Source organism: Mesorhizobium sp. WSM4829 (genome assembly GCF_055811475.1).
Map to the genome: position 1 here is coordinate 1 of NZ_JBVVQJ010000019.1, position 57671 is coordinate 57671.

The following is a 57671-nucleotide window of genomic DNA, read 5'->3' on the forward strand; positions in this document are numbered from 1 at the left end:
ACGGGGCTGCGCGGCGGACACGCCAACGTCACCGCTGAATGCCACGCCATTTTTGCAGAACTTGACGCACACAACTCTTTTGCGGCGGTGGTGATTGGCGAAAGCCAGGATCACGGCCGATCTCCCCCCAAGTGGAGGAGATGTCCGGCAGGACAGAGGGGGGCGCTGTCCCGCCGCCATCAAAGGTTCTGCACCGTCGTGACGCTCTGTTGTAACGGCATGGATCCCAGGGTCTCCGCGACGTCGCTTCGCTCCTGCTCCGCCCTGGGATGACGAAGGAGTGGTGGCCTGCGGCTAATCGCAGACGTTGGAGATTGTGCAGCTGGACCGTCGACAATCCCTTTCAGGCTCGCTCTCAACCAAGTCCTCTGTGCAAAGGAACTAGGGGTATCCTTGGCGAGCCCAAAGATACGGCGCTGTCGTTGGCGAAGAAAAATTCTTTGGCAGCGCTGCATCTGGTTCCAATCGACCGTTTCTAAGCTTACGATCATTTTCGACAGTTCGCCAGCGGGTAAGGCTGATTGACCTGGGGGTCTGCGGCACATGTCATGTTACTGCGGGTTAGAAAGATATAGCCGACCTTCCTCCAGGCACTGCCCTCGTCAGCAGCGCCTGCAGTTCCTGCGCCTGCAGTCCCTGCGCCCGGCCAGGGACCGTCTTGCCCTGATGTGGCGCACACGCCGCACTGACGCGTGGACGGACGTATGGCGATGAGCTCGAAGGACGATCCTTTCGGCCCAGCGGGCAAGACCGTTTTTCGCGCACCGCGCCGCGCTGAGAAATCAGCGCCGGCTCCTCACAGACCTGTTCCCGACGACGAGCAGCCCGGTTCCTCGCGGGTCAAAGATTCAACGGTATTCGATCCGAGTGTCGCTCGGCATGCACCGCCGGGGTGGACATCCGGAACCGTGATTTATCAGGGGGCAGACCCCGGCGCAGCGGCGGCAACCGGCTCCGTTGCGGCGGCGCCGGGCATTCAGCAGGACATCCTCCTGCATGCCACGGACAACGTCAGATATTCCGCAGCAAATCAGATCCTCGCCGCGGCCGCGCCTTTGCTGATGCTGTTGGGCCAGCTCAGGCTTATGGCTGTCGAAAGACAGGCGGAGCAACTGGCGGGACATGTCGCCGAGGCGATCGAAAAATTCGACCGGACAATGGAGAAAGCCGGCGTTCCCGAAGAAGATGCACGGATCGCAAAATTTGCTCTCTGCGAAACCGCTGACGACCTCATCGGCAACCTGCCTTGGCCCAGGACAGACGCCTGGGCGCAGCACAGCATGCTGTCACAGTTCTTTCACGTCGTGCCCACCGGCTCGGGCTTCTACCAAGCGCTGAACAAGATACTGGCGGCGCCGGAGGCACACTGCGATTTGCTTGAACTGATGCATGCCTGCCTGTCGCTGGGGTTCGAAGGCCAGTATCGAGGCCTTGCGGGCGAGGACAACAATCTCGAACGCGTTCGCCGCGACGTCTACGAGACGCTTCGTTACTTCAGGGCGCGCGCCGACGACGACATCTCGCCCCACTGGCAAAGCCTGGCGGTTTCCAACCCACAGTCGTCGGCCCGGTTGCCGCTCTGGGTGATTGCGGCGGCTGCCTCGGCGCTGCTGACGGCGGCGTTCTTCGCATTGCGGGTCTTCATTACCAACGAGGGCGATGCCCTCGCCGGCAGGCTGCTTGCGCTCGATCCATCGACGCCGATCGCCATCGAACGCGCCAGCGTGGTGCCGTCGGCTGCGCCGGTGAAAGTCGCTCCGCCTGTCGCCCCTACCCGTTCCCAGATCGATCGCATCCATGCGGCACTGGCCAAGGCTATCGCGCGCGGCGGGCTGAGCGTCGGCACGCAGGGCAGGTTCATCATCGTGGAGATCAACAATGTCCTGCTGTTCCCGTCCGGCAGGGCCGAGATAAAACCGGAGTTTGGACCAATCGCCGCGGACATCGCCGCCGCGCTGGAACCGGAGCCTGGACCGATCATGATCGTCGGCCACACAGACAATGTGAAGCCGCGGAAATCGAGCGAGTTCAAATCCAACTTCGACCTTTCCATCGCCCGGGCGAAGGCCGTCGCAGCTGTCATGGCGCCACGGTTCAGCAAGCCTTCGCGGATCACCGTCGACGGCAAGGGTGAAGACGAACCGATCGCCGACAATGCGACGCCGGAAGGCCGCGCCCAGAATCGCCGTGTCGACTTGATGATCCCCAAGGAGGAAACGCTGTGAGCACGGCCATTTGGAAGCGCCCATGACGCGCTGGCTGCTGCGGATATTCAGCGCGATCGCGTTGGCCGGTTTCGCGGCAGCCGTCTGGTTTGCCGGACCATTGATCCGCTTTGCCGACACGCGTCCACTGGCACCCGTCTGGCTGCGCGTGACGGTCATCGGCGTGATCGTTGCGATCGCGACGCTGTTTTATGGAGTGCGTTTCTGGCAAAAGCGAAAGGCGCAAAAGGCGCTCGAGACGATAGTCGCCCGCAATGACGACAGGGATGACGACTCGCAGGTGCTCGAGGCTCGGATGAATGAAGCCATCGCTGCGCTCAAGCGGTCGAGCGGCAAGCGCAATTTCCTCTACGAAGTTCCCTGGTACGTCGTCATCGGCCCGCCCGGTGCCGGCAAGACAACGGCATTGGTCAATTCAGGCCTGAATTTTCCGCTTGCCGGTTCGGGGGATGCCCAGCCGGTGGCCGGCGTTGGCGGCACACGATCCTGCGACTGGTGGTTCACCGACCAGGCGGTGCTGATCGACACCGCCGGACGCTACACCACGCAGGATTCCAATGCGCAGAGCGACAAGAAGAGCTGGCTCGCCTTCTTGTCGCTGCTGAAGGGATACCGCACCCGGCAACCGATAAACGGGGTTATCCTGGCCATCAGCCTTGCCGATCTCATCAGCCTCGATGATCGGCAGCTTGACGTCCATGTCGTTGAAATACGCAGCCGTCTGCGCGAAATCCACGAAACACTGAAAATCCAGTTCCCGGTGTACCTGCTCTTCACCAAGGCCGACCTTGTCTCGGGTTTCATGGATTATTTTGGCGGCTTCGACGAGCAGCGCCGCCGCAAAGTGTGGGGCGTGACATTCCAGACCGCCGACCGCAGCAAGAACATGGCCGGTGAAGCACCGGCCGAATTCGACGCATTGGCAAGGCGCCTGGCAGAGGAGATGGCCGACCGCCTGCAGGAAGAGGCCGATCCGGTCGCGCGCATAGCCATCTTTGGCTTTCCAGCTCAATTTGACGCACTGAAAGCCCGTATCGCCGGTTTCGTCGCCAGCATATTCGATCCGGCCCGCAGCCAGGTGAACGTCAGCCTGCGTGGATTCTATTTTTCGTCAGGCACGCAGGAAGGCACGCCGATCGACCAGGTGCTGGGCGAAATCGGTCGCAGTTTCGGCAGCGCTTCTCGCGCCCATCTTTCCGGCACCGGCAAAAGCTTCTTCTTGCATGATCTTCTGACCGGCGTCATTTTCGCGGAATCCGGCTGGGTTTCATACGACAAATCGGCTGAAAGGCGTGCAGCGATCGCCAGGTATGGCGGCCTTGGCGCAATAGCATTGATGGCTGCCGCGGCTCTGGGCACCCTGGCCCTGAGCTTTTCAGCCAACAGGTCGCTGATCGCTTCCACCACGCAAGCTGCAGGCCAGTATCGCGAGACGGCGGACCCGCTCCTCAAAAGCACTGAAGTCGCCGATGTCGACCTTGAAAACGTCATCGGCCCGCTCGACCAGTTGCGTGAGCTGCCGGCCGGCTTCGACACCGGTGACTTGCCGACCCCGATCCAGGAGACGTTCGGCCTCAGTCAGCGGGAAAGACTTCTTTCGGCATCGAAGACAGCTTACCGGCAGGCGCTGGAGCGCATGTTCCGCTCGCGCCTGCTGCTTCAGGCCGAACGGACGATCCAGGCCAGGATGGCTGATCCCACCGCGCTCTACCAACCGCTGAAGATCTACATGATGCTTGGCGGCAAGGCGCCCAAGGTCGACGACGAGCTGATCGTGTCCTGGATGAAGCAGGACTGGGAGCAGAACCGGTATCCGGGTGAAAACAACCGCGAGGGACGGGCGCAACTCGAAAAGCATCTGCGGGCCATGCTTGCGCTGGACGACGCCTATGATCCGGTTTTCGAACTCAACCAGCCACTTGTCGAAGCCGCTCAACGCTCGCTCGGACGCATGAGCCTTGCCGATCGTGCCTCTGCCCTGGTGAAGTCGGCGGTATACGCCGCAGCGCTGGACGATTTTTCGGTCTCCGTCAAAGGCGGCCCGGAAGCGCAGCTGTTGTTCGAGCGTGTCAATGGTGGCGATCTGTCGGGCCTGCGCGTTCCCGGTATCTACACCTATGGCGGCTTCAACAACTTCTATCTCGGACAACTCTCGCGCATTGCGCAGATGCTTGTCGACGACCAGTGGGTTCTCGGCGGCGGCGCCGAGCAAGGCGGCATCGACCAGGAATTGCCAAAACTCGGTCCCGAACTTGTCGAGCGCTATGGCAGGGAGTTCGCCGCTGCGTGGAACGGCGTTCTCGAAAAGCTGAAGTTCAAGCCAATGCTGGAGGACAAGCCGGACTATATCGTGCTCTCCGCCGCCGCGTCACCAAGCTCGCCAATCGACCAGCTTTTTACCGCGATAGCCGACGAAACAGCGCTGACGCGAGAAGCTGGTTCCAGTGAAGAGTCAGGCTCCGGGGCCGAAGCCGGCATGCTTCAAAACCAGCCGCAAAACGCTGCCGATATCGCCAGCGGATTGGCCCGCATCGGCATTCAAATCGCCGGCGGCAAATCGCAAAGCCGGGCCGGCACGGGGTCCGCTCGCGCGCAAAACCAGTACCCCGGGGCGAACATCGAAGCGCAATTCAGATCATTCCAGGCTTTGGTGAACGGTCCCACCGGACGCCGCCCCATCGATGCGCTGACCCAGAATTTCCGCGACATCCATCAAAGCCTGCAATTGGCGGCCGATGTCCCTTCGCAGACGGAACGCGCCAACATGAATCTGCAGCTGCAGATATCCACGCTTCGCGCCAATGTCTCGCGGCTGCCCAAGCAACTCGCCCGAATGGTCACTGCGACCGCCGACGAGCTTGACGGCAACGTCGCAGAAACCTCGCAGACGAATTTGAACCAGCTGCTCGACCAGACGGTCACGCGCGTCTGCGAGGAGATGGTTGAGGGCCGTTATCCTTTCGCCAGCGATGGTCCGGAGGATATTGCGATGGCGGATTTCGCGAAACTGTTCGCTCCAGGCGGCCTGATGGACCGGTTCTTCGCACAGAATCTCGCATCGCTGATCGACATGACCGGCCAGGACTGGAACTGGAAGCAGGATGCGCGTTTCGGGCGCGACCTGTCGAAGTCGACCTTGAAAAACTTCCAGCTGGCGGCGGAAATCCGCAACGCCTTCTTTCCTTCAGGTGGTTCGCTGCCGTCGGTCAGTGTCACCTTTACACCGTTTTCACTGCATGGCGATGCCGATACGGCGGTACTCGACGTCGATGGCCAGATCGTCCAAAGCAACCAGGCCGGCAACGCGCCAAGCACGGTGACCTGGCCGAGCGGCATGGCTTCCGCGTCGGCGAGCCTGAGCCTTATGCCGGAGATGCCGGGCCGTGAGTCCGCGATCAAGTTCGACGGTCCGTGGGCACTGAAGCGCCTGCTGGACAAGGCCGATATCACCGGCACCGGCGGCAACACGCAAGCCCGCTTCGTGATTGGCGGACGTGATGTCGCCTATACGGTCCAGGCCAGCTCGGACCAAATCCCTCTCTTCCTACCTGCGCTTTCCGGGTTCAGCTGTCCAAAGGCGTTTTGAGATGAGCTCTAGATTTTCCAATACGGTGCGGCGGCCCATCGGCAACAGATGGGCGGACGTTTATTTCGATACTCTAACGTTCGAGCCTGTGGCAAACTGGCGCGAGCGAGCGCCTGACGGTGCGCTGCAGAGGACGCTTGAGAAGCGCTTGGTGGCAAAGTGAACAATGTCGCCCTTCCCTTTGAAAGCTTCGGCGTTAGCCACAAAGGCTGTGTCCGTGAGCTCAACGAAGACAGCTATCTGGTCGAGCCGGACACCGGCCTGTGGGTGGTGGCCGATGGAATGGGTGGACATGATGCCGGGGAAGTCGCTTCGGCCAGCATCGTCGATCATCTGGCAACGATCGGCATTGCAAGCTCTGCACCGGATCTGCGCGCGCGCTTCGAGGACCGGCTGAGCCGGGCCAACGCCGAAATCCGCAGGATATCGCAATCCCGCGGGGTAACCATTGGCTCCACTGTCGCCGCCCTGCTGGCGATGGATGGGCGGTTTGCCTGCCTGTGGGCAGGCGACAGTCGCGTCTACCTGATCCGCAACGGCTCGATCTCGCAGATTTCGAAGGACCATACCGAAGTCCAGGAACTTCTCGACAAGGGCATGATCAGCGCAGCAGAAGCGCTCGCCTGGCCGCGCCGCAACGTCATCACGCATGCGGTCGGTGTCAGCGACGAGATCGTGATCGATTTCCAGCAAGGCGAAATCATGCCGGGCGACATATTCGTGTTGAGCACCGACGGGCTGACAGCGCATGTCACAGACGCCGAGATCGAGGCGGCGGCGGTGTCGGCGACGCCTCAGGCGGCATGCGAAAACCTGCTGCAAATGGTGCTGGCGCGCGGGGGAACGGACAATGTCACGATCGTGCTCGTGAAGATCGGAGACGGGCGCAATGGGGCCTATCCCGGTCCTTCCAGAGCGGAAGGCTGAGGCTGATGAGCGCCGACGACAAGACGCGGATATCGCCTGACGTGGCCACCACAGCCGTCGGCACGCAACTCAGCGGCATCTATGAACTGGACGAGCGGATCGCATTCGGTGGCATGGGCGAAGTCTACCGTGGCCACAACATCCAGACCGGCGACCATGTCGCCATCAAGATCGTATTGCCCGAGTTCGCCCGTGACCAGACGATCCTGTCGCTGTTCCGCAAGGAAGCGTCGATCCTCAATCATTTGTCGCACGATGCGGTCGTGCGCTATCACGTCTTCACGATCGACCCCGGTATCGGTCGCCCCTACCTCGCCATGGAATTCGTCGACGGCCAGTCGCTGTTCGATATCATGCGAAATGGCCCGATGCCGACGGAAGACGTGCGCAAGCTCTGCCATCGTCTGGCTTCCGGCTTGAGTGCCGTGCACCAGGCGGGAGCGATACACCGCGACCTCTCCCCGGACAACATCATCCTGCCGGGAGGCCGGGTCGATCGCGCAAAGATCATCGATTTCGGCATCGCGCGGTCGGCGACCGTCGGCGGCGAGACGCTGATCGGCGGAAAGTTCGCGGGAAAGTACAACTACGTTTCCCCAGAGCAGCTCGGGCTGTACAGCGGCGATGTCAGCGAGCAATCCGACATCTACAGCCTGGGCCTGGTGCTGGCCGCTGCCCTGCGCGGGAAACCGATCGACATGAGCGGCTCCCAGTACGAGATCATCGAAAAACGCCGAACCGTTCCGGACCTGTCCGACATCGACGCCGATTTTCGTGGAATTGTCGAGGCCATGCTGCAGCCGGATCCACAGGACCGGCCGATCAGCATGGCCGATATCGCCAGGGCGACACGCGACGACACGGACGAGGAGACAAGGCCGCCAACGTCGATCACGCCGCGCGACCGGACGCCGCGAACCGGGGGAACCGCCGCGCCTGGCCCCAAGCTTGCCGGTCCCAAGCTGGCAAGTCAGCCTCCGGCGGCTGCCGGTGAGCAGCGCTTCGTTCCGCATGTCCGGCCCGCACTTCTGTCCGAGCCAAGGCCTTCGCCAGTTGCCGGTCCTGCTCGGGCGGTCTTGCCAAAGGTCCCGGCAAAGTCCGCCAGGACCCGATCGATCGCGATCGCTGCCCTGGCGACATTGGCTGTCGCGTCGGGTGCAGGCGTTTATCTCAGCGGCGTGATGACGCCTTCCACGCCGAGCGCCGGCGATACATCGTCTTTGTCGCCAAAAGCATCCAAACCTGCCCCGACGGACAGCGCTGCAAATTCGCCGGGCGATGAGCCGGCAAAAGCAGTTGCACCTGAGCAGTCACGAACAGAAGCCACTGCGCCGCCAACCGAAAGTCAGGCAGGCGCGGATCAAAAGTTGGAGCCGGCACGGCCCGCCGAAGTCCTCTCACCATCCGAGGAAGCCCCGGAGCGGTTGGCATCGGAAGAAAGCTCGGAGCCGGCGGCATCCGCGGAAATCTCGGAGCCGGCAGCAGAAGAAGCGCAGTTGCCAGCTGAAAATCGGGCAGATGCCGCGGCGGATCAAAGGCTGGAGCCGACACGGCCCGCCGAAGTCCTCTCGCCATCCGAGGAAACCCCGGAGCCGGCGGCATCCGAGGACACCTCGGAGCCGGCTGCAGCCGAGGCGCCATCGCCAGCTGAAAATCGGGCAGACGCCGCGGCGGATCAAAAGTTGGAGCCGACACGGCCCGCCGAAGTCCTTTCGCCAACCGAGGAAACCCCGGAGCCGATTCCGCCGCGCATCCAGGTCGCGCCAATGCCGCCGGCCGACAAGGCTTCGCCCCCGGCGCTCCAGCCCGAAATGATGGAGAGCCGGAAGCCCGATCAGCCGGCCAGCCAGCACGCGCGGGCCGAAAACCAGACGGATGATGCGAATGCAAAACGGCAGCGGTACGAGCCGGCGCCAGGCAAACAGCCGGGCGAAGCCACTGTTGCCTTGAACGTGCCGAAACCGGAACTGGCACTGCCGCCGAAAAATGCCCTCGACCACGCTGCGCAACGGGTCTCCTGGGTGCGGGACTTCAACGGCGGCGACTGTTTCTATGCGACGTTGACGTCGGCAACCGGCGCCGCCGTCGCGATCGAAGGACTGGGCACGGAGGTCCAGCCGTTCGAACGAATGCTGTCCGATTTCCAGGCAAAATTCCGTGTCGAACCGGACATCAGCGTCCGCCTCATTGAGCCGGCTCAATGCGAAGTCACCAACTTTCTGCGCTTTCTGGACCAGATGCCGGCTGACAAGCCGCAGCTTGTTCTCGATCGAACGACGGTGCCGAGCGGCTCGCCGATCGGCGGCACGCTGGTGACGCATGGCGGTCTCATTTCCAGCGTGCTGCTGATCGACCACAGGGGCATGGCATTCAGCCTCGACGATCTTATGCTGGCGCAAGCCGACAAGGCCACCTTCAACATTCCGATCGATCTCGGCGCAGCTGACAAGGCGGCCGGCAAGGTCGTGCCGCAGATCATAATGGTGATCACGGGTCCACAGGATATTCAGGCTGCGGCGTTCTCCGCGCCGACACCAGCCGCGCTGCTGCTGCCCAAAATTCTCGACGAGATCGACGCCGACCGAGCTGAGTTCTCCGCAACGGCAAAGTACTTCCGGCTCGGCGGATAGCATGGACGCCGATGGACCTCCGCAGCTCGCGTTTTCCCTTCCTGACCGCTGTCCCGCCCAACAATCAGCGTGACCGGCTTCGCGGCCTGCTTGCCCTGACAGGCCGTATCAGACTTACGGTGATATTGGGCGCGACATTGCTGGCTCTCCTGTCGTCCCACGAAGCGCGCGCCGAATTCACCGTCTGCAATCAGACGCTCGACGTCGTCAATCTCGCTGTCGGCCAAAAGGTCGACAATGCGGACCAGACCGATGGCTGGTGGACCATCGGCGCAAATCAGTGCGTGAACGTCATCCGCGAGGAACTCACCAACCGCTACATCTACATCTATGCGACGGACGTTTTTGGCCATGCGACCCTGACCGGGTCGACCGAAATGTGCATCGACCGGCGGCGTTTCTCGATACGCGGCATCGATGAATGCTGGCAGCGCGGCCATATCGCCGCACGATTTCTCGAAGTCGATACGCTTGAACAGGTGCGGTGGACCTTTTTTCTGACCGGAAGCAATCCGTGACGCACAGTATCGACACAAGCTTCAGGCTGAAAAAGCAGGCGCGCGCCGCCCTGCGCAGACGCAGGCTGTGGCGCAGGCTTCTTGCCGGTCTTGCTGTGGCTGTCCTGTTGTCGATCGCTGCCGGCTTCTATCTCACCGCGGATTATTGGTCGTTTGGCGACGAAGACGAGGAGTTGCACGCCGTCGAGGGAACCGACGATGTGCCAGCCGATGCATCTGTCTATGTGCCTGCCATCATCGATCTCGCAGGCGACCCGATGTGGATCACCCTTGCGCCCGACACCGGCGGCGCAACAAAAAGCCAAGTGATCCCGCGGCCGGCAGAACTCGATCAGGCCGGCGTTTCTCCGCAGATCGAAATTCTGTCCGACGTGATGCTTAGCGCCAGCGAAAAGTTCATGACGACGATACCGTCGACGCAAGAAGATTTCGCCTTCTTCCAGGCGCAGCGACAGACCGCGCCGGCGCCATCCAACGAGCTGCAAAACGATGTTCAGCCACCGCCCGTACCAAACGACGCTCCGGTTGCTTCGGACCCGCATGTCGATGATGCCGAAGCAGGGTGGGGCGAAACAATCGATTCAGGCGAGGCAGCCCTTCCCGCGTTCCAGAAAACCCAGATCGAAAACAACACAAGCGTTGCAAATGTCATCAGTGAACATCAACGCTACGAGGCTACCGAGGACATTTTCGTAAAGATCCTCAACGACCGCAGCCTGGACAGCGTTGCGCTCGATGCGCATTTCTCCGCCGAGGATGCCAGGCTGGCAGGCGAGGCGCTGAAGGCGCTTTTCAATCGGGAGAGCCTTGAGCCAGGTCATGTCGTCGCCATGCGCGGTTTCAGGCCGACGCGCGAGACGACAACCATGTCCCTCATGCAGGTTTCGATCTACGCCAAGAACGTATTTGTCGGCACGCTGACGCGCAATGCCGCCGGTGTGTTTGTGTCTGGTGTCGACCCCTGGGTCCGCGAAGATTTGTTCAACTACTCGGGCGCACAGGCGCAAGGCACGCACAAAAGGCAATACCGGCTGCTCGACGCGATCTACTCGACAGCAGCGCGCAACAAGGTTCCAACCGGCGTGATCGGAGAAGCGATCATGTATCTGTCGCGAGGACAGGATCTGGATGCCTTCGCCAGCGAAGACCAGCGTCTGGTCCTGATCTATTCGCAAAAACCGCGTGGCAAGGAAGAGACGGCCGGACGGGTGCTGTATGTCGGCGTCCGGGGTAGCGAAAAAAGCCTCGACTGTTTCGTGTTCCAGCAGACCGACGGCCAGTTTGCATGCGTCAGCGGCGACGATCAGGTTCGCTCGCTGACAGTGGCCAACGGCATGGTCACACCGGTCAACGGGGTCATGACCTCGACTTTCGGCCCACGCAAGCACCCAATCCTCGGAACCGTTCGCATCCACAAGGGCGTCGATTGGGCGGCGCCCCTGGGCACGCCGATAGCCGCCGCCTTCGACGGCGAAATCGTCTTTCAGGGCGATGGAAGCGGCTACGGCAATCTGGTCAAGATTTCGCACGGAGACGGCAGCGAGACGCGCTATGCGCATATGCAGAAATTCGCTGATAAGGCCGGTGTCGGCGCGAAGGTGAAGGCAGGCGATATCATTGGCTACATCGGCACCACCGGTCTCTCGACCGGGCCGCACCTGCATTTCGAACTCTATCGCAATGGCCAGGCGATCGATCCGCTGGGCACGGTCACGGCAATCGCGACGGACGCTTCCGCTGTCGAAACGCTGACCGAGCGTATCGTTCAAGTCGAAAGTGGCGGCAAGGCCCGCGCCAAGAACCCACTTTCTTCGGCAACCGGCGCCGGTCAGTTCATAACCAAGACGTGGATCCGGATGATGAACACCTACCGCCCCGAGCTGGCGCGGACACTGTCAACCGCCGACCTGCTCGCTCTGCGTTTTGACGCCACCATCTCGCGCGAGATGGTCAGCAATCTGGCGCGCGAAGGCGAAGCCTATCTTCGGGCACGCGGCCACCAGATCACAGCCGGCCGGCTTTATCTCTGTCATTTCCTGGGAATGGAAGGCGCCCATCAAGTGTTGTCGTCGCCGGGTTCGGCGCAATTGAGCGCCGTGCTCGGATCGGCCGTCATTCAGGCCAACCCGTTTCTCACCGGCAAGTCCGCCAGCTATGTCGTGAGCTGGGCCGAAAGGAAAATGGGGCGGAAGCTGAGCCCGGCGATGGTTGAAGTGAGCCAACAGACAACGACAACGACGGAAGTCCGGCAGACATCGCCCGAGTTCGAAAAATACAAGCAGGCGATCACGGCTCTCATAGGCTCGATGCAGAATACCCTTTGAACCTGCTTCTCGAGGCGTGCGAGTTTGCCGTTAGTCCATTGGTGTTCCTGCTGCCAAGTGCTACTATAGCCAACTTTTTTGGGCCTTTGTGAACCAAAACTGTGGTCGAGATCACATACGCCCAGGAGCCATTTTGGCATGCGCAGACATCGATAGTGCGCCCCGGCGGGGCGGAGGGCTGGACCATGAAAGCATTTGCCGTCTTTCTGAGCGGGTTTGTCCTGTTTGTCATCACGTCGCTTGGAGCCGAGGCTGCCGCGCCTGATGCCAAACGCGTGGCACTGGTCATCGGCAACAGTAAATATGTCCATGCCGTTGCCTTGCCCAATCCCGCCAACGATGCGCACCTCATCGCATCCACGCTACGCAATGCCGGCTTCCAGGTGATCGAGGGGCTCGATCAAGACAATGCAGGCATGCATAGCCTCATCAGTCGGTTTACCGAGCAATCCTACGATGCCGAGCTCGCCGTCATTTTCTATGCCGGCCACGGCATGCAGGTCGACGGCAAGAATTTCTTGATTCCGATAGACGCCGAACTGACATCGCCCGCTCATCTCAAGACCCGCACCGTTCAGATCGACGACTTCATGGCGGCGTTACCAGCCGAGCCGGCGATCGGCGTCATCATCCTCGATGCCTGCCGCGACAATCCATTGGCCAGGACGCTGGCCGCCTCGATGCCGAGGAGCCGTTCCGCCTCGTTTGGCTCCGGACTGGCGCCGATTGAAGCAAGATCGGACGGCGTTGGAACCGGCGGAGTCTTGATTGCGTATGCAACCGACCCCGGGGCCATCGCTTTCGACGGCAACGGCGTAAACAGTCCCTACTCCGCAGCGCTCGCCAGACACCTGACTGAACCTGGCGTTGAAATCCAGAGCGCGCTGACGCGTGTGCGCGGCCAGGTGACCGAAACGACACAAGGTCGCCAAAGACCTTGGCACAACGCATCACTGGGACGCGAGGTCTTCCTGGGACAGTCCAAAGCGGAAGCGGCGCCTGCCACAAAACCGATCGCTGGTGCGTCCGGCGCGATGACACCGGCGCCTGCCCCGGTGACCAACGAGCCTCCTTCCTGGGAGGTTGAGCAGCGTCTGTGGGACGAAGCTTCCAAGCGCAATTCCATTCCGTTCTACGAAGCCTATCTTGAACAGTTTCCGAGCGGCCGCTTCGCCACGGTCGCACGGCTGAACATCGACCAGTTGAACGAACCGAAGGCCGAAAATCGGCAGGTCGCGGCAGTCGATGAGGACGAGGCCAACGCAATTTCCGGCTCAGCCGTTCGCACCTCGGTTGGAGTTTCGGACGAGGTGAAGCAGACCCCGGGCACCGAGTTGACGGAAAGCGCGATCGGTCTCGATCGCCAGGGCCGTATCGATCTGCAGTTGCGCATCGAAGCCTTGGGCAACGAGCTTGGCCGTATCGACGGAAACATAGGCCCAAAAACCCGCCAGGCGATCGGCATCTGGCAAGCGAAAAACGGCCTGCCGCAGACGACCTTTTTGACACGCGAGCAACTGACGTTCCTGGTGATCCAGACGGATCCAATGATGGAATCGGTGCGCGCCAGCTACGCTGCCGATCTGGCTCGAGCACAGCCGAAGAAACAGGTGCAGCAGGCCCGCACAAAGAAGCCGGTGGCACAGAAGGCCCGCACACAAAAGCCGGTGGTTGGCACAGAAGCCCCGCAGGCAGCAGGTCGTGGTTCGACGGGATGTTCCGCCGCCGGACAACAACGACTTCCTGACCAAGGCGCTGATTTTCGGCACCGGTGTGGCCGTGGGTGGCGTGCTCAACAACAACTGACGAGCCAGTTTCAGGCGTGTCGACGCGGGCCGTGCCTCGGTGGTCGGAGCGGCCCTACTCGGTCCTTATCCGCATTTCCACCCGGCGGTTTACCGGATCGAATGGATTGGGGTTGCGCGGGTTGGCTTCGCCCAGGCCTGTCGCTTTGATGCGGGCAGGATCGATGCCGTTGGAGGTGAGGAAGGTTGTTACCGATCTGGCTCTGCGTTCCGACAGCCCCTCGTTGTAGCGCTCCGAGCCGGTTGCATCTGTGTGACCCTCGACAACGAAGTTCAAAGTGCTCAGTCGGCTGTCCTTCAGTGCCTTGGCGAACTCGTCCAGTTCAGCACGCGCAGTCGCATCGAGTTCCGCAGAATCAAGGCCGAAATTGATCAGCATGTCGAGGCTGGTTTTTTCCGCAGGCGCTGCCTTGTTCTTGCTGTTGCACTCTTCTTCGGTGCCGACGCAAATTCCACGCGGCGGGCCGAGCTCGCTCGCCGCGTCAAAAAACTTCACGATGTCTTCTGATTTCTGAAGTGGATCGGCAAAAGCGTGGGTCGAATAAAACGCGACCGTAAACACGAAGGCTAAACTGCCCAACCGCATAACGGTTACTCCTGTCTTGAGCATCGATTTCATCGACTGCGGACAATACCAAATTGCGAAGCGGTTGTCTGTCAATAAACGTCAAGCATACGAGTGGTGGAGGGCAGTTGCATCTTGCCAGGGACTGGAGACTTGACCCGCCCCGCCCAGGGCTTCAGTGTCTGGTGTTCCCTGGGGAAAGCGTGGCGCCATGGCCAATGAGCTTCGATTCAAAACGGCACGGGACCTTTTCATGGCCTGCCCCGCTGTTTCCAGGGACATGGTGGCACTTCCGACCGAACAGCCTTCAATCGAGTTTTGCCGCGCCCTGCTGGCCGGGCGGGTGCCCGAGGAGGCGATCACGTTCTGTGCCTATCTGCTTCCCGAACGGGCTGCGGTGTGGTGGGCACATGAATGCCTGAGCCACCTTACCGTTCTGCTCGACAGCACGGATCAGGAGTTGCTCGCGGTTGTTCGTGACTGGGTCAGCGAACCGGAGAGCCCTCACCATCGCCCGGAAGTGGACAAGGCTGCGGCAATGCCGCCAACAACGCCGGCCGCCTGGATTGCCCTGGCTGCAGGACGGCATGGCAACGGTTCAGCCATGGAGGCGCCAGCGCTATCGGCCTTGCCGCCAGCCGCCCGCGCTGTGAGTGCGGGCGTACTGGCCGGACTGGCACGCGTTGCGTTGGAAGACCGCTTTTCAGTTCTTTCCGCGTTTGTCGAAATGGGCATCCAGATGGCAGAGATCGAGGCGCTGCGCCAGTCAGCGGATGCGAGTTAGACCGTAGCCGTGTCAGCGAACGGGATACGTCCAAATTGAACGAGAATCAGGCTCTAGCTATCTGATTTAGCTGCATTGTGCGACGCCAAGTGACCCCACGTGGCTGCAGAATGCTCTAGTTGTTTGGCTTACTTGCAGCGCAGCAGCCATTCAACGCTATCCTCCCCAGCCGCCGCCGCCGCCTCCGCTGCTCCCGCCACTCCCGCCACTTCCGGCACCCCCGCCTCCTCCCGAAGAAGGAATGATTACGGGACGTGCGGCAGCAGGCTCGTCCGCGGCCGGACTAACCACTTTCCTGGCGGCCACCTGTTTGGGAGCCGGGTTGACGACCTTCCGCGGCGCCACGGCTCTGCGAACGACCTTCGGCGCCGGTGCCGGCGTCGCCACCAGCGGCGTCGGTTGAAGGGGTGGCCAGGATGTGCAGCCCGTGACCCCCGCCAAGGCGATGGACAGAGTTATCCCGATTGTTGCCTGCTTCCGATTTCTGCCCACCATTGCCTCCTTGTTGATCAGAACAAATCCCGACGCGGATTGGCTTGTTCCCAGACCGCCCTGGCCACCTTGACGAGTTGCTTGTCGACAGAACCGCTCAACGGAATCTTCGACTTGAGTTCCCCACGCAGCTGCTTCAACGCCGCCGCTTTCGGCTTGGCCCCGAATTGCGCCAACGTCGCCCGGGCGTCAGGCAACTCATTGCGAAGATCGAGCGCAACCGTGAATGCCAGGAAACGCACGGCGACGGCCTGGTCGGCGTTGTCGCCCTTCTGCATCTCGAGGGCCGCGCGATCATAGGCGCCGGACTGATCACCGCGCGAGGTTGCCAGTTCAAACAGGCGTTGGGCTTCATCAAGGTTCTGCTCGACGCCAACGCCATCACGGTACATGCGCGCAAGACTGCCCGGCGCATAGGGCTGGCCGAGGTCGATGGCTTTCTGAAAAAGCGCCAGCGCAGCCTTCGGATCCTTCTCGACGCCCCTGCCGCTGAGGTAATTGCGACCGAGCAAGTTCATCGAATACATGTCCTGGCGCTGGACGCCGGCCTCCAGGAAGGCAACCGCGCGGGCCTGATCGGCGGGCACGCCGTTGCGGCCTTCGGTGAAGATCGCCGCGAGATCGTTCATGGCATAGGTGTGCCCCATCGATGCCGCCTTGAGCAGCAGGTCCAGCCCCTTGCCGGTGTCGCTCTCGACGCCGTAGCCATGGAACAGGGCACGGCCCCACGACGTCATCCCGTAGGGATCGCCCTTGTCGGCCGCAGCGGCGTAGAAGGTGTTGGCCTGCTTGCGGTCGACAGCCTGGCCCGTTCCCGTAGCATGGAGGTAGCCGAGCTCGAACACCGCGCGCACATGCCCCCTGTCGGCGGCCTGCTGGATGGCTTTCCTGGCTTGGTCGACCTTGCCGGCTGCAAGCAGCGCGCGTCCCAGTTCATAACGGAAGCGGGCGACATCGGGATACGCCTTCACCGCAGCCTCGCACAGCTTCACCGCATCGGCGCCGATTTCATTTGGCAGCAGGCCGGGGACGACGCCCTGAAGGTCGAGAGGTTCGCCGGCAGCCAGGTCGCACGGATCGACGCTTGGCGACAGTTTCATACTGGCGGGTTTGGCTGCTCCGCTGTCCGCCCGAATTTCGAAGGCGATCTCGACCGGTGCGCTGGCTCCGATCTGGGGTTCATAGCGCAGCCCCTCGACTTCGCCGACCGTCAAGCTCGATTCGGGCGACAGGGTCCGATCCGGCAGCGAAAGCGTCCCCGTTGCCGGATAGTTTGTGACTTTCAGGCTGACCGCCGCATCGTCTGTCGGGACGTCGAGGTTCAGGGCAACGGCGCCGACGCCGACCGGAACGTCGACGTCCCGGTTCTCGATCGCCTCGGCCGCACCGGTGACATGAATGCCGCGCTGCAGCACCTGCTGCTTCTGCTCGGCTTCGAGCGAGGCCAGTACCTGTTCGCCCTCGGCTCCTTCGCCGCTCTTGACCCGGAACACCAGCATGCCCTTGGCTTCGCCGCCCCAACTGTCGCGTGCGGCATAGGCCAGCATATCCATCTCTTCCGGCTCGCCAGTTCCCTTGGGGACATCCAACTGCAAACGCGGCAGATCCTTGCCCTGGATCAGGTCTCCCGCCTCGATGACCTTGCCGTCCAGCATCAGGCGTCCCAAGGCGGGTGGTCTTTCGATGCTGACGGTTATTGTCCCGCCATCGACCTGGACCGGTTCCGGGAGGTCCAGATCGTTGGGGCCTGCCCCGGACAGCACGACTTTCTCCAATACCGGCGGCAGCGATGGGCGGCTGATGCGACGCATCAGAACGACTTCGTCGATCAGCGAAGAGTTCTCCCAGGGAACCTGCAGGCCCTTGGTAGCCTCAACCACATCCCGGCGGACGGCCGACATGACCGTGCGGATCTCCTGGTTCGGGGCGAGCGCGCGACGAGAAAACGCCGATGAGAAAGGACTGAGGTCGCCGGCGCCGTCGTAGGCGACCGCGCCGGGTTCGGTGGCGAAAGCAATCAGTGTGTTCAGTGAGCTTCTTACTTGCGCAAGGCCGGTGCCGCTGGCAGTAAGAAGCTGGTCCCTGAGCCAGTAGTCCTTGCGAGGGAATGGATTGTTGCGGCAGGCATCGAGGATGATCACCTGGATCTTCGATTTCGAACGCATCTGCTGCAGCACATCGTTCAGCTTGATTGCCTGGACCTCGACGTCCGCCGCATCTTTCAACGAGGCATCGACAGGAATCAGGAAATTTTCGCCGCCGATCTGAAAGCCGTGGCCGGAATAGTAGACGACAGCCACATCCGCGCCGTCCACGGCGGCAAGATAGTTGCGGAACTGATCTTCAAATTGCAGCTTTGTAAGATTGCTCGCGACGAAAACATCAAAACCAGCCGCTCGAAACGTGTTGGATACGTCCACCACATCCTTGGCCGGGTTCTTGAGGGCCGAGATTTCCTGGTAATCGGAGTTGCCGATTACAAAGGCGACCCTTCGTTCGACTGCAGAAGCGTCGAAGGTCGCGACGCTTGCGAGCATCAAGGCCGCAACGAATGCGCAACGTCGGAGCATGGCAAATCCCTTAACCGTCGTTACCTGGCGACCACAAGAACACAGCTTGCAGTGCCAAGGTCCGTTAGAGAGCATGCTATCTGCCGAGACAGAAAAGAGAGAAAAGCCGTCGCGACAGCGGTATATTCCTCACTTGATCGGTCCCTAAATTACATCAGAGCCCGAGTGTCCGCAATGATCGTCAAACGGATTCTCAACCTGGCTATTTGCTCGTGGTCGATACGGTCCCCTCGGGCCACGCGGCTGGCATATCCTTGGCTTCGCACACGCATCACGCGTCAGGGCGCCTGAGGTTTTCCACTGCTAATGTCGGCCTGCCCCTGATTTTTACTAGCCACCATTTCCGCGACTCAATTAGCGTCTGCTTATGGAGCATCGGCACGCCATTCGACGGATCAAGGAAGGGCTTTGGGAGGTCTATGACATAGACGACAATAGGGTTGTCTTCGCAGACGGGGTGGCTCTGACAAATTTGCAGGATGAGGAGGCACTCGACGCCCTGGAGTTGCTAAAAAGTGGATTCCTGGTTCCGAGCAGCGCTCCCGCGAGATGGGGCACTGAAGGCGGGTAGCCGGCACGCAAAAGCGCCGCCGCTTGGCGGGCTCCTGGATGCGTTCGCTCATCGAGATCTGCCACCTATTTCGGGCACTCGCAGCCGCGATGCAGAAGCTGTGGATCAAGTCGCGAGGCTCAGCGCGCCGCAGCGTGGCAAAACGAAAAATTCTCCTTCGTTTGGTTGATGCCGAAACAGTGCTCCGTCCGTAAGTTCGTGCTATATATTAGCAGGAGCTGTTATGAGGTTTTTGCCCGTTCAGGAACCGACCAACACATGGGCCGTGTTCGATACGACCGTGGATGTGCCGGCGTACTTCGCTGGTATTTGCCTTATCGGCTTGCCGCGGGAGCGGGCGGAGTGGCTCGCAGCAAGGGCCAATCAAGATGCGTTGGCAACAAGCAGCAGTATCGGCCGGCTCTCGTCTCCGGAGACTGAGCACGCCGTGCTTCCCATACGCAAATGCCAGAAATCGCTTACGTCAGCAGGAGAGATTTCAACGACGGACGAAGAGGCCGCTGCGTTGGCAGCCGGGTACCAGCAGCCACCGTAAGTCCGATATCACCAGCGATACAGCCATTGGTTCTGGCAAGACCATCCAGCTTGCCCGGTTCCTGCCGGAAAGATCGCGGTTATTGCTGATCCGGCATCTCGGTATTCTCTTGGGGGTTCTTTTCGATGCCCGCGGCAGGCGAGGTGTCGGCCGGGGCGTTCCCACCCTGGTTTTGCTCCTGGGCTCTTTCGAGTGGCGAGGTGCGCCAGCCCATATCGGCATACAAAAAGCCGATTAGAAAGCCGACGATGATGATCGCTGCTATCACCAGCGAAAGTATGGCGTTACGTCGCTCCATGTCCGGCTCCTTCCTGCGAGCCGAACAGCCAGTATCGAAAATGGTTCCCATCCAGCGGCAGGTCGTGGAACTTCGCACCGTGCCGGCGGTTGACACGCAGGGCTGCGAGCGGTGAACGAAGCCTCCGTTGTTTCCGTCGCAGCAGGAAGGAGACACCATGACCAACAAGAATACCACATCGAAGCCGGCCATCCGGCAGGCAGATGCCGCCGGCTTGCGACGTCCAAGCCGGGACGCTGACGATACGGATGCGGGAGCGAAGCCACCAACGCCGAAAAGCGCGGGAACATCGAACCCCTCGACCGCTCCGCTGGACAATCCGGTGGCCAACCGCAATGCCGGCCGGCCGCGCCAGCAAGGCGCCACGCCGCGACCGACCGAAAAGCCGCTGGACTGAAGGGCAAACGAGCTAGGACGTCGGGACCAATTCCGCCAAGGCTGTGAGAATGGCCGCCTGATCTGCCGGCTTGCGAACAAATCTAGCGTTGGCGAACGCGGATGGAACATCGCGCGGCCCAAAGCCGGTCAGGCACGCGAACGGAATATGGCGGATTTTTAGTTCTTCTGCGATCGCCAGGCTCGTTTCGCCGTGCAGTTGAACATCCAGCAGCGCCACGTCGACAGGATTTTCGCCGATAAGACGAAGGGCCGCCGCCACCGAAGGGGCCGGGCCGATCACCTGATGTCCCGAATCGCGCAGACAAGCAGCGATGTCCTCGGCGATGAGCCATTCATCCTCGACCACCAGAACGCGCAGCGGGTCGGTCACGGCGTCTCCTTGCGCAGCATCGGGAATGTGATCTGGACCTCAAGACCGTCACGGTTGAAGGTGGTCTCGACGTTTCCGCCAAGCCGGTAGCCGATCTCACCCTGCAGCAGGGAAAGTCCGAAGCCGCTGACTTCAGGTTTTCTGACCGGCGGCCCGTGTAGCTCGCACCAGGTGAGCGTGAAAACATCGCCGTCGCCAGACCATTTCAGCACGACCCTGCCCTCGGGCGTCGACAGCGCGCCATATTTGGCGGCGTTGGTCGCCAGTTCATGAATGACCATGCTAAGGGAAAGGCTCTGTTGCGGGCTAAGCTTCACTTCAGCGCCGTCAAGTTCGAACCGGTCAATGCTGAAAGCTTCGAGTTCCTGATGCAGCAGTTCGTTGATCGAAGCTTCTTTCCAGCGCTCCTTCGACAGCAGACCGTAAGCCCGCGACATGGCGTGCAGGCGACCGATCAGCGCTTCGGCGAATTCTTCCTTCGATTCCGAACTTTCACGGGTGCGGTTGGCGATGCTGGCGACCACCGCCAGCATATTCTTGACGCGGTGGTTCAGCTCCGAAATGAGCACCCGGTTTTGCTCTTCCGTCTCGGCCAATGTGGTGACATCGACCAGCGTGACCACGACGCCCTGGATCCGGTTGTCCTTGTCGCGATAGGGATTGATGCGAACCATGTAAAACCGGCCCCGATTGTCGCGCGCCAGATGATGGTTCAGGGTCTCCCCGGTTTCGAAGACAGCATCGATGTGCTGTTTCAGCTCGGGATAGTCGAGCTGGCTCGAAAGCTCTGTCAGCGGCCGGCCGACGTCGGAGGGGCGCAGGCTGAAGAAAGACGAGGCCGCCGGCGTAAAGGTCCGCACCACCAGACTGCGGTCGAGGAAGATGGTTGCGATCTGCGTGCTCTCGAACAGATTGCGCAAATCGCTGTTGGCGCGGTCGAGCTCTTCTATCTTGCTGGTCAGCTCCGAATTTATCGTGTTGAGCTCCTCGTTGAGCGACTGCATCTCCTCCTTCGAGGCCTCAAGCTCCTCATTGGTCGACTGCGCCTCCTCGTTAACGGAGACGAGTTCCTCGTTCGACGATTTCAGCTCTTCCAGCGCCGTTTCGTACTCCTCGATCGTCGACTGCAGTCGCTCGCGGGTTTCGCGCAGCTCCCGCTCGAGATCAGCAGCGCCTTCGCTGCTACGGTTTTCGGGCCCAACATCGGACCGCGCCTGCACCGGCCCCGTCGGTTCGAACAGGACGAGATAAAGCCGTTCGCCCTTGCCGCGTTCCGCCAGGGGCTCGACAGTGAGTTTGATCGACAGGGCCTGTTCGTCGTCCTCGTCGACGACGACATTTTCCCGCACGACGGTGCGGCGCGTCGTGGCGGCTTCCCGCAATGCCGCGCGCAGGTCGAGCCTTAGCCCGGAGCGGGCCAAAGTCAGCACCTGCCGGCTCGGAATGCCTTGCGGCGCTTCGAGATATCGGCCGGTCCGCGCCGAATAGTAGACGACGTCACCGTCGCCATTCACCACGACATGCGGCGGCGCGAAACGCTCCAGCACTTGTGCCTCGACCGCCTGTCGAAGCGGATAGCTGGCGGTTCGCTTGTTCGGCCCCGTTCCTTCAGGCAGGAAGGCGCCTGAACGGCCATCGCCGATCAGCATCGGCAGCCTAATGTGTGGCGAGGCATGCTCGCGCGCCTGAAAAATGCGCTGCTTCTTGTCGACGGTGGCGAAGAGGTCGTCGTGCTGGCCGACGCTTTCGGACGTGCCGAGGAAAAGATAACCGCCCGGCTTCAACGCGTAGTGGAAGATCGGGATGACCCGGCTCTGGATGTCCGAGCCGAAATAGATCAGCAGGTTGCGGCATGAAACCATGTCCATGCGTGAAAAAGGCGGGTCGCGGACGATGCTGTGAGGGGAAAAGACGCACAGCTCCCGGACCTCGTTGGCAAGCACGTAGCTCTCGCCGTCGCTGCTGAAAAAACGCTGCCTGCGCTCGGGCGAGACGCCCTGCAGCAATGCCGCCGGGTAACGCGCCGCGCGCGCCACCGCAAGCGCGGGCTCATCGATGTCGGTCGCAAATATCTGGACGCGTGGCACAACCGAAAGCGTCTCCATGTGTTCGCGCAACAGCATGCCGATCGAGAACACCTCCTCGCCGGTGGCGCAGCCAGGTACCCAGATCCTGACGGCGTCGCTGGCGGTCTTGCCCTCGAACAGCTGCGGTACGACCTTCTCCTCGAGCAGCTTGAACGCGTCGGGATCACGGAAAAAATCGGTGACGTTGATCAAAAGGTCACGAAAAAGGTTCGCCACCTCGCGAGGGTCCTTCTTCAGCCAGTCAACATACTCTTCAATGGAATCAAGCTGTCCGATTTGCATGCGCCGCTTGATGCGCCGCAGGAATGTCTTGGTCTTGTAGCCTGAGAAATCGTGGCCGGATTGGCCCTGCAGAATGCCGTAGATCTCGTCGCGGAGCCGACCCAGTTCTGCCGTCTCGTGCTCGCCGCCTCCGGCAACCCCGTTCAGCATGTCGAAGCTGCGGGCGAACCCCTCGAGCTTCGCGCCGATCTCCTCCGCCGGCGCCGCAATGTCGATCAGCCCGCTGGAGATCGCACTTTTCGGCATGTCCGGGTTGCGCGGACCGTAGCCGTCGGGAGCCTGGGCGACCGTCAGTCCGCCACGCTCCTTGATCGCCTTGGCGCCAAGCGTGCCATCGGAATCGCCGCCCGACAAAATGACGCCAACCGCATATTCGCCCTGATCCTCCGCCAACGCGCTAAAAAAGATATCGATCGGCTTGCGCTCGCGGCTGAGCACGTTGGATGGCCGCAGGTGCAGCACTCCCCGCTCGATCGTGAGAACGACGTTTTGCGGCATCACATAGACGTGGTCGGACAGGACAGTGGTGCCGTCCTCGACGACGACAACCGGAAGTTGCGTGTAACGTCCGACGACCTCATGAAGCAGGCTTTCGCGCTCGGGGCTGAGATGGGTGACGATGACGAACGCCATGCCGGGCTGGCCGGTGATGCCTTTGAACAGGCCCTCCATTGCAGGAATGCCGCCGGCCGACGCGCCGACGCCCACAATTGGAAATCTCTTCACCTGAGATGTCACCGCAAGCCCTCGGTTGAACAGCCTAGACGACAAGGCCGCCAAATCGACCCAAAGCCCACGACCGGGCTGAACGCAACGCCCAGCATATAACGTGCGCGAGGGCCGGAACAAGTCCGTGCAGACGGCGTTAAAGTCGGGATTATTGTGGAACTCCAATGTCAAAGCGCACACCTGAGCTGAAGCTGACAAGACGAGCGTCGTTGCGCTTCGAGGATCTGCTGAGATTGCCGGGAAACGAATCCATTCCGCCGCGCATGCTTGTTTTGGCGAAGCGATTGCAGGCAGCCTTGCAGGAACATTCCGAACAGGCCCGTGCGGACACTTGCAAATCCCGCTCGAAGAAAGGGCGATGAGGTGCGCGATCTCCGAGGAGTGCGCATCCTGATTGTCGAAGACGATTGGGTATTGGCCGGCGATCTTGCAAGATATTTCGGCAATATGGGCGCGGTCGTCCTTGGCCCTGCGGCGACGGTCGAACACGCCTCCATGCATACCGAGGTGGCTGAGGCCGCGATCCTCGACGTCAATCTCAACGGCCGGCGGGTGTTTCCGATCGCCGACGAACTGATGCGCCGCGGCGTTCCCTTCGTCTTTTTCAGCGGTGACGAGGACATCGTCATTCCCGAACGTCTCCGCCACGCCAGCAATCTTCGAAAGTCGTCGGACAGCTACGCCGTCTTCGACGCCTTGTTCCCTCCGGAACGATCGGCCCTGGCGGGTCGCCCTGCCGTGAACTTGTCGGACAACGTGTTTTCACTTCTGCCGAAGCTCAGGCTCGCGGCGCGGCTGCTTCTTGGCGACGTCGGTGCTTCCGATCGGCTGGTCGAGCGAACACTGGAGCGCGCCATCGGCGAGATCGACAGGCGGCGGCCCGGTGTATCGACCGAAGACTGGCTGAACGGCATCATGCGAAACATTGCCGGATCGGGCGGAACCAGCCTGCTGCACTGAGATTGGTTTTTCTAACAGTCTGACAAGTAGGCGAAAACAGTCATCTATAGTTAAGTCCTCTATCAGAACGCGAGGCGCGCCTAAGAGCTACCCGACAGCGCTGAGTAGCAGCTTCCTCAGCCGTTCTTGCGGTCGATGAATTTGTTGAACCGGCTGTTTTTTCCGGAGCCGGTTTCGTCCTGGTAAAGGAAAGTCAGATCGTTCTCGTCGAAAATCCGGAAGAACTCATCCCATTCGATGGGTTCGAGCTTCTCCTCGGGCTCGCCAAAATCGATCCGCAAGATGCCGCCCTCGCCCCTGGTTCGTACAACCGCCGGTCGGCCACCACGATCTTCGGCCCATTGGCGGATCTCGTCATGATTGGTGGTTGTCTTCGATTCAGACATTGGAACCTCCTTTGATCCAGACGTTGCAGGCGTGTGGCCTCCTTGCGCCCACGGGCCGCCCACGGACCGGATGACCGCCCCTAACGCCAAAGAAGCTGCAATGTTCCAGCGCATCGCCCAAGGCTCGTTCGCCATGCGTTCACCTCAGGTTGCAGCCTCGCCAAAACCATCTTTGTTGAAGCAGAGGGAACAAACCTTTTGCCAAACAGTTCGGGGCGCCAAGGCCAACTGCGTAAGGAGTTGTCGTGAAACGCATACTGGTTACAGGAGGGTGCGGTTTCATCGGCCGCCACGTCGTCCAGGAACTCATTGAACATGGTTACTCTGTCTGCATTCTCGATGCGCTGCTGGAACAGGTGCACGGCAGCGAGGCGATCAGCCTGCCGGCAGGAGCCGAACTGATCAAAGGCGACGTTCGCGATCGCGCCGCCGTCGCCGAGGCGCTGCAGGGCGTCGACGCCACCGTCCATCTCGCCGCCGAGGTCGGCGTCGGCCAGTCCATGTACGAGATCGCCCGCTATGTCGGCGCCAACGACCTCGGCACCGCCACCCTGCTCGAGGCACTGATCAAGCATCCGGTCGAGAGGATCGTCGTCGCTTCGTCGATGAGCGTCTACGGCGAGGGTCTCTATGCCACGCCAGGCGGCCGGCGCGTCGACAATGCACGGCGGCAGGCCAGCGACGTCAAGAGCGGCCAATGGAATCCGCTGTCGGCGGCGGATGAAAGCCTGTCGCCGCTGCCGACAGACGAGGAAAAGCCGGTCGACCTCGCCTCGATCTATGCGCTGACGAAATATGCTCAGGAGCGCGCCGTGCTGATCTTCGGCGATGCCTATGGCGTCGATGCGGTGGCGCTGCGCCTGTTCAACGTGTTCGGCGCCGGACAGGCGCTGTCAAATCCTTACACCGGCGTTCTGGCGAATTTCGCTTCACGCCTCGCCAACGGCCAGCGGCCGATGATTTTCGAAGATGGCGAGCAGAAACGCGATTTCGTGCATGTGCGTGACGTCGCCCGCGCGTTCCGCCTGGCGCTGGAACAACGCCAGGCGCGCGGCCACGTCATCAACATCGGCAGCGGACGGGCCTATGCGATCAGCGAGGTCGCCCGGCTGCTCGCCGACGCTATGGGTGTGCCGGACCATCGGCCTGAAATTCTCGGCAAGGCGCGCGCCGGCGATATCCGCAATTGCTTCGCCGATATTTCGAAGGCGCGCGAACTGCTCGGTTTCGAGCCCCTGCACCGGCTGGAGGATTCACTCGACGAGTTCGTCGCATGGGTGCGCAACACGGTCGCCATCGACCGCGGCGCCGACATGAAACGGGAACTCGAAGAGCGAGGACTGGTGTCATGAGGCCGGACGGTTTTCGTGAAGCGCCGGTGGCAATCGTCGGCGGCAGCGGCTTCATCGGCTCGAACCTCGCCGATAGTCTGTTGTCGGATGGGGTGCCAGTGCTGGTCGTCGACAATCTCAGCCGCCCGGGCGTCGATCAGAACCTGGCCTGGCTGGCGCAGAAGCACGGCAATCAACTTGCCGTGGAAACCACCGATGTCCGGGACGCAGACGTGCTGGCGCCGCTTTTGGCGCATGCCAGGGCGATATTTCATCTCGCCGCGCAGACCGCCGTCACCACGAGCCTCGTCCAGCCAAGCGAAGATTTCGACATCAATCTTCGCGGAACCTTCAACGTCCTGGAAGCGGCTCGCCTTAGCGGCAGACGCATTCCCGTGATCTTCGCCAGCACCAACAAGGTCTATGGCGGCCTGCCCGACGTCACAGTGCGCGAAGAGGACGATCGGTGCGTGCCCTGCGATGCCGGCATCCGCGCCAACGGCATAGACGAGGCCTGCGGCCTGGATTTCTGCACGCCCTATGGCTGCTCCAAAGGCGCGGCCGACCAATATGTGCTCGATTATGCCAAGTCGTACAATCTGCCGACCGCGGTCCTGCGCATGAGCTGCATCTACGGGCCGCGCCAGTTCGGCACGGAGGACCAGGGCTGGGTCGCCCATTTTCTGCTCAGCGCGCTTTCCGGCCGGCCGATCACGATCTACGGCAACGGCAAGCAGGTGCGCGATATCCTTCATGTCAGCGACGCCGTTGCGGCCTATCGCGGGGTACTTGCCCGGATCGACGACATCAAGGGCCAGGCATTCAATCTCGGTGGCGGACCGGGCAACGCCGTCAGCCTGCGCATGCTGATCGAGGAGCTCGGCGAGCTGACCGGGCGGAACCTCGCGATCCGCTACGACCGGGAACGCACCGGCGACCAACCTTTCTTTGTCGCCGATACCCGCAAGTTAGAAGCGACGCTCGACTGGAAAGCGCATGTCTGCTGGCGCGACGGCGTCCGCGATCTCGCCGACTGGCTCCGGCGTCATCGCCTCGAGCCTGAACCAGCGAGGTACGTGGCATGAAAGTCGCCCTGGTCAATCCGTTCTGGACCTACGAGGACAGCATCTATTTCGGCTGCCGCCAGCCACATCTGCCGCTGGAACTGGGCTACTCGAAAGCCTCGCTGGAGGCCGACGGCCATCAGGTGCTGATGCTGGACGGGCAAATCCAGAAGCTCGACAACGCGACACTTGCCGATCGCGTCGCCGCTTTCGCACCGGCCATGACCGTCGTCAGCACGGCGCCGACCTATTTGTTTTGGCGCTGCGCGCCGCCCGAGCTGCGTGTACCAGCCGACTTCCTCAACCGCCTCGCCCGGCGGGGCGGCCGCACAGTGGCTGTCGGGCCGCACGGCTCGGCGACGCCGGCGCCGACGCTGCGCAAGCTGGGCGTCGATGTCGTCGTGCGCGGCGAATGCGAAGAGGTCGTCGCCGAACTCGCCCGCGGTGACGATTGGAGCGCCGTGCCACACACCGCCCACCTCGACGAGGGGAAACTTGTCGGCAGCGGCGGCGTTCACGCCAGTTCGTTTGTCGATCATCCGCCGCTCAGCTGGCCGTCCGATTGGATAGCCGCGCATTTGCACCATCACCACCGGTTCGACGACGATCAGGTTGGTTTCGGAGCGGAGGTCGAGGCGTCTCGCGGCTGCCCCTACAATTGCAGCTTCTGCGCCAAGATCGATTTCCGCGACGCCTACCGCCGCAGGAACCACGATGCGATCACCGCTGAAATCGATCGGCTCATCGGGCAAGGCGTCGGATACATCTATTTTATCGACGAGATCTTCCTGCCGCAGAAGGCGCTGCTGGAGGCACTGGTCGATCGCGACGTCAAGTTCGGCGTGCAGACCCGCATCGATCTTTGGAAGCCTGAGCTCCTCGAACTGCTGGGTGCCGCCGGCTGCGTTTCGATCGAAGCCGGCCTCGAAAGCCTGACGGTGGAAGGCCGGGCCATGCTGGCAAAGCGTTGCCGGCTGGGCACCGAGGAACTGGCCGCCTTGCTGGTCAATGCACGACGTCACGTCCCGTTCGTCCAAGCCAATCTGATCGGCGTCGTCGAGGACGATCCGGCTCTGGTCGATCATTGGCGCAAGCACCTCATTGACCGCGGCGTGTGGGCCAACGAGCCGGTGCCGCTCTATCCCTACCCCAGTTCGCCCAGCTATCGCGAGCTTTGGGGCGAGCCCGACGATCTCGCCTGGGAGCGCGCCCACGAGCATTATCTGGCCTCGTTCCGGACGTTCAGCGATATCCAGGAGAAGCGCCCCCGCGCGCTGGCCGAGTTGGAGGCGACATGTTGCAGTCACTGATCCGCCGCCCGCGGCGAATCCTGATGACCGTCGATGCCGTCGGCGGCGTCTGGCGCTACGCGCTCGATCTGGCGCGGGAGTTGGCTCATGGCGGCGACAGCATCGTGCTCGCCGGGCTGGGCCCGGAACCGTCGGAGGAGCAGGCGAAGGAGGCGCAGGCTTTCGCCGGCCTGGCGTGGCTCAAGACACCGCCGGACTGGATGACCCGCAATGAGGACGATCTGGAATTGTTGCCGCAGGAACTGCGCGCGCTCGTTGGCGATTACGCGATCGACCTTGTCCATCTCAACGCGCCGACGCAGGCCGTGGGACTTGATCTGCCCTGCCCGGTCGTGGCGGTCTCGCACTCATGCGTCGTGACCTGGCTCCACGCCGTCAGGGGGCGGGCTGCGGACGGCGAATGGGCCTGGCAGAAGGACCGCAACAGACGCGGTTTCGATGGGGCCAATGCGGTAATCGCGCCCAGCCGCAGCCATGCCGACATGCTCGAGGCCTGCTACGGGCCGATCGCCCGCCTGAGCGTTGTCAGCAACGGCACACGGCCGGGTCCAAAGGCAGAGCGACGCGAACCACTGGTTCTCGCCGCCGCGCGCTGGTGGGACGAAGGAAAGAACGCAGCTACGCTGGACCAGGCAGCAGCGCTGACGAAATGGCCGGTCTTTGCTGCCGGGCCGCTCGAGGGCGGCGATGGCCAACGTGTCAATTTCAGCAATGTCGTTGCTCTGGGCTCGGTCTGCCACGACGAGGTGCGTCGCTTGATGGCGCGGGCCGGCATCTTCGTATCGCCGTCCGTCTACGAACCCTTTGGCCTTGCCGCACTGGAGGCAGCCACATCAGCAACACCCCTGGTGCTTGCCGACATCCCGACCTATCGCGAATTGTGGAACGGCGCGGCCATGTTCTACGACGTCCGTGATCCACGCGATCTCGCCAGGTGTGTCGATTGTCTCTCTGACGACGCCCAACACAGGCACCGGCTCGGCGAAGCCGCCGCACGCCGAGCCCGCAGGTTTTCACCAGCAAGGCAAGCGGCGGCCATGCACGACATCTACGATCGGGCCGCCCTGGCCGTTGCGGAACGCTGACAATGCGGTTCCTGTTCTATACCCATTCGGCCGTTTCCGACTGGAACCACGGCAACGCACATTTTCTGCGCGGCATCATGCGGGAGCTTGTTGCACGCGGGCACCAGGCGATCGCGCTGGAGCCAGCAGACGGCTGGAGCCGTTCGAACCTGCTGGCAGAGAAAGGGCCCTACGCGGTCGAGCGCTTCAGAAAAGATTTTCCGGAGCTGATGTCGGTGACCTACGACGCGTCCTTCGACCATGAAGGCTGGATTGCCGACGCCGATGTGGTGATCGTCCACGAATGGACCGACCCGGACCTTGTCGCGCGCATCGGCAGGGCCAGGGCGAATGGAGGCGGTTTCACGCTTCTGTTCCATGACACCCACCATCGCGCCGTCTCGGCGACGCAGGCGATCTCGGCTCTGCGGCTGGAGCATTATGACGGCGTGCTCGCCTTCGGCGAGGCGTTGCGGGAAAGCTATCTTCGCGCCGGCTGGGGCAAACGTGCCTTCACCTGGCACGAGGCGGCAGATGAGCGCCTGTTCAAGCCTCACCCGGAGATCGACCCGACTGCCGATCTGATCTGGATCGGCAACTGGGGCGATGACGAGCGCAGTGCCGAAATCAAGGAATTCCTGATCGATCCGGTGGAAGAACTTCGCCTGCGTGGCACTGTTCATGGCGTGCGCTATCCACGCGAAGCGCTCGCCGATCTTGCCGCCGCCGGCCTGGAATACGAAGGCTGGATTGCCAATGCCGACGTGCCCAAGGCATTCGCGGCCCACCGCGTTACCGTCCACATCCCGCGGCGCCCGTATCGGGAGAACCTGCCCGGCATCCCGACGATCCGCATGTTCGAGGCGCTCGCCTGTGGCATCCCGCTCGTGTCGGCGCCTTGGGCCGATGTCGAACAACTCTTCAGGCCAGGTATCGACTTTCTTTTCGCGCGCGACGGGTCCGAGATGTGCCGTCATCTTCGCGACGTGCTGGACGATGCCGACCTGGCCGCCTCTCTGGTGAAATCGGGCCTCGAAACCATCGGGAGGCGACACACTTGCCGCCACCGGGCGGACGAGTTGTTCGACGTGCTCGCCGAATGCGGCAACCGCCAGGCCATCGATCGCATCGCCATAGAGGAGACAGTCGCATGAAGATTGCATTTTATGGATCGAGCCTGCTGTCGTCCTATTGGAACGGCGCGGCGACTTATTACCGCGGATTGCTGAAGGCTCTTTCTCAGCTCGGCTACGAGATCACCTTCTATGAACCGGACGTCTACGACCGGCAGAAGAACCGCGATATCGAGGCACCGGACTGGTGCAACGTCGTCATCTACGAGGCGACCCCGCATGCGCTGATGCAGGTGGCAGCAAGCGCAGGCGAAGCTGATATCGTCGTCAAGGCCAGCGGAGTCGGCTTCGAAGACGAGGCGCTGCTGCGCGCCGTACTCGACCACGCCCGGACGGATGCGCTGACAGTGTTCTGGGATGTCGACGCACCGGCCACTCTGGGCCAATTGCGCGACGAGCCGGATCACCCCCTGCACCGCGCGTTGCGGGAGATCGACCTTGTCCTCACCTATGGCGGTGGCGATCCGGTCGTCTGGGCCTATCGTGCGCTGGGCGCTGCCGAATGCGTGCCGATCTACAACGCGCTCGATCCCGAAACGCACCATCCGGTCGCGAAGGACAAGCGTTTCGCCTGCGACCTCGCCTTTCTCGGCAACCGCCTGCCGGACCGTGAAGCACGCGTCGAAGCCTTCTTCCTCGATCCGGCCAACCGTTCGGGCGATCAGCGTTTCCTGCTCGGCGGATCTGGTTGGGGTGACAAGCAGCTGCCGGCAAATGTCGCATGGCTCGGCCACGTCGGGACGCGGGACCACAATGCGTTCAACGTCACCCCCAAGGCGGTGCTGAACATCAGCCGCGACAGCATGGCCGCCAACGGCTTTTCGCCTGCCACGCGCGTCTTCGAGGCTGCCGGTGCCGGCGCATGCCTCATCACCGATGCCTGGCTCGGCGTCGAATTGTTCCTGGCCCCCGGGGAAGAGATCCTGGTGGCGCGCGATGGTAATGATGTCACTGAGATTTTGCGCACCCTCACCCCCCAGCGGGCAAGGGCGATCGGCGCATCTGCGCTTCGGCGTGTTCTCGCCGAGCATACCTATGCGTTAAGGGCCACTGTCGCCGACGCTGTCTTCAGGCGTCATTTCGAGCGCCCCACCGTGGAGGCAGCGGAATGACCCAGCGGCTCGACATCGTCTTTCTTGGCCTGTCGTTGTCCTCTTCATGGGGAAACGGCCATGCCACGACCTTTAGGGGGTTGCTGAAGGGCCTGCACGAGCTCGGCCATCGCGTCACCTTCCTGGAGCGCGACGTGCCGTGGTATGCGAACCATCGCGATCTGCGCGACCCGGATTTCTGCACGTTGCGCTACTACGAAACGACGAACGATCTTCGTCGGACCTATGCCGGCTGTCTGCAACAGGCCGATGTCGTAGTGGTCGGGTCGTTCGTTCCGGAGGGGCGAGCCGTCATCGACATCGTCGCGTCGCTGTGCACGGGCCAGTTCTGCTTCTACGACATCGACACGCCGGTCACGCTGGCCAAGTTCGCCGCGGATGATTGCGACTACCTATGCCGGCGGCAGATCCCGTATTTCGACGTCTATTTCTCGTTCACCGGCGGGCCAACACTCGCCCGATTGGCGGCGGACTTCGGTGCACGGTGCGCCGAGCCGCTCTACTGCTCCGTCGACCCGGAGCGGCATCGCCGAACGGCCGACCCGATCTGCTGGGACCTTGGCTATCTCGGCACTTACAGCTCGGACCGGCAGGCGACGCTGGATGCTCTCCTGCTCGAACCGGCAAGACGCATGCCGGACCGTCGCTTCGTCGTGGCCGGCTCGCAATTCCCGTCCGAGACCGTCTGGCCAAGCAACGTCGATCGCATCGAGCACCTGCCGCCGGCGGACCACGCCTCGTTCTACAGCCGCCAGCGCTATACGTTGAACGTCACGCGCAGCTCCATGATAGCGGCTGGGTGGTCTCCCAGCGTACGCCTCTTCGAGGCGGCTGCCTGTGGCACAGCGATCATCAGCGATCGCTGGACCGGTCTGGACAGCTTCTTTCCGACAGCCACGATCAACACGGCGGGCCAAGCCGAAGACGTGATCGATATCCTGTCCAGCCAATCCGACCGCGTCAGGCTTGCTTTGGCCAAGCGAGCGCGTGCAACGATCCTGGCGGCACATACAAGCGCCGCGAGAGCCCGCGAATTCGTTTCGTTGCTGGCGCGGCCAAGATCGGCACGTCCAGCGCTCGATCTGAACATCGAAAGTGCAGCATGACTGGCAGACAGGAGAAAATAGAGATGCGGCAATCAAGAAGGACACAACGGACCAGAACGGCGCTTGTCGCCGGCGGCGCGGGTTTCCTCGGTTCGCATCTTTGCGAGACACTGCTTCAGGCCGGGTGCCGTGTGATCTGTGTCGACAATTTTCTTACCGGTCGGATGGAAAACATCGTCTCGATGCTGGACAGTCCTCGTTTCCGGCTGATCGAGCAGGATATTTGCCGACCATTGGACCTTGCTGAGCCGGTCGACCGCATTTTCAACCTGGCGTGCGCCGCATCGCCGCCGCGCTACCAGGCTGACCCGATTCACACCACGCGGACCTGCGTGATCGGAACCCTCAATCTGCTTGAGCTTGCCGCCCGAAACAATGCGCGCCTCCTGCAGGCATCGACAAGCGAAGTGTATGGCGACCCGGAACAGCACCCGCAAACGGAAGACTATGTGGGTCACGTGAACTGCACCGGTCCTCGTGCCTGCTATGACGAGGGCAAGCGAACCGCCGAAACCTTGTGCTTCGACTATTTGAGAACCGAAACGGCCGACATCCGGGTCGCGCGCATCTTCAACACCTATGGTCCGCGGATGGATCCTACCGACGGCCGGATCGTCTCGAACCTGGTGATGCAGGCGCTCGAGAAGAGACCGCTGACGATTTTCGGCGACGGGCTGCAGACCAGGTCGTTCTGCTACGTCTCCGATCTGGTCGAGGGTCTGGTCCGCCTCATGGATGTCGATCCCAATCCGAGCCAACCGGTCAATTTGGGCAATCCTGGGGAATTCACCGTTCTCCAACTGGCCGGATTGGTGAGAGATTTGACCCATAGCAACTCGGTCTTCAAATTCCTCCCACTGCCGCAAGACGACCCTCGCCGGCGGCAACCGGACATTTCCCGTGCAAAAGCCCTTCTAGACTGGTCGCCAAAGGTGCCGCTCAAGCAAGGCCTGATGCAAACGATCAGCTATTTTACGCAGCTCGAAGCCAGCCGCAACGAGGATCAAATTTCCCCAATTGCGACAAGCGTGAGGTCCGCTTCAGGCCGACTGCAAAACCTGCCGGCCTGAGGTCAGGGAGAGCTGCCGCCCGCGGGCATGATCATGGTGAGACGGTGACCCTGCCAACAGGCGCTTTCACTTTTTCTCATTATGGGAACATCCGGTCGAGCTCGCCGTTGGGCGAAGATATCGGCGTGGAGGACGGACCCATGCATCGAAAACGATCCGCCAAGGACATCGAGCAAATGGCCGAAAGGGAGACGGCTGCCTTTCTGAAACGTGCCTCGATCACCTACCTCGAATGCTGTGTGAGCCTGATGATGACGCACCTCGAGCTCGAGGAAGTGGCCACCATCCTGGAAAAAGAAGCGGATATGCTGCGCAGGCTCGACTGAGGCTTGCGGCGCTGAGGCGTGGATCGGCTCAGGCAGCCCAAACCAGCGCGCAGCTTTGATCCGAATAGAAGTTCGTGATTTTTCCAGGTCGCAAGGAACATTCCCGGCAGCTGACAGTTCGGCGCGAGGAACTTACCTTCAACAGCGATGGCGGCGGTTTCGTGGGATCGAAAAAGGTACGGATTGGAATAGCCGGCGTCGGCAATTGCGCGTCTTCCCTTGTCCAGGGCCTCTCATACTATCGGGACGCCAGCGGCAATGAGCCGATACCGGGCCTGATGCATGCTGATCTCGGCGGCTATCATGTCGGCGACATCGAGGTGGTTTGTGCTTTTGACGTCGCCAAGGGCAAAGTCGGGCGCGATGTGGCGGAAGCCATTTACAATGCGCCCAACAATACCTTCCGCTTTGCCGATGTTGCGGCAACCGGCGTTCGCGTCGAGCGCGGGCCGACACTTGACGGCATCGGCAAATATCTGCGCGATGAGATCGAGGAGGCAGAAGAACCGGTCGCGAATGTCAGCGCGCTGCTTCGGGAAAGCGGCGCCGACGTACTGGTCTCATATCTGCCGGTCGGCTCGGAAGAAGCCACGCGTTTTTATGCAGAGTGCGCGCTCGAGGCCGGCTGCGCCTTCGTCAACTGCATACCGGTCTTTATCGCATCGCGGCCGGAATGGCGCCGGCGCTTTGAGCAGCGCGGTCTGCCGCTGGTCGGCGACGATATCAAAAGCCAGGTCGGCGCGACGATCGTCCACCGCTTGCTCGCCAATCTGTTCCGCGAGCGCGGCGTCCGCATCGACCGCACCTATCAGCTGAATTTCGGCGGCAACACCGATTTCCTCAACATGCTGGAGCGCGAGCGGCTGGAATCGAAGAAAATCTCCAAGACGCAATCCGTAGCCAGCCAGTTCGACGTTCCCCTGGAGGCCGGCAACATCCATGTCGGCCCCAGCGACCATGTGCCTTGGCTTACCGATCGAAAATGGGCCTACATCCGCGTGGAAGGCACGACGTTCGGTGGCGTGCCGCTGAATGCAGAACTCAAACTGGAAGTATGGGATTCGCCCAACTCGGCCGGGGTCGTTATCGACGCTGTCCGTTGCGCCAAACTGGCGCTTGACCGCGGCATCGCGGGGGCGCTGACCGGCCCTTGCAGCTATTTCATGAAGTCGCCGCCCGAGCAGTTCACCGATGCCGAGGCACGCCTGCGCACGCTGTCTTTCATCGCCGGGAGGGACGAGCCGATGCTTGATGCCGCGGAATGACGACGACGTTTTTCTTGATCCGCCATGCGGCGCACGACAATGTCGGCGACTATCTTGCCGGACGCATGGCTGGAGTTTGCCTCGGCGAAACCGGCAGGGCACAAGCCTCGCGCCTTGCCAGCCACATGGCGCCGCGGCCGCTGGCGGCCATCTGTTGCAGTCCGCGCGAACGAACACTGGAAACCGCAAAACCGATCGCAATCGCCTGCAATCGCGAGAAGATTACAATCCGCCAGGAACTCGATGAGATCGACTTCGGCGCGTGGTCGGGCAAGACCTTCGAAGAGTTGAGCCAGGACGCCGACTGGCTGACGTGGAACAGTCAACGCCAGCAGGCGAGGACGCCCGGCGGCGAGACAATGCTGGACGTCCAGCAACGTGTCGTCTCGCTGATGCAGCAGCTTCGCAAACGCTACCAGAACCAGTCCGTGGCACTGGTCAGCCATGCCGACGTGATCAAAGCCGCCGTCTGCAAGGTGCTCGGCTTGCCGCTGGGAGACTGTTTTCGCTTCGATATCGACCCCGCTTCGATCACCACGGTCGTGTCCGGTGACTGGGGCTCCAAGCTGATCCGACTGAACGAAGCCGCCTGACGAGGACTGCCGGATGCGTATGGTCATTTTCGGTCTCACCGTCACCTCCTCGTGGGGAAACGGACACGCGACGCTGTGGCGCGGGCTGATCCGTGCGCTCGGTCGCCTGGGCTGGTCGGTCAGCTTTTTCGAACGCAATACCCCGTACTATGCCGGCGCACGCGATCTTGACCATCTCGATGGCGGCAATGTCGTTCTCTATCCGGAGTGGGAGGACATTCGCCATGTCGCGGAACAGGCTATCGGGGAATCCGACGTCGTCATCGTCACGTCCTATTGCCCCGACGCCGTGGAGGCATCGCGCCTGGCGCAGCAGGCCTGTCGCGGGCTGAAGGTTTTCTACGATCTCGACACCCCCGTCACGCTCGCCCGGATAGAACAAGGTCTACGACCGGCCTATTACGGGCCCGATGGCCTTCACGATTTCGACCTCGCCCTCAGTTATACGGGGGGAACCGCAATCGATGCGCTGAAAACGCTGCTGGGCGCCCGCCGTGTCTTGCCTCTCTACGGCCATGTCGATCCCGACCGACACCGGCCGGCCCAGCCCCGGGCTGAATTCGCCGGGGATTTGTCCTATCTCGGAACGTATGCGGCCGATCGCCAGGCCGGCGTCGAAAAGCTGCTGGTCCGCACGGCAGCGCGCCTGCCGGACCGCCGTTTCGTCATCGGCGGCGCCCAATATCCGCATGAATTTCCGTGGGGCGAAAACATCTTCTTTGTCAGGCACCTTCCGCCTGCGGATCATCCGGCCTTCTTCTGCTCATCGCGCCTGACGCTGAACGTGACGCGCGAGGCGATGGCCAAGAGGGGCTGGTGTCCTTCGGGCAGGCTGTTCGAGGCGGCAGCCTGCGGCGCGGCGATCGTGAGCGACACCTGGCCCGGGCTGAGCAGTTTTTTCCAGCCCGGCAGCGAGATCATCCTGGCGGACAGCACCGACGACGTGGTCGCGGCAGTCGGCTTGCCTGACAGCGAAGTCGACGCCATCCGGCGCCGGGCGCGCGAGCGGGTGTTGGACGAACACACCTCTGCGCAGCGCGCCAGGGAACTGGACCGCCTCCTGTCCGATTCATTGCCGGGCTTGGGACAGGGCTTGGCGGCGGGCGAGCCGTTGAAGGAAGCAATCTGATGTTGGGCATCGTGCCCGCCGCCGGCCGCGGCAGCCGCATTCAACCGCTCGGCTTCTCAAAGGAGCTCCTGCCGGTCGGCAGCCGCATCGACGGCCAGACCGAGCGTCCTTGCGCGGTGAGCGAGTATCTGGTGCGTCGCATGGTGCGCAACGGTGTCGACAAGATCTGCTTCGTCATCGGATCGGGAAAATCAGACATTCTCGAATACTACGCCGCCGGCTACGGCGACGCCGCCGCATTGTTTGTCGTGCAGCCCAACCCCGTCGGTCTTTGCGACGCGATCTTCCGCGCCGCGCCGCTGGTCGCGCCGGACGAGACGGTTCTGGTCGGCCTGCCCGACACGATCTGGTTTCCGGAAGATGGCTTTTGCCGCCTGCCGGACGACCGGCTGTCGTTTTTGCTCTTCCCGGTGGATCACCCGGAACTCTTCGATGCCGTCGTTCTCGACGGGGATGACCGGGTGAAGGAGATCCAGGTCAAGCAACACGGCGCTGCATCGAACTGGATCTGGGGGGCGTTCAAGATGCCGGGCCGCATATTTCACCAGCTTGCCGCGCTTTGGCGCGAGCGGGATCAAAGCGACGAATATGTCGGCACCCTTATCAACGCCTATCTGGCGGCCGGCGGTGAGGCTTGCGGCGTCAAGGCAGGCACCGCCTATGTCGACGTCGGCACGTTCAACGGCTACCGCACCGCACTTCGGCTGCTCGAGAACAACGACACTACGTTGGAGGACACGAAAAACCTCATGTTCGTGCTGCCGGGGCAAGCGCAGATACCAAGCCATCCAGGCGAAGGAGGCTAGCCATGCTGCATTCGAACGCCGAAATCCGCCGCCGCATCGATGCCCTTGGCCCGTGGTTCCACAACATGGAACTGGCGGGCGTCGAAACCGCCCCCGACCATTTCCTCGGCAATTATCCGCTGATCAAATGGCGCAAGTTCGCCGATGCCATTCCTGCCGATCTGTCCGGCAAGGCCGTGCTCGACATAGGCTGCAACGCCGGCTTCTACTCGATCGAAATGAAGCGACGCGGCGCCGGCCGCGTCCTCGGCATCGACTTCGATGAAGCCTATCTGGCGCAGGCGCGCTTCGCCGCCGAAATCGCTGACTGCGACATCGAATTCCAGCAGCTTTCGGTCTACGACGTTGGCGCCCTGCGGGAGAAATTCGACATCGTCCTGTTCATGGGCGTGCTTTATCACCTGCGCCACCCGCTGCTCGCTCTCGATCTGATCCGGGAGCACGTTGCCGGCGACCTGATGATCTTCCAGTCCATGCAGCGCGGCAGCATCGAACTGCCTGCACTCGATGAGAATTATCCTTTCTGGACCCACGATCTGTTCGACCGGCCGGAGTTTCCGAAGCTGCATTTCGTCGAGCATCGCTATGCCGACGACCCGACCAACTGGTGGATTCCCAATCGCGCCTGCACAGAGGCGATGCTGCGCAGCGCCGGCTTCGAGATCGTGCTGCACCCGGAGCAAGAGGTTTATTTCTGCCGCGCCGCCGGTGAGCCGGCCTGCGGCGGCGCCGTCTACCCGTCGAAAGGACCACTTCATGATTGAAGCCGCGATGATCTGGAACGAGCCGAACAACAAATCCCATTGGGATCCCGAACTCGACCCCGACTGGAGCCGCTTCGCCAACATGGCAATACTGGCCGCCGATGCGATCGCATCGGCAAACCCGGCCGTGACCAGGATACTGGGCGGCATTTCGCCGATCGATGCCGATTTCATGGCGCTCATGAAGCAATACGGGGTGCTCGATCATGTCGATGCCGTCGGTGTGCATGGTTTCCCACTCGACTGGAATCTCTGGCAGATTCAGGAATGGCCGCAGAAGATCGGCGAGATTTCGACCGTTACCGATCTTCCCGTATGGGTCAGCGAAGTTGGCGTGTCGAGCTTCGGGGCGGAGGAGGTGCAGCTCTGGGGTTTGCGTCGGAGCGCCGAACTGCTGCTCGGCAATGCCTCGCGCGTGCAATGGTACAGCCTCTACGATCTTCCGCGCGAATGGGGGGCAACGACGCGTCATCGCGAGGCCGAAGGCTCCTCCTACTATCGCCACTTCTACATGGGCCTGCTCCGCGAAGATGGCACGCCGAAACCCGCGCTCGAAGAATTCCTGCGTTACGCACCCGGGATGGGGCTGGTGCAATGGTTCCACTTTGAAGATCCCCGGCTGGACGACGCCGTCGCCTGGATGAAACGGCTGGGCGTCACCAATCTGCGCACCGGGCTTTCGTGGGCCGACAGTTTCAGGCCGAATGCGCTGGATTGGTACGACCGGCAGATGGAAGCACTTGCCGATTTCGACGTGACCATCACCTTCTGCTTCACGCCGGAGCACCGCGGAGTGATGCCGCATCACACCAGTCCGCCGCTGGTACCGGAGGAATTTGCGGAGTTTTGCGCGACGATGACCCGCCGCTACGCTCCCGCCATGGCTGCCTCGCCGGTCAGCGCGGTGCGGGCTTCGGCAGCATGAGTGTGTCATGCAACACGCAGCTGACAGGTCCGGACCGCTTGCCGAATTCGCGGCCTTGTTGCTAGGTGCTGCTCCGCGCGGCTCTGACGGTGCTGAAATCATGATCGTTGTCGCGCATCCGGACGACGAGACCATCGGCATCGGCGGGCATCTTGCCGGCTTGCGCGGATCTCGCATCGTTCATGTCACCGATGGCGCGCCGCGAGACCTTGAAGATGCGCGAGCATACGGCTTCGAGACGTGGCAGGACTATGCCGGGGCCCGCCATCGGGAGTTGGAGGCGGCGCTGGCGGCAGCGGGATTGCCGTCGACGGCCCTGATCAGCCTCGGTTATCCCGACAAGCAGGCCGCCGGAAACCTTGGCTCGCTCGCACGGGAACTGACCGGCCTTTTGGCCGAGCGCGATGTCAGCTTCGTCTGCACGCATCCTTATGAAGGTGGTCACCCCGATCATGACGCGACCGCCTTTGCCGTCCATGCGGCCTGCCATTTGCTGCGCCGCGACGGACGCCAGGCACCGGCCATCGTCGAAATGGCGTTCTATTCGGCCGGGCTTGAGGGTGCGGTCCTTCAGGATTTCAACAGTCATTCCGGCAGCGAGCGCATCGAATTGCACCTTACGGAAGCGGCTTTCGAACGGAAGCAGTGCATGCTGGCCTGCCACCGGACACAGCAACGGACGCTGGCGCCGTTCACGGCGCGCATCGAACGTTTCCGGGTGGCGCCTGCCTATGATTTCCTGGCCCTGCCGAACAGCGGCAGGCTTTATTACGAGGCGCTGCCGCTCGGCTTCGAGCCGGCGGTTTGGCTTCACGCCGCGGCCGCTGCGCATGAGGAGCTTGGGCTCGACCGGCCATGACCCTCACCGTCCTGAACGTCGCCTACCCTCTCGCGCCAGTCGGCCCGGATGCGGTTGGCGGTGCCGAGCAGGTGCTGTCGATGCTCGACCAGGCACTCGTGCGCGCGGGACACGCTTCCATCGTGATCGGTTGCCAGGGCTCGAAAGCGGCGGGCGTGCTCATCGAGACGCCTGCTGAACCAGGTGTGCTCGACGATGCGGCGAAGAAACGGGCACAGCGCTCTCACCGCACCGCGATAGAAGTCGCACGCGCCCGTTGGCCGATCGACGTGGTTCATCTGCACGGCATCGATTTTGATGGCTATCTGCCTGATGATGGCCCGACCCTGGTAAGCCTGCACCTGCCGCTCGACTGGTATCCCGCCGATGCCTTGCGCACGGTCCGCGACGATCTATGGCTTCACGCCGTCTCAATGGCCCAACAGAGGACCGCGCCGCCGGGTGCCAGGCTGCTGGCACCCATTCCAAACGGCGTGGATATCGATGCCCTGAGCGGTCGGCAGTTCAAGCGCAACTTCGCGCTGGTGCTCAGCCGCATTTGCCCGGAAAAGGGCATCCACCTGGCACTGGACGCGGCCAAACAGGCTGGCGTGCGGCTGATCATCGGCGGCAAGGTCTACCCTTACGAAACGCACACGCTGTACTTTCGTGACGAAGTCCAGCCGCGCCTCGACCAGCGCCGCCGCTTCCTTGGTCCGCTCGGCTTCGTCGCGAAGCGGCACTTTCTCAACGCCGCCCGTTGCCTGGTCATTCCCAGCCTTGCCGCGGAAACCAGCTCGCTTGTCGCGATGGAGGCTCTCGCCTGCGGCACGCCGGTCGTCGCCTTTCCAAACGGTGCGCTGCCGGATGTGGTCGAACACGGCAAGACGGGCTTTCTGGTCAACGACATCCATGAGATGGCGGAGGCCATCGTCGCAGCCTCCGGCCTGAATGCCGAGACATGCCGGGCCGAGGCGCGGCGGCGCTTTTCGCTCGACCAAATGATTTCGTCTTACATGGACGCCTACCAGGCGCTGGCAGGACTTGGTGCCGGCCGCAGGCGCCTGGCGGCGGTGCAGTGAGCGGCTTTCATGCTCCGCTCCGAGATCATCGACGATCCGGCCGCCTTTGAGGCGCTGGCGCCGCGCTGGCGGGAGCTGTGGGCGCACAGCCGGACAGCGACGCCGTTCCAAAGCCCCGCCTGGCTGGTGCCGTGGTGGCGCGCATTCGCGCCCGGAGAGCTGGCGACGATCGCCGTCTGGCGAGGCGACGATCTGGTGGGATTGGCACCGCTTTACCTGGAACACGCAACTTGCGGGTCGAGACTGCTTCCGGTTGGGATTTCGTTGAGCGACTACCTGGATGTCCTGTGTTGCCCCGGCATCGAAGCGGCTGTCGCCGCCGTCATCGCCGACCGGGTTCTGGCGATCAATTGGTCGCAATGGATCTTACCGGACCTGCCGGCCGGTGCTGCCGGTCTCACTATCGCGCACCCTGCGCTGGAGGCGGATCAACCCGTCGACCACGCCGCTTGTCCCGTGCTGCCGATCGCTGGCGACGATGCGCTCGCGGTCTGCATTCCGGCGCGGCGAAGACGCCAGTTGCGCCGCGCGCACAACGCCGCACGCCGGCGCGGCTGCGTCTCCATCATACCGGCGCAGGCCGATCTCAAAGCGTTTTTCGATCACCTGATCCGCCTTCACGGCGCGCGTTGGGCCGGGCGCGGCGACGGCGTCCTGGCCGATCCGGCTGCAGAAGAATTCCATCGGCAGGCGCTTCCCATGCTTGCCGCACAGGGTCTTCTCCGATGCTGGCTTGTTGCCATCGACGATGCGGTCGTCGGCGCCTATTACGGATTTCATCATCGCCACCGCGCCTACGCCTACCTTGGCGGTTTTGATCCGGCCTATGCCGAGGAAAGTCCCGGCGCAATCCTGATCGGTCACGCGATTGCCGAAGCGGCTCGTGAAGGGGCGCGGGAGTTCGATTTTCTGCGCGGCCAGGAGAGCTACAAGTATGGCTGGGGGGCCGTCGACCAATGGACAATGCGAAAGGTCTGGACGCGGAGCATGGCTCGATGAGCGCCACCGGACGAAAGCCATCGCCCCAGGCGGCATCGACCGCAAAAATGCTGATCGAGGAGTGCATGGCCGACGGCGCCTGCGTCGACGCCATCATTGCCAGACTGGCGCTGCGCTTCGAGACCGGGGTCGATGCCGCAGAATTGGCCGATGTGGCGCTGGAGATGCGTTCAGCCGACCTGCGAAAACGCGACAGACTGGAGCGGATCGCCGATCTGCTTCGTCACAGGCCTGACATCTTCACCACGCTGCGCCAAACAGGTGCCGCCGTCCGCCACGAACGCGATGAGTGGGAAACTGACGCCGCGGTCGTCAGGCGGCTGGCCGCCGGCTTTGATGCCGCGGCGACGATTTCCCAGGCGGCGAGCGTTCAACTGTCTTCGCTGGGAGACGAGGAGAAACTCACCGCCGCCACCGACGAGATCGTCGCATGGTTGCAGCGGCAAGGCTTCACCGGCCCCGACCAGGACATACTGGACATTGGTTGTGGCATCGGCCGCTTCGAAAGCGCGCTCTCGGATGCCGCGCACCGGATCGTCGGCATCGACATATCCCTGGAGATGATTTCGGTCGCTCGTCGGCGATGTGCCGGGCTGCGCAATGTGGATCTGCGGCCGACCTTTGGTCTCGATCTCGCCGATTTTACCACCGCAAGCTTCGATTGCGTGCTGGCTGTCGACAGCTTCCCCTACCTGGTGCTGGCTGGCCTGGCGGAGCGGTATTTCGAGGAAATTGCGCGTGTTCTGAAACCGTCAGGCGTGGCAGCACTTCTGAATTACTCCTATCGCGGATCGACGGCGCTGGATCGTGCCGATGTTCACCGCCTCGCCGAAGCCCATGGCATGCAGGTCGTGGCTGACGGCGCGAAGCCGTTCCGGCTGTGGGACGGCAATGCCTTTCTTCTTGTGGCATCCGAGGGAACATTACGGCGCAATGATTGTTCGGGCGTCAAAGAGACGAGGGCGTCAATGAGACACGCGCACCAAACAGACAGGGCACCTGTGAGTGCCGACAATCCGAAGGAGGACTAGAAGGCATCCGGCGGCAAGATAGACATCACCTCTGCCGTCAAGATAAAGGCTCCGGCGGCCGGCGCGATGACTGATTTGGCCAAGGACAAGGTCAAGGAAACGCGGCTTTGCTTTGTCCAGAAGAGCCTGGGAAGCAGCACACCGAGCAACGCCGGCTCGATGGCAATCGGATCAACTCCGATCAGTATCACGCCGCAGATCGTCTCTCCCAAGACTGACTGCTGCAACCGCAAACGCCAATCATGACCAGTGGCCAGTCGAGGTCACGAGAGTCGAAATGTCGAGCGCACCCGGCAACAGCGCCGGGAGGACCCGAGGGGAAAGCATAGGCTTCCCCGACGAGACCGGCAGCTTCGATACAATGCTGTGCAAGGGACGGGCTGTGCAAGGGACGGGCTGTGCAAGGGACGGGCTGTGCAAGGGACGGCGCTGACTGTGAGGCCGCGCGAATCCTTGCAAACTCTGATTGCCGTCACCACACTGGTGAAGGGACTGATTCGTTAAGAGAACACTATGTCTCGCTCGAGCGACGATAGCATCAGCCCGAAACTCCGGCTGGCAATAGACCGGACGATTGCATCTCTGCTGACTGCTATCGAGCAGGAAAAGGTCCCCGACCAGCTGACCGACCTTGCGGTTCAATTGCAGAATGCGCTTGTCGAGAAGCGTCGATGCAAAGCAAAGAAACAGGACTAGTTATCGGCGCCTGTCGACTGCGAAGTTTCCCTGTGCTGCTGACAGGTGATTGCGTCGTTCCACCAATGTCTGCAAGGAACTTTCGCCGAGGTATTCCAGCACGCTGGCACGCGCTCGGTTAAGGCGGCTTTTTACCGTTCCAACCGCGCAACCGCATATTTCGGCAGTTTCTTCATAGCTGACGCCAAGGACCCCGATCAGCATCAGGACCTCGCGCTGATGCTCCGGCAACCTCTGGACCGCGTTGGAGACTTCCTTGCTCTGAACGGACCACTCCTGCGTCGCTTCCGTAATCGGGATTGCGGAGGCGCAGTCAAGCAGGCCCGGCTTTTCCCTGTCGGCGGCCTTGATCCGCGTATAATAGGTATTGCGCATGATGGTGAAGAGCCATGACTTCATACGCGTTCCAGGCTCAAATTTGTCGATGTTGGCGAGCCCTTTGGTCAATGTCTCCTGGACCAAGTCGTCGGCATCGTCGGGAACCCGGCAGAAGGTGCGGGCGAAGGCTCGCAAGGCAGGTATCAGGTCAACGATGGAAACGTCATCCGTTTCCTGGTTGGCCAAGGGGTAGCCCCTGGAGGACAATGGTCCAGCTCCCAGCAAAGAAAGAGTTGATGAACGCAGACCTAGCTAAATGCATGAAGGTTTGGATCGTTCCGGACATCGAAATAAGGTGCTGAAAATCTCGGATTGGGCGGGCGGCCGTCTATGACCGGTCGTTGTTCTTGGCCGCCTCTTCCCGCTGCTTTTTCAGGACTTCGTCAGTCCCGACCAGCTTTTTCGCCCCGCCGGATATCGCTGTTGACACCACCGCCGGCGGGTCGCTCGCGGGAAAAGAATCCTCAAGCCCGGCCTGCAACTGGTCTTCCAGGGTCTTCGGCTCTTCCGACCGACCAGGCGTCCTTCGGGCTTCTGCTCCCTCCAGCGGCTGTTTCATGTCAGGCGAACTACTGACCTCGCGAACGCAGGCGTAAAGCTGTTCGATGGCAAATTCCTTCATTGTCTCGAAATCGGCCCTCTCACCGCGCATTGCCTCGATCTTATCGACCATGGTCTTCTCGAACCGGTCAAGGCTATCGCGTCCGCAAGCCTGGCAAAGACGCAACAATGCTTCGTGGAGCACTTTCGGACCAAAATAAGCAGACGCCTCGAGCTTGAGCCGCTGCAGATGCTCTGGAGTCACCGCCTGAAGTTTTGACATATGCAGCCCCTTTCGCCTGCCGAGCATATCAACGGCGTTGGTCGGCAGATGTTCCAATCACCCGCGACCGGGCTCGCTAAACGGGTCGCTCGGCCACTCAACGCCATGCCGAACGCCAACGCCAACGATAACGGGCTCTTTCACCTGACATCTGCGCAATGTCTTTGAACCCGTTGGTCTTCTTGAAGATTCCGGCTCAAGCTAATTCAAGCCTGGCAATGACAGTCGGCCACGCCGGTTCAAGAATCCCGGACGGCAAGGCACTACGTGCATCTTGCGAGCGGAGCCTGGCGATCTTCGCCTGGGCTCCGCAAGCCCTGTCACCACCAGGAATCAGGCGGCGGCTTGGAGGGCACGTTGGTTGACACCACCCTCGCCCAACCCGGTCAGCGCTTCGTCTGTCGCGACCTCTTCCTTGAGCGTTGCCTTGAGAAGAGCGGCGACATCGGCCTTTCCCATCTGTTCCGCCCAGGCGACAAGAGTGCCGTACCGGGCGATCTCGTAATGTTCGACGGCTTGTGCCGCTGCGACCAGTCCGGCATCGAGCGCAGGAGCACCGTCATAGTCTTCGAGGATCTCGGAGCCTTCTTCAATGATGCCGTCGATCGCCGGGCAGGTCTTGCCGCGTGCCGCCTTGCCAAATTTCTCGAACACCTCCTCGAGCCGGTCGACGTGAACTTCCGTCTCCATGCGATGTTTTTCGAAGGCAGCAGTCACTTTTTCCGACTCCGCGCTTTTGGCCATTTTCGGCAGCGCCCTCAGTATTTTCTTTTCGGCGTAGTAAAGATCTTTCAGCCCGTCGAGGAACAGGTCCTCAAGGCCCTTGGTTGTCGCTTTCGCAGCTTTTTTCGCAGTTGCCATGGTCGTCTCCCGCTGAGGTTTGGAGCTAGCCTCCCTAACTGGGAAGGCGACCGATAACCCCGCCGGCCGGCAACAAGTTCCCTGATGATTCGAGCCGCTGGAAATTTTTCGCCTCAGGCCGCGCAGGTGCTGCAAGGCTTACGCTGGCGAGACGGCGGTGCGAGCAAATGGCTTCGCCAGCAATCGGCTCAATCGATCCGCTTGATACGGCCCTTGTCGAGACGGAACACTCCATCCTGGCCGCCCTGCCTCTCAAAATCGGTAAGCAGATCGTCCCAGGTCCCGAGGAATTCGCCACAGTCGTCGCAAAAGATCCGGTCGTCAGGACCGGCGTCGGCCGGAATCCTCAGCCTTATCGTCAAGCAATAAGGGCATTCCAACTGGTGGTTAAGATACTGTGTGGTCATCGACGACAGCAAGAATGCACTGGAAACGTCGCCCCTGCAACCTGCTCGCGCCGGGGCAGGACGCCTGCATTGATTATATGCCGTCTTTGGTCGGAGGCCAGCCAGACTGGGCAGTCGGCGGAATGTTGTCGGAAGTCACCTCACCCCGCTTGAGTTTTCGAATGGCCTCATTGGCTTCGAGTTCATCGAGGCCGGAAAGCGGCATGCCGTCAACCACGACGGCTTCCTCGCTCTCGTCGTCATAGACTTCCCACAGGCCGTCCGAATTCTGTCGTTTGTTGTAGATGGTTGGCATGGCCGCTCCCCTAGATACCGCTATTGAACGCGTGCTACCCACGGATGTTCCCTGGCCTAAGCGTTTTGGGGTCTTGATCCGCCGCTTTCCTTGGCGGCTCCCGGGTCGCATGGGTGACGACGGTATAGCGCGTGATCGGACCCTCATCGGGGTCTTCTCCCTGAAAATGAACGTCGGCGTTGTCAGGTAGCCGGCTGGCACTGCCGAACGTCTTGACTGCGGACGCACGCACCAGTTGGGTGTCCGGGTCCTGCTTCATGATCTTTATTGCCGCAAGCTCGGCAGTGCTGCTGCCGCCAATGCGCCAGCTGGCCTCGAGCACACCGGATCGCCAGATACCCGACGAATCGACACCCTGGCCGATATCGTAGTTGCGCCGCGAGGCGAAAAATCCAGGATACTCAGCCATCGCCGCGTCATAGGCCCTCGCCTGCGCAATTGCCGAAGCCAGTGCGCGGGAAAGCCTTAGGTCTTCGAGAGCTTCCCATCCGCCGCGTACGACAATGAGGTCCGACCCGCCATAAACGGATTGTCCCGCGTTATCGGTCGTCGTCGTTTGAGTGCCGTAGTAGGCGACCATGATTTCGTCGATCTCGGTTCTGCCAACACTCAAAGTGACGACGTCACGAAGGTCAGCTTCGAGCACCAGACCGTACTCGTACAAGTCGGGGGAGCAGTATCGCTCGAGCAGTCTCTCGACGTCAGCGACCGTGCGAACGATGTGCTGGTCCTGGCCTCGCGAGGCAAGCGGTGGCTTGAGCCGGGCGAGCCCATGCCTCAGCAGGCGTTGCGCTGCTCGCAGCGCATCGTGCCGCGAAAACACGGTGTAGCCAGGCAATACTGCGGCGGCGACAGTTCTGCCGAAGCCGGTTGACCATTCCTTCGGTCGCTCGGCCAGGTCGTCGACCAGTTCGTGGGTTATCGCCTTGGTGGTCGCGAATCGCCAAGGCACCACGCCGCCGAAGAGGTCTTGCGGCCCGTTGATACCCAGCCGTGCCGCATCGCTGGCAAGCAAGCTGTCGTCCGGCACGAAGTACAAGCGCCCGCCATTGCCGCTGCTGTGGCCTAGACCCTGCCGGAAGGCAAACCCCTTGAGGGTGGCAATGGTGCGGGCGACGGCAGCTATGGCTTCCCGCTCGTGAGCGTAGAGAGGCTCGCAGCCCGGCGCGGAGAATGCGATCACGGTGCCTTTTGGCTGGCTCGGCTGAGTGCCTCTGTGCTCGGTCATCTCGCTCGTTCCGGTGCTTCCTCGTTATGGCCATTGGGCGCCGATGTTGCGGTCGCTACGCGCCCTGCCCCGGGAGAACGCAGCAGATGGCAGAACGTTCAGCCCGGCTTGGCAGGCTCGCCGCCTGCTGCGTCTTTTTCGAACGTGGGATCCATGCCGTACCTTGGAGCGCTGCTGCGGTGCAGAACCTTTGATCGCCGAGGGACAGCGCCCCCTCTGTCCTGCCGGACATCTCCCCCACACGGGGGGAGATCGGCAGCTTCGCGGACAGCGTCCCTTTTTTGCACGGTTGGTGGTTGGCGAAATCAGTGATGAAGGCCAATCTCCCCCCTCGTGGGGGAGATGTCCGGCAGGACAGAGGGGGCGCGAAGGATCGCTACGGAGCGCTTTTATTCTGACCCGCTGCATTCTTCGGCTGACGTCACGGAATGGATCCCAGGGTCTGCGCGCGTCGCTTCGCTCCTTGCTCCGCCCTGGGATGACGAAGTGGAGGGGTGCCGCCGTCGGCTTGCAAGGATGGCGGAAAGGGTGACCGGGCGGAAATCCCAGCTGTCGACGCCGGCGTCGTACTGGCGTGCGACCGGGCTCAGCCTGCCGTGGGAATGGCCATGCAGATTGATCGATTTCTTGCCGATCTGATTCCAGGTGCGAAAAGGATAATGGCAAAGGATCAGCAACCTGCCGTCTATCGTCAGTTCCTTGTAATGCTGTGTGCTGGCCCAACCCGCAGCCTCTATGGTCGCCGCGCCATCGTTGTTGCCGACAATCAGATGCTTCTCGCCATGAAGAGACGACAGCAGCGACGCAACGAATTCGGCCGATCCCCTGGCAAAGTCGCCGAGATGCCAGATCTCGTCATCAGGGCTGACGGTTTCGTTCCAGAGCGAAATCAGCGCTCGATCGTGTTCGGCCAGCGAGCCGAACGGGCGGCGATCGATGCGCAGAATGCGGGGATCGCTGAAATGTGTGTCGGCCGTGAAATAGATCATGGTCGTTCACAGCCTTTGCGGACGTTGTCCGAACCTCGCCTTCCCGCAATTAACATTTGAGGTGGCCAACAAGATCAGACGCGGCTAACATACTCCTCGCTTTGGAGAGTATCGTGCGCACGAGACGTTTCAGAAAGCCAATTGTCGTTCAACCCGGTCGGATCGATCGTGACAGGGTTGTTTTGTCTGTCTCCGATGCGGCTGAAGTGCTGCTGAAGGACTGGCCGACGCCAGCGTCCAAGACGCGACTGGCTGCAATCGCAGCCTGCCTTGCTGTTATCCGCGGCGAAAAGCCGCCAAGGGTCGCACGCCAGGCGTTCATCGTCGCGGCCAAGGACGCGAGGATCCTGCTCGGCGAACAAATCTAGTCCCGTCAGGCAGAGCCTCGTTCAGGCAACTCGATCTCTTCCTTGACCTGCTCTTGCAGATCGTCACGCGCTTCGCCTTGCCAGATGCTGAGGTCGAGTTGCTCAGACAATCGCTCGATCCCAACCGCCATAGTGCTGGTCACTGCGCGTGCCGCGCGGCAGGCTGAGCACGATCAGCGCCAGACCGATCGCAACGTCCGCCACCATCGCCAGGGTTTCACCGCCGGCAAGCACGAAGGGGGACACCGCGATCCATGCGCCAAACATGACATTGAGGAAGCGCAGCGGCCGGACCACTTCGGCCATGGCCGTGACTGCGACCATGATAATGAGACAGCCGACGACGTGATCGCTGAAGTAAAGCGGTGGCTGCGTGCCGAAGATCAATGGCGTGGTCATCAGCAAGGCGCCGAGCAGCGTGCTCGCTGCCAGCGTCCACGGGAAGCTGACGCCGCCGGTGACAAAGTCCTTCAGCACCTCGAAAACCGGACGGTCGAGATCGGCGCCGGGCGTCTGGTTCTCCGACAGCGCCGGTCCGCCCATCCAGAAGGTACGCCAGAACGGCTCGCCTGCCCTCGTCGCGCCCCAGAGATACTGGATCGTCGCCAGCACCTCGTCGACGGAGTAAGGGATCAGCACCACCGTGACGGCGGCCTGGAGAATGCAGAGCGTGCACAGCGCGCCAATCAGCGGTGGCTGGATGATGATGAAGGACACGCTGACCACGCCAAGCGGAACGATCAGCAAGCCGAACAGGAGCACCATCCACGGCATGGTGCGCCAGCGCCGGCGGTCGCCGATCGCGCCGGCGAGGATATCGAGGCAATAGGCGAAGGCGCCGAGCCCGGCATCGGCGATTGGAAAACCCTTCGAGACCCATGACGTCACCACCGCCTCGCTGCCGTTGCGCACCGGCGCGCCGCCGGGGCCGAAGAACGGATCCCACAGCCCATCCGCGTGGCCCATCTGGAAGGCGGCGAGATAGCGCGAGACGAACAGGCCGACGAAGGCCAGCGCCACGATCGGAATCCGCTGCGTGAAGGTCGATGGCGAATAGGTCCAGCCCAGCGGAATGTCGTCGTCGGCCGCCAGCGCGCGGCGGCTGATGCCAGGGGTCGGCGGGATCATTACCGCAAAGGCGACGATCAGCATGCCGACGAGCGTGTCGATGGCATAGGCGGCGGCGCTGGTCGTCCAAAACAGCAACGGCGCCAGCATCACCCAAACTCCGAGCGACGCCGTGATCCACTGCACCCAGCGCCAGCGTCGGGACATGCCCATCAACGCAAAGGCCGTCACCAGCAGGCCGGAAACGATCTCGCTGACGCCGAGGCCTGCGTTGCGCAATTGCGGCTCCGCGACAGCGTGCCCCAGAGCGGGTGGCATTGCGGCTGTGACGGGATCGAACAGGCCAATTGTCGTTGGCGAGGTGATCAGCCACAGCCCGAGCGCAGCGTTGGTCATCGGTGCCCAGAGCGTCCTCGACCGATGCCGTTTTATCGCCGCTTCGACCTCTTCCTTGCTTCGCTCGAGCGGTCCCTTGAGGCGCCTTTCGGCCTGCTCGATCTCGGGGTCCGAAGCCGCGACAACGGGCGGATCGAGCTTGTTGGCCGCGTACCAGTCCGTCGGGTCCTGTTTCAGCCGGCGGATCATCTCCGGCAATGTGTCCAGCAGATTGTGTCTGGGCGCCCAGCCCAGCAGGATTTTGGCCCGCGAAATGTCGATCTCGTAATGATCGTCCGAGTTCTCGATCATCCACGGTTTGATGTCGGTGTCCTGGTCGAGCACCTCCGTCTGCACCCACGCGCCGAGCTTCGTCAGTTGCTTCGGCAGCGCCAGGGTGCGCCAGTCCTCGCCATGGATGAGCCGGCCGATGCGCTTCTGCATCTCCTCGTATGACGGTGTGTCTTCTTCGCCGATCAGAAGCACGGTCTCGGCCGGAAGTTCGGCGCGCCGGTCGACGGTGCGCACCACCGCATCGACGAGATCGTCCTTGTGAAGATAGGGCTGGCCGGCGGTGATATCGCCGGCGAACAGATAAGCGGTCGGCAAGCGCTCGAAGATGCGGGCGATCTGCTGGGCAATAAAGGCCGCCCGGCAGTCTTCATCATAGACGCCGGCGAGCCGCAGGATCACCGTCTTGATCTGGCCGCGCTCCCGCGAAATCAGCGCCTCGGTTTCGGCTTTCGATCTTGGGTAGGCCCAGGCCGGGTCAAGCGGCGAGTCCTCATTGATTTTCGCGCCCTTCTCCGGGCTTGGCGCATGGACGAGAAGCGTGCTGGAGAACACGAACTGTTCGCTCTCGACCGCCGTCAGCGCCTTCAGCAGCCGGCGCGTGCCCTGCACGGTGACGGCGTCATATCTGGGGTTGTCCTCGCCGGTCGTGTCATAATAGGCGGCAAGATGGACGACCGAAGCGATGCGGCCGCCGCTGCGCTCCCGTGCCGCCTGCACAGCCCTGCTCACGCCCTCATCGGAGGTGAGATCGATCTCGATCGTCTCCATGCCGGCGGGGGCATGCTTCGGTTTTGCGACGTCGAGGCCGATGACGCGATAGCGATCGATCAAGCCTCGCGCGATCGCCTGCCCCAGGAAGCCGCTGCTGCCGGTGACAAGAACCGTCGGAAGGGTTTTGCCGTGATTTGCCATGGGTCAGGCCCGTTCGCGTTGGAAGAGCGGCCGGATGGCGCGATGCGCTTTGGCCGGCTCGCTCGGCAACCTGGAACTGGATTCATTTTGTTGCTCGAGCCTTGGCCTGCCCAGGATCATTGCGCCGGCCTTTGTGGGGGCGCGAGATGACCGAGGAACCATCGTGTGGCGTGCCTGATCACTTCATCCATTGTGCCCGGCTCCTCGAAGAGGTGGCCGGCACCGTCGATAATGATCAGCTGTTTCTCGCCCTTCAGCGCGGCAAGGGCACGCTGGTTCATCCCGATCACCGGCCCGTCCAGGCTGCCGACCAGCAGCAGTGTCGGGGCACGCACGGCCGGCAGCGCGTCCATCGCCAGATCGGGCCGGCCGCCGCGCGAGACGACAGCCGCGATAGCTGCATCCGGGCGTGCCGCGGCCACCAGCGCGGCTGCGGCGCCAGTGCTTGCCCCGAAAAATAATGGGACAAGCCTCCTGGTCCGTGCTTCCGCAGCCGCCCAATGCGTCGCCAGCGCGAGTCGCGATGCGAGCAGGCCAATGTCGAAGACGTTTCGCCTGTCGCGTTCCTCGATCGACGTCAAAAGGTCGACGAGAAGGGTCGCCAGTCCGGCCTGCCGAAGTGCGGCGGCGACGTGATTGTTGCGCGGACTGAGCCGTCCACTTCCGCTGCCATGAGCGAAGATAACGATGCCTTGCGCCCCGTGCGGCACGCCCAGCAGCCCGACGAGCCCGTCGGGCTCGATCCTGACCTCCTCGACCTCTTTCATGGCGGTTGCCGGCATCGTTACACTCCAAAGGGAGGATCGCCGCAGAGGAACTGCGCCTCGCGCCCACTCAGTGCGTTAAACACTGGCATGGCGGAAATGTTTCCGGGGAAGGTCAGAAAAAATATGGCCCCCATCCGGAGCGACGCGGCACAGACCCTGGGATGCATGCCGTTACCTCAGCCGAGGAATGCAGCGGACCAGAACAAAAGCGCTCTGTAGCGATCCTTCGCGCCCCCTCTGTCCTGCCGGACAGAGGGGGGCGCCTCGCTCCGCCATCAAAGGTTCTGCACCGTCGTGACGCTCTGATGTCACGGCATCTACGCGACGTCGCTTCGCTCCTGCTCCGCCCTGGGATGACGAAGGCGTGGTGGCTGTAGCTAATCCCCAGCGTGAGAGATGCTGCAGGCCGGGCGGCAGCCCCCGTCAGGAACTGGCGCCGCTTGTGGATGGCTTGTCGGCATTCCATTCCGCCTTGCGTGCCCGCGCTTCCTCGAAGATCAGCTTGAACTCCCGCATCATCGCGCTCTCAATGGCGAATGCACCGCTTGGCACGGCGCCGGGGTCTTCCTGATTGTTCTGGAATTGAAAACGGGCCTCCAGCTCGGCCCATATTCGCTCTGACTTGTCGACGCCGGCAAGCAGCGCGACGACCAGCGCCAGAGTCTCTCGCTGGGCATTGAGCCGACCCTCGATCTCTTCATTCGTCAACTCGGACATGTGGGATCGCTTCCGGTTTCAGGCGAAACGGCAAAATCGCATCCTTGTTCCGGAATTCAGCTCGTCGGCTCGCAGAGAGAGCCTACTGCTCCCTGAAAGCTCGCTGGATCTGATCCGCCAAAGGTTTCACGAGATAGGACAGCATGGTGCGGTTGCCGGTCGAAAAGAACACCTCGACAGGCATGCCTGGCGCCAGGGCCACGCCCTTGAGCCGGCTAAGCTCTGTGCGCGGTAAAGCAACATGCACAGTGTAAAAGCCGGTGCCTGTTTTCTCATCGACATTGAGGTCGGCGGAAATCTTGCTGACCGCACCATTCAGTTCCGGCGTCGTTTGCTGATTGAATGCCGACAGCCGCAGGGTCGCGCCTTGCCCTGGCGTCAACTGATCGATGTCTTGCGGAGCCACGCGCGCCTCGACGGTCAGGTCGTCCGTCACCGGGACAATCAGCATGATGAGCTCGCCTGGAGATATAACGCCACCGACCGTGTGCACGCCGAGCTGATGAACGACACCGTTCTGCGGACTGCGTATGTCGATGCGTTTGAGCTGATCTTCGGCCGAAACCTTGCGCTCGACGGACTCGGAGATCTTTGCCTGGACGTCTCGCAGTTCGCTTGCCACTTCGCTGCGCAAATCCTGGTCGATCTGGATGATCTGCAAACGGATTTCGGAGGTACGACCCTTCGATTGCGCTATGGCCGCAGTCAGTTGCCCGTGCTCGCCTTTAAGCCGCACGGCATCGCGTTCAAGCGCAGTAATACGATCGATCGAAACCAGCTTGCGTTGCCAAAGTCTGCGCATGCCTTCGAGCTCAAAGCCGATCAACTTGATTTCCTGGCTCTTGGCATCTCTTTGCTCGGTCAAGCCGGAAACCTCTTCGGCAAGCTGCGCAATGCGCTCCTGCAACTGAGCCTTCTGACCGGCGCGTGCCTGTCGGCGAAATTCGAACAGAGATTGCTCGCCGGCCATCGCCCAACCAATCTCGGGGGCATCCTGGCGTGACACAAGCGAAGCTGGAAAGACGATGCTTGCCTTGCCGTCACGCTCGGCCTCAAGGCGAGCCAGCCGCGCCTCGAATTCGTCCAGGCTCTTGGTGACGATCGCCAAATTGGCCCGGGTGATGGTCTCATCGAGGCGGATCAAGACCTGGCCCGCCTTTACGGGATCGCCTTCCCGGACGAAGATTTGCCCGACAACGCCACCGGTTGGATGCTGCACTTTCTTGACGCTGGAATCGACGACCAGCTTTCCCGAAGCGATGACGGCCCCGGAAATTTCGGTGACGGCAGCCAAACTCCCCGCCCCGCCAACCAGCAGGATGCAGGTTGCGACACCGCCAAGCAGATAGCGTCGAATGGTGCGATCGGCCGCGAATATCATGCGTTGCGCCATCAGGATGCCGTCTCTTCCAGTCCGGAAACGACTTTCAAGGGGACGCCCGCTGGGCGGGTTATCTTGTTCAAGATCTCATTTTTTGGACCAAAGGCCTGAATACGGCCGTTCGCCATCACAAGAACCTGATCCAGGCTGGCAAGCGCGCTCGGACGATGTGCGACCACGACGGCTATACCGCCTCGCGCGCGAACAGCTTGGATCGCCACCGTCAACGCCGCCTCGCCTTCCGCATCGAGGTTGGAGTTAGGCTCGTCGAGAATAACCAGAAACGGGTCACCGTAGAGAGCCCGGGCAAGCGCCACCCGCTGCCTCTGGCCAGCCGAAAGCGCCGAACCGGCCTCGCCGATGCGCGTCTCGTAGCCTTCCGGCAGGTGGATGACGAGATCATGAACGCCGGCCGCGCGCGCAGCCGCCAGTATCTTGTCCGAGGGCGCTTGCGGTTCGAAGCGCGCGATGTTCTCGGCAATGGTGCCGTCGAACAGTTGCACATCCTGAGGCAGATAGCCGACATGCTTGCCCAGTTCTTCCGGCGACCACTGGTCGAGCGTTGCGCCGTCCAGCCTGACGGTGCCGCGAACTGGCAGCCATATGCCGGCAATTGCCCGAACGAGCGATGACTTGCCCGAAGCGCTTGGCCCGACGATGCCGAGGCCGACGCCCTGTTCCAATGCAAAGGTGGCGTCCTGCACGACCATACGGCGCTCACCCGGCGGTGTGACACTGATACTTTCGACCGAAAGAGCAGATCTCGGAGCAGGCAGCGAGACACTTGTCGCAGTTTCGGGAAGCAGGACCAAAAGCTGGGTCAGCCGAGCCCAGGCCTGGCGGGCGGTGACGAAGCCCTTCCAGTGGGCGATAGCCAGTTCGATCGGTGCGAGCGCCCGGCTCATCATGATCGAACTGGCGATCATGATGCCGCCGGTCGCTTCCTGATGGATGACCAGATAGGCGCCGATCGCCAGGATGCCCGATTGCAGCATCATGCGCAGGATCTTCGCGATTGTTGCGAGCGTCCCGGCAAGGTCGCTGGCCGTTGCATTGGTGTCGAGATAGCCGGCATTGATCCCTGACCAGCGCTCGGCGATGCGCGAGCCAAAGCCCATGGCCTGCAGAACCTCGGCATTGCGACGTGTCGCTTCGGCAAGTGTATTGCGCGCTGCCGCTTGACTGTTTGCCTTTCTGGCGGGCTCTCGCGTGCGTATTTCGGCAAGCAATGCCAGGCTGAACAGAATAACCACGCCGGCCAGCGCCGTCATGCCGATCCAGAAGTGGAACAGGAAGCAGATCAAGAGGTAGAGCGGCATCCACGGCAGGTCGAAAAGCGCGGTCGGGCCGGCGCTCGACATGAACGATCGCACCTGGTCAAGATCGCGCAAGGATTGAAGGCCGTCGCCTGCGAGCTTGGTGCGCAGCGGCAAACGCATGAGGGCGGCATAGACCTGTCCGCTCAAGCGCGCGTCCAGCGCAATCCCGATGCGCACCAGCAAACGCGACCGGATGAGTTCGAGAACGCCCTGAAAAACGAAAAGTGTGCCGGCAAACACGGCGAGCCCGACGAGCGTCGGCACGCTGCGGCCGGGTATGACACGATCATAGACCTGCAGCATGAAGAACGAGCCGGTCAGCGCCAGGACATTGACGACGCCGCTCATCAACGCAATTCCGGCCAACGCTCGCCGGAAGGAAGCCAAAACCGCCGCGAGTGTCGTTCGCGGCGGCTCGGGTGGAATGGGATGCGACGTCGGCTTCACATCAGTTCCAGTTCGGTCTCAGGCGGCAATGGCCGCGCCCGAAATGATGACGAACGTGTCGGTGCCGAGTCCATCTGTCAAATGTCAGATAACCCAGTCTTGCAACGCATAGGCATGGATGTAGTCGATCTGCATTTCGGCAGGCGTCGCAAGCTCGTCGGCGGGCTCTCCCGCTTGGCCACCGATCCCCATATTCACCAGCATATACATCGGGTCATGCATGTCGGCAGGCGTTGCGGCACGAGCGACTTCGACGTCGTCGAAATACCAGACGAGTTCGTCTTCTGTCCAAAGCACGCCATATGTGTGGAACCCTTCGGTATCCGCGGCATAGGCCGTCGTGCCTACTGTTGTA

General features: G+C 62.0%; 50 protein-coding genes (1 of these 50 running past the window's edge). 30 read left to right on the forward strand and 20 right to left on the reverse strand.

Annotated elements, in window-relative coordinates; genetic code table 11:
• The first annotated feature begins 908 nt into the window (after positions 1–908).
• The 7 genes from tssL to AC0L17_RS18830 all read left to right on the forward strand — a co-directional run bounded on the left by tssL (position 909) and on the right by AC0L17_RS18830 (position 14165).
• The gene (gene tssL / locus AC0L17_RS18800) at positions 909–2225 is read left to right on the forward strand and encodes a type VI secretion system protein TssL, long form (RefSeq protein WP_473516931.1); all 1317 of its coding nucleotides are present in this window, start codon (positions 909–911) and stop codon (positions 2223–2225) included.
• Between the two features lie 22 nt (positions 2226–2247).
• The gene (tssM, locus tag AC0L17_RS18805; RefSeq protein ID WP_473516932.1) at positions 2248–5811 is read left to right on the forward strand and encodes a type VI secretion system membrane subunit TssM; all 3564 of its coding nucleotides are present in this window, start codon (positions 2248–2250) and stop codon (positions 5809–5811) included.
• Positions 5812–5970: 159 nt separating this feature from the next.
• Positions 5971–6738 (forward strand): PP2C family protein-serine/threonine phosphatase, encoded by a 768-nt coding sequence (locus tag AC0L17_RS18810; RefSeq protein ID WP_473516933.1) that lies wholly within the window; start codon positions 5971–5973, stop codon positions 6736–6738.
• A gap of 5 nt (positions 6739–6743) precedes the next feature.
• A complete protein-coding gene (locus AC0L17_RS18815) occupies positions 6744–9368 on the forward strand; it encodes a serine/threonine-protein kinase (protein ID WP_473516934.1) in 2625 nt (874 codons plus the stop codon).
• An 11-nt stretch (positions 9369–9379) separates the two neighbouring features.
• On the forward strand, positions 9380–9886 hold the full coding sequence (locus AC0L17_RS18820) for a DUF1036 domain-containing protein (protein WP_473516935.1): 507 nt from the start codon (positions 9380–9382) through the stop codon (positions 9884–9886).
• Complete coding sequence (locus AC0L17_RS18825; protein WP_473516936.1) at positions 9883–12210, forward strand: M23 family metallopeptidase; 2328 nt, start codon at positions 9883–9885, stop codon at positions 12208–12210. Before AC0L17_RS18820 ends, AC0L17_RS18825 begins: the two co-directional genes overlap by 4 nt.
• 185 nt (positions 12211–12395) lie before the next feature.
• A complete protein-coding gene (locus AC0L17_RS18830) occupies positions 12396–14165 on the forward strand; it encodes a caspase family protein (RefSeq protein ID WP_473516937.1) in 1770 nt (589 codons plus the stop codon).
• On the opposite strand, the gene AC0L17_RS18835 is transcribed toward AC0L17_RS18830, so the two are convergent.
• Positions 14071–14601: an OmpA family protein gene (locus tag AC0L17_RS18835; protein ID WP_473517012.1), complete on the reverse strand. Its 531-nt coding sequence runs from the start codon at positions 14599–14601 to the stop codon at positions 14071–14073. The genes AC0L17_RS18830 and AC0L17_RS18835 overlap by 95 nt on opposite strands.
• A 190-nt stretch (positions 14602–14791) precedes the next feature.
• Between AC0L17_RS18835 and AC0L17_RS18840 the strand changes: the two genes are divergently transcribed.
• A complete protein-coding gene (locus tag AC0L17_RS18840; RefSeq protein WP_473516938.1) occupies positions 14792–15364 on the forward strand; it encodes a DUF6931 family protein in 573 nt (190 codons plus the stop codon).
• A gap of 509 nt (positions 15365–15873) precedes the next feature.
• Here the strand turns inward: AC0L17_RS18840 and AC0L17_RS18845 are convergent.
• Complete coding sequence (locus AC0L17_RS18845) at positions 15874–18393, reverse strand: caspase family protein (protein WP_473516939.1); 2520 nt, start codon at positions 18391–18393, stop codon at positions 15874–15876.
• Positions 18394–19611: 1218 nt separating this feature from the next.
• Positions 19612–19830 carry a hypothetical protein gene (locus AC0L17_RS18850; RefSeq protein ID WP_023801274.1) on the reverse strand — a complete coding sequence of 73 codons (219 nt, stop codon included), beginning with the start codon at positions 19828–19830 and terminating at the stop codon, positions 19612–19614.
• A gap of 157 nt (positions 19831–19987) precedes the next feature.
• Between AC0L17_RS18850 and AC0L17_RS18855 the strand changes: the two genes are divergently transcribed.
• Positions 19988–20227, forward strand: coding sequence for a hypothetical protein (locus AC0L17_RS18855; protein WP_473516940.1), 240 nt, complete (start codon positions 19988–19990; stop codon positions 20225–20227).
• A 12-nt stretch (positions 20228–20239) separates the two neighbouring features.
• On the opposite strand, the gene AC0L17_RS18860 is transcribed toward AC0L17_RS18855, so the two are convergent.
• The gene (locus AC0L17_RS18860; protein WP_473516941.1) at positions 20240–20599 is read right to left on the reverse strand and encodes a response regulator; all 360 of its coding nucleotides are present in this window, start codon (positions 20597–20599) and stop codon (positions 20240–20242) included.
• Entirely contained in the window at positions 20596–23694 is a 3099-nt protein-coding gene (locus AC0L17_RS18865; protein WP_473516942.1) for a CheR family methyltransferase, read from the reverse strand. Before AC0L17_RS18865 ends, AC0L17_RS18860 begins: the two co-directional genes overlap by 4 nt.
• A gap of 366 nt (positions 23695–24060) precedes the next feature.
• Between AC0L17_RS18865 and AC0L17_RS18870 the strand changes: the two genes are divergently transcribed.
• The gene (locus AC0L17_RS18870; RefSeq protein ID WP_473516943.1) at positions 24061–24657 is read left to right on the forward strand and encodes a response regulator; all 597 of its coding nucleotides are present in this window, start codon (positions 24061–24063) and stop codon (positions 24655–24657) included.
• A 116-nt stretch (positions 24658–24773) separates the two neighbouring features.
• Here AC0L17_RS18870 and AC0L17_RS18875 read toward each other — a convergent pair whose 3' ends face one another.
• A complete protein-coding gene (locus AC0L17_RS18875; protein WP_027153502.1) occupies positions 24774–25043 on the reverse strand; it encodes a hypothetical protein in 270 nt (89 codons plus the stop codon).
• Between the two features lie 245 nt (positions 25044–25288).
• Here AC0L17_RS18875 and AC0L17_RS18880 point away from each other — a divergent pair, with 245 nt between their 5' ends.
• From AC0L17_RS18880 to AC0L17_RS18970, 19 genes are all read left to right on the forward strand, one after another.
• Positions 25289–26395 carry an NAD-dependent epimerase/dehydratase family protein gene (locus tag AC0L17_RS18880; RefSeq protein WP_473516944.1) on the forward strand — a complete coding sequence of 369 codons (1107 nt, stop codon included), beginning with the start codon at positions 25289–25291 and terminating at the stop codon, positions 26393–26395.
• Positions 26392–27459 (forward strand): NAD-dependent epimerase/dehydratase family protein, encoded by a 1068-nt coding sequence (locus AC0L17_RS18885; protein ID WP_473516945.1) that lies wholly within the window; start codon positions 26392–26394, stop codon positions 27457–27459. The genes AC0L17_RS18880 and AC0L17_RS18885 overlap by 4 nt, the downstream gene beginning before the upstream one ends.
• Positions 27456–28748, forward strand: coding sequence for a TIGR04295 family B12-binding domain-containing radical SAM protein (locus AC0L17_RS18890; RefSeq protein ID WP_473516946.1), 1293 nt, complete (start codon positions 27456–27458; stop codon positions 28746–28748). The genes AC0L17_RS18885 and AC0L17_RS18890 overlap by 4 nt, the downstream gene beginning before the upstream one ends.
• Entirely contained in the window at positions 28733–29833 is a 1101-nt protein-coding gene (locus AC0L17_RS18895) for a glycosyltransferase family 4 protein (protein ID WP_473516947.1), read from the forward strand. Before AC0L17_RS18890 ends, AC0L17_RS18895 begins: the two co-directional genes overlap by 16 nt.
• A 2-nt stretch (positions 29834–29835) precedes the next feature.
• Entirely contained in the window at positions 29836–30966 is a 1131-nt protein-coding gene (locus AC0L17_RS18900) for a CgeB family protein (RefSeq protein WP_473516948.1), read from the forward strand.
• Complete coding sequence (locus AC0L17_RS18905) at positions 30963–32057, forward strand: CgeB family protein (RefSeq protein WP_473516949.1); 1095 nt, start codon at positions 30963–30965, stop codon at positions 32055–32057. The genes AC0L17_RS18900 and AC0L17_RS18905 overlap by 4 nt, the downstream gene beginning before the upstream one ends.
• Entirely contained in the window at positions 32054–33163 is a 1110-nt protein-coding gene (locus AC0L17_RS18910) for a CgeB family protein (protein ID WP_023801261.1), read from the forward strand. The genes AC0L17_RS18905 and AC0L17_RS18910 overlap by 4 nt, the downstream gene beginning before the upstream one ends.
• A gap of 23 nt (positions 33164–33186) precedes the next feature.
• Positions 33187–34233 (forward strand): UDP-glucuronic acid decarboxylase family protein, encoded by a 1047-nt coding sequence (locus AC0L17_RS18915; RefSeq protein WP_473516950.1) that lies wholly within the window; start codon positions 33187–33189, stop codon positions 34231–34233.
• Positions 34234–34340: 107 nt separating this feature from the next.
• A complete protein-coding gene (locus AC0L17_RS18920; protein ID WP_287345930.1) occupies positions 34341–34559 on the forward strand; it encodes a hypothetical protein in 219 nt (72 codons plus the stop codon).
• Between the two features lie 161 nt (positions 34560–34720).
• The gene (locus tag AC0L17_RS18925; RefSeq protein ID WP_091590805.1) at positions 34721–35824 is read left to right on the forward strand and encodes an inositol-3-phosphate synthase; all 1104 of its coding nucleotides are present in this window, start codon (positions 34721–34723) and stop codon (positions 35822–35824) included.
• Positions 35821–36417 carry a histidine phosphatase family protein gene (locus AC0L17_RS18930; RefSeq protein ID WP_287066490.1) on the forward strand — a complete coding sequence of 199 codons (597 nt, stop codon included), beginning with the start codon at positions 35821–35823 and terminating at the stop codon, positions 36415–36417. The genes AC0L17_RS18925 and AC0L17_RS18930 overlap by 4 nt, the downstream gene beginning before the upstream one ends.
• A gap of 13 nt (positions 36418–36430) precedes the next feature.
• A complete protein-coding gene (locus AC0L17_RS18935) occupies positions 36431–37546 on the forward strand; it encodes a CgeB family protein (RefSeq protein ID WP_091590198.1) in 1116 nt (371 codons plus the stop codon).
• Positions 37546–38352 carry a sugar phosphate nucleotidyltransferase gene (locus tag AC0L17_RS18940; protein WP_473516951.1) on the forward strand — a complete coding sequence of 269 codons (807 nt, stop codon included), beginning with the start codon at positions 37546–37548 and terminating at the stop codon, positions 38350–38352. The genes AC0L17_RS18935 and AC0L17_RS18940 overlap by 1 nt, the downstream gene beginning before the upstream one ends.
• A 2-nt stretch (positions 38353–38354) precedes the next feature.
• Positions 38355–39116: a TIGR04290 family methyltransferase gene (locus tag AC0L17_RS18945; RefSeq protein WP_027153515.1), complete on the forward strand. Its 762-nt coding sequence runs from the start codon at positions 38355–38357 to the stop codon at positions 39114–39116.
• Complete coding sequence (locus AC0L17_RS18950) at positions 39109–40041, forward strand: glycoside hydrolase 5 family protein (RefSeq protein ID WP_473516952.1); 933 nt, start codon at positions 39109–39111, stop codon at positions 40039–40041. Before AC0L17_RS18945 ends, AC0L17_RS18950 begins: the two co-directional genes overlap by 8 nt.
• A 7-nt stretch (positions 40042–40048) precedes the next feature.
• Positions 40049–40900, forward strand: coding sequence for a PIG-L deacetylase family protein (locus AC0L17_RS18955; RefSeq protein WP_473516953.1), 852 nt, complete (start codon positions 40049–40051; stop codon positions 40898–40900).
• Positions 40901–40980: 80 nt separating this feature from the next.
• On the forward strand, positions 40981–41961 hold the full coding sequence (locus tag AC0L17_RS18960) for a glycosyltransferase (protein WP_473517013.1): 981 nt from the start codon (positions 40981–40983) through the stop codon (positions 41959–41961).
• A gap of 9 nt (positions 41962–41970) precedes the next feature.
• The gene (locus AC0L17_RS18965) at positions 41971–42960 is read left to right on the forward strand and encodes a GNAT family N-acetyltransferase (protein WP_473516954.1); all 990 of its coding nucleotides are present in this window, start codon (positions 41971–41973) and stop codon (positions 42958–42960) included.
• A complete protein-coding gene (locus AC0L17_RS18970; RefSeq protein ID WP_473516955.1) occupies positions 42957–43991 on the forward strand; it encodes a class I SAM-dependent DNA methyltransferase in 1035 nt (344 codons plus the stop codon). The genes AC0L17_RS18965 and AC0L17_RS18970 overlap by 4 nt, the downstream gene beginning before the upstream one ends.
• Here the strand turns inward: AC0L17_RS18970 and AC0L17_RS18975 are convergent.
• The 8 genes from AC0L17_RS18975 to AC0L17_RS19010 form a co-directional block, all read right to left on the reverse strand.
• Complete coding sequence (locus AC0L17_RS18975; RefSeq protein ID WP_473516956.1) at positions 43988–44203, reverse strand: hypothetical protein; 216 nt, start codon at positions 44201–44203, stop codon at positions 43988–43990. The genes AC0L17_RS18970 and AC0L17_RS18975 overlap by 4 nt on opposite strands.
• Positions 44204–44687: 484 nt before the next feature.
• A complete protein-coding gene (locus AC0L17_RS18980; protein ID WP_091590187.1) occupies positions 44688–45251 on the reverse strand; it encodes a sigma-70 family RNA polymerase sigma factor in 564 nt (187 codons plus the stop codon).
• A 142-nt stretch (positions 45252–45393) separates the two neighbouring features.
• A complete protein-coding gene (locus AC0L17_RS18985) occupies positions 45394–45945 on the reverse strand; it encodes a hypothetical protein (RefSeq protein ID WP_287179628.1) in 552 nt (183 codons plus the stop codon).
• Between the two features lie 276 nt (positions 45946–46221).
• Positions 46222–46749 carry a YciE/YciF ferroxidase family protein gene (locus tag AC0L17_RS18990; protein ID WP_023799488.1) on the reverse strand — a complete coding sequence of 176 codons (528 nt, stop codon included), beginning with the start codon at positions 46747–46749 and terminating at the stop codon, positions 46222–46224.
• 188 nt (positions 46750–46937) lie between these two features.
• Positions 46938–47111, reverse strand: a complete 174-nt coding sequence (locus AC0L17_RS18995; RefSeq protein ID WP_245268652.1) for a hypothetical protein — start codon at positions 47109–47111, stop codon at positions 46938–46940.
• A gap of 118 nt (positions 47112–47229) precedes the next feature.
• On the reverse strand, positions 47230–47451 hold the full coding sequence (locus AC0L17_RS19000; protein WP_023799490.1) for a hypothetical protein: 222 nt from the start codon (positions 47449–47451) through the stop codon (positions 47230–47232).
• Between the two features lie 34 nt (positions 47452–47485).
• A complete protein-coding gene (locus tag AC0L17_RS19005; protein WP_473516957.1) occupies positions 47486–48679 on the reverse strand; it encodes a DUF3182 family protein in 1194 nt (397 codons plus the stop codon).
• 389 nt (positions 48680–49068) lie between these two features.
• Complete coding sequence (locus AC0L17_RS19010) at positions 49069–49668, reverse strand: metallophosphoesterase family protein (protein ID WP_473516958.1); 600 nt, start codon at positions 49666–49668, stop codon at positions 49069–49071.
• Positions 49669–49781: 113 nt separating this feature from the next.
• Here AC0L17_RS19010 and AC0L17_RS19015 point away from each other — a divergent pair, with 113 nt between their 5' ends.
• On the forward strand, positions 49782–50036 hold the full coding sequence (locus AC0L17_RS19015; RefSeq protein WP_091590175.1) for a DUF982 domain-containing protein: 255 nt from the start codon (positions 49782–49784) through the stop codon (positions 50034–50036).
• A gap of 102 nt (positions 50037–50138) precedes the next feature.
• Here the strand turns inward: AC0L17_RS19015 and AC0L17_RS19020 are convergent, their stop codons facing one another.
• From AC0L17_RS19020 to eglC, 6 genes are all read right to left on the reverse strand, one after another.
• On the reverse strand, positions 50139–52685 hold the full coding sequence (locus tag AC0L17_RS19020; protein ID WP_473516959.1) for an NAD-dependent epimerase/dehydratase family protein: 2547 nt from the start codon (positions 52683–52685) through the stop codon (positions 50139–50141).
• 116 nt (positions 52686–52801) lie between these two features.
• Positions 52802–53467 carry a dienelactone hydrolase family protein gene (locus AC0L17_RS19025; protein WP_473516960.1) on the reverse strand — a complete coding sequence of 222 codons (666 nt, stop codon included), beginning with the start codon at positions 53465–53467 and terminating at the stop codon, positions 52802–52804.
• Positions 53468–53875: 408 nt separating this feature from the next.
• On the reverse strand, positions 53876–54169 hold the full coding sequence (locus tag AC0L17_RS19030; RefSeq protein ID WP_473516961.1) for a hypothetical protein: 294 nt from the start codon (positions 54167–54169) through the stop codon (positions 53876–53878).
• 82 nt (positions 54170–54251) lie between these two features.
• Complete coding sequence (locus tag AC0L17_RS19035; protein ID WP_473516962.1) at positions 54252–55562, reverse strand: HlyD family type I secretion periplasmic adaptor subunit; 1311 nt, start codon at positions 55560–55562, stop codon at positions 54252–54254.
• Complete coding sequence (locus AC0L17_RS19040) at positions 55562–57316, reverse strand: type I secretion system permease/ATPase (protein WP_473516963.1); 1755 nt, start codon at positions 57314–57316, stop codon at positions 55562–55564. The genes AC0L17_RS19035 and AC0L17_RS19040 overlap by 1 nt, the downstream gene beginning before the upstream one ends.
• A gap of 84 nt (positions 57317–57400) precedes the next feature.
• Positions 57401–57671: the 3' end of an endo-1,3-1,4-beta-glycanase EglC gene (eglC, locus tag AC0L17_RS19045; protein ID WP_473517014.1), read on the reverse strand. The gene runs 1121 nt beyond the window's last position; the window shows 271 of its 1392 coding nt (coding positions 1122–1392); its start codon lies beyond the right edge, outside the window; it ends in the stop codon at positions 57401–57403.

Bases quoted from the DNA above. Each gene is read 5' to 3' on its own strand.
- tssM (WP_473516932.1), top strand. From the start codon at position 2,248: ATGACGCGCTGGCTGCTGCGGATATTCAGCGCGATCGCGTTGGCCGGT.
- AC0L17_RS18815 (WP_473516934.1), top strand. From the start codon at position 6,744: ATGAGCGCCGACGACAAGACGCGGATATCGCCTGACGTGGCCACCACA.
- AC0L17_RS18820 (WP_473516935.1), top strand. From the start codon at position 9,380: ATGGACCTCCGCAGCTCGCGTTTTCCCTTCCTGACCGCTGTCCCGCCC.
- AC0L17_RS18830 (WP_473516937.1), top strand. From the start codon at position 12,396: ATGAAAGCATTTGCCGTCTTTCTGAGCGGGTTTGTCCTGTTTGTCATC.
- AC0L17_RS18835 (WP_473517012.1), bottom strand. From the start codon at position 14,601: ATGCGGTTGGGCAGTTTAGCCTTCGTGTTTACGGTCGCGTTTTATTCG.
- AC0L17_RS18840 (WP_473516938.1), top strand. From the start codon at position 14,792: ATGGCCAATGAGCTTCGATTCAAAACGGCACGGGACCTTTTCATGGCC.
- AC0L17_RS18845 (WP_473516939.1), bottom strand. From the start codon at position 18,393: ATGCTCGCAAGCGTCGCGACCTTCGACGCTTCTGCAGTCGAACGAAGG.
- AC0L17_RS18850 (WP_023801274.1), bottom strand. From the start codon at position 19,830: ATGGAGCGACGTAACGCCATACTTTCGCTGGTGATAGCAGCGATCATC.
- AC0L17_RS18855 (WP_473516940.1), top strand. From the start codon at position 19,988: ATGACCAACAAGAATACCACATCGAAGCCGGCCATCCGGCAGGCAGAT.
- AC0L17_RS18875 (WP_027153502.1), bottom strand. From the start codon at position 25,043: ATGTCTGAATCGAAGACAACCACCAATCATGACGAGATCCGCCAATGG.
- AC0L17_RS18885 (WP_473516945.1), top strand. From the start codon at position 26,392: ATGAGGCCGGACGGTTTTCGTGAAGCGCCGGTGGCAATCGTCGGCGGC.
- AC0L17_RS18890 (WP_473516946.1), top strand. From the start codon at position 27,456: ATGAAAGTCGCCCTGGTCAATCCGTTCTGGACCTACGAGGACAGCATC.
- AC0L17_RS18895 (WP_473516947.1), top strand. From the start codon at position 28,733: ATGTTGCAGTCACTGATCCGCCGCCCGCGGCGAATCCTGATGACCGTC.
- AC0L17_RS18900 (WP_473516948.1), top strand. From the start codon at position 29,836: ATGCGGTTCCTGTTCTATACCCATTCGGCCGTTTCCGACTGGAACCAC.
- AC0L17_RS18905 (WP_473516949.1), top strand. From the start codon at position 30,963: ATGAAGATTGCATTTTATGGATCGAGCCTGCTGTCGTCCTATTGGAAC.
- AC0L17_RS18910 (WP_023801261.1), top strand. From the start codon at position 32,054: ATGACCCAGCGGCTCGACATCGTCTTTCTTGGCCTGTCGTTGTCCTCT.
- AC0L17_RS18915 (WP_473516950.1), top strand. From the start codon at position 33,187: ATGCGGCAATCAAGAAGGACACAACGGACCAGAACGGCGCTTGTCGCC.
- AC0L17_RS18930 (WP_287066490.1), top strand. From the start codon at position 35,821: ATGACGACGACGTTTTTCTTGATCCGCCATGCGGCGCACGACAATGTC.
- AC0L17_RS18935 (WP_091590198.1), top strand. From the start codon at position 36,431: ATGCGTATGGTCATTTTCGGTCTCACCGTCACCTCCTCGTGGGGAAAC.
- AC0L17_RS18940 (WP_473516951.1), top strand. From the start codon at position 37,546: ATGTTGGGCATCGTGCCCGCCGCCGGCCGCGGCAGCCGCATTCAACCG.
- AC0L17_RS18945 (WP_027153515.1), top strand. From the start codon at position 38,355: ATGCTGCATTCGAACGCCGAAATCCGCCGCCGCATCGATGCCCTTGGC.
- AC0L17_RS18950 (WP_473516952.1), top strand. From the start codon at position 39,109: ATGATTGAAGCCGCGATGATCTGGAACGAGCCGAACAACAAATCCCAT.
- AC0L17_RS18955 (WP_473516953.1), top strand. From the start codon at position 40,049: ATGCAACACGCAGCTGACAGGTCCGGACCGCTTGCCGAATTCGCGGCC.
- AC0L17_RS18960 (WP_473517013.1), top strand. From the start codon at position 40,981: ATGCTCGACCAGGCACTCGTGCGCGCGGGACACGCTTCCATCGTGATC.
- AC0L17_RS18965 (WP_473516954.1), top strand. From the start codon at position 41,971: ATGCTCCGCTCCGAGATCATCGACGATCCGGCCGCCTTTGAGGCGCTG.
- AC0L17_RS18970 (WP_473516955.1), top strand. From the start codon at position 42,957: ATGAGCGCCACCGGACGAAAGCCATCGCCCCAGGCGGCATCGACCGCA.
- AC0L17_RS18990 (WP_023799488.1), bottom strand. From the start codon at position 46,749: ATGGCAACTGCGAAAAAAGCTGCGAAAGCGACAACCAAGGGCCTTGAG.
- AC0L17_RS19000 (WP_023799490.1), bottom strand. From the start codon at position 47,451: ATGCCAACCATCTACAACAAACGACAGAATTCGGACGGCCTGTGGGAA.
- AC0L17_RS19005 (WP_473516957.1), bottom strand. From the start codon at position 48,679: ATGACCGAGCACAGAGGCACTCAGCCGAGCCAGCCAAAAGGCACCGTG.
- AC0L17_RS19010 (WP_473516958.1), bottom strand. From the start codon at position 49,668: ATGATCTATTTCACGGCCGACACACATTTCAGCGATCCCCGCATTCTG.
- AC0L17_RS19020 (WP_473516959.1), bottom strand. From the start codon at position 52,685: ATGGCAAATCACGGCAAAACCCTTCCGACGGTTCTTGTCACCGGCAGC.
- AC0L17_RS19025 (WP_473516960.1), bottom strand. From the start codon at position 53,467: ATGCCGGCAACCGCCATGAAAGAGGTCGAGGAGGTCAGGATCGAGCCC.
- AC0L17_RS19030 (WP_473516961.1), bottom strand. From the start codon at position 54,169: ATGTCCGAGTTGACGAATGAAGAGATCGAGGGTCGGCTCAATGCCCAG.
- AC0L17_RS19035 (WP_473516962.1), bottom strand. From the start codon at position 55,562: ATGGCGCAACGCATGATATTCGCGGCCGATCGCACCATTCGACGCTAT.